This window comes from Spirulina sp. 06S082 (genome assembly GCF_034932145.1).
Classification (GTDB): Bacteria; Cyanobacteriota; Cyanobacteriia; order Cyanobacteriales; family Spirulinaceae; genus CCY15215.
The window spans coordinates 1-56,459 of the sequence record NZ_JAYGHV010000275.1; the positions used below are offsets into that span (position 1 = coordinate 1).

A 56,459-nucleotide genomic window follows, 5' to 3' on the forward strand; every position below is an offset into this window, starting at 1 on the left:
CTTCAGGAGTTGCCCCCGCAGCAGAAATGCCTTCAATCAATCCTGTTTCTGTAAAGCCCAAAACACAAGCAAAATAAGGCAATTTTCCGCGATATTGCTTGAGCCAGTTTTCCCCTTTTTCTTGTTGAGTGTGGATTTTTATCAAATTTGTTTCTGGTTATTTATTTTTAACTGTAACAAGAAAAGAAGTTCGTTACAGAACGAACTTCTTTGATAAAATCGAGATTACTTGTTTACGCTTGAGGATGACCGCAAGCAGCAGGTTGATCGCTTTCATTATCTGGATATGACGTATTAGCGAGTAAAACAGATACTGAAGTTGGAGAAAACTGTGATATAGTATAATATAAGTTAGGTACTGCTTACCCATAGTAATTGGATATTATTATCGCTGTAGTTCTTATAAACTTATACGAGAAATTAGAGATTTATTTCTCAAAAAGGCGACAATAAGACAGACTTTTTAAAAGTTCCAATTTTATGGATTTTCAATACTTAAGAAAAATTTATAATTAAGGAATCTAAATTTCATGAATTTTTCATTGATTAGTCAAAGACTCAAAGATTTAGAGCATAATATTCGTGAAGATATGGAATTACTCAATGAATTTGAGGAAGAATCGAGATACGAAACAAATCCTCGAATTAAAGCAGGCTATCGAAAAGAAATTAAGCGGCAACAAGAATCAATTACTAAATATAAAAAAGAATATACTGAACTCAAAAAAGAATTGGATAATTCTCAAGAATCATTGGCCGAGGTACAGAATATATATCGTCAATTAGAACAGATGGATTCTAAATTGAACTTGTTAGTTGAGGGTCAAGTTACTATTTATCAAAATCTAAATCAAATGCAACAAAATTTATTAGATCAATATGATATGAGCGAACAAGCTGTTATTGCTGAAATTGTAAAACAGTTAAACAATAACCAATTAACCTTAACTCAAACATTATGAAATGAAAGAGAAACAAATCAGATTTTAGAATCAGATATAGGAGAAATGGTAGCTATTTTTCAAGAAAGAATTTTTTCTCTACCTGCATTAGCTCCAAATCAGCAAAATTCTATTGATAAGGTGCTTAAAAATCCTGAATTAGATGCTAAACACAAATTAAAGGTTGTAATACCAATTATTCCTTTTGTGCTTGAATATGAAGGAGAGCTAGAATTGGGAACTGGATTTGATCTTAAATCAGCTTGGAAAAAACTAATAACTAAATTCAGAGAAATCAATGAATAATATCTCTACATGACTATTTTGGAAATCAGATCACTAGGAATTCTTTTCTAGAAAAAATCTTAATCAATCTCTTTAAAAAGGAATACCTAAGAGTTTTCCAGAATCATTCTCGTCAGTTAACCTTAATCTTATATAGCTAGAAAAATCAAAATTATCCGAGAACTCTGATTCAGGAATCATATCTGAATTAAGTGTACAAATATACTGAAATGTTCGTTGAGATGATTCTCTAGCTACTAATTCTAATGCTAATGCAATTTGTCTTTCATCAACGCCATCAAAAATAGTGCTATCGTGAATTAAGATATTGGGTGCAGGATTGCGCCCAGACCAGAGTTGAGCTAAAGTCAAATCATAACAAAATATTTTCATATTACCAATTCCTTCACTACCATCACGAGCGATATTTACATTAAAATTGTATCCTTTGTCTACTACATTAATAATTAGCTCTCCGGGAGTATTGTAAAGCTCTTGAGAATTAGAATTAAAGAATGAAATCGCAAGGTTTTTTTGAATATCACGCTCTCGCAAATCACGTTTCATACTCATTATTAAACGTTCTGTTTCAATTTTCAAAGCACTTTTATCTTCTTCAAACTGTCTCAGCTCTTCAATTCTTCTATTGATTTCATTAAGATCGGCTTTAGTATCTAAATAAAGAGATTGAAGTTTGGTATGTTCTTCTAATGCTCCATGAGTTTGCAAGACCTCTAATAACGATGCTCTTTCTGTTGTTTTTTGTCTAATAATACCGTTTGTTTTCTCTATTAAGTCGCTAAGTTTCTTGATTTCAGATTCAAGAAATTCTTGACGATTTTGAACAATTTCATTATGAAATCGAGTTACATCTTCTAACCTACGAATAACTAAATTAGGTAATTCAACATCAGCACTTTGATAAAGATTAATCAATTCATTTCTGTCAGGTTCATTTTCTTGTTCTAACGAAGATAAGTAGCATTGTTTCAATCTTTGATTGATTAAATTTTCATTAGTTGCATCATGAATTTCTCGAGTTAAACGATCTGCATTTTGCTCAAGTTCATGATATTCAGGATAAACCTGAAAATTAAGTAAATTGGCTTCTTTCGCGTTTAGTAGTTGTTCAGTTTGAACTTTATAGGCTTCTAATTCTCCTAAATTTCCCAAAATTGCACTTCTTGCACCTTCTTCCGTTGTTTTTTTCAGTTGCTTAATATTGTCGAGAAGTTTTTTTCGATCTTTTAAACGTTGTAAATCTCGTGAATATTCCCAGCCAAGACCTAATAAAAAAGAATTGTTGATTTGTTTATCCCATTCAACTTGTTTTCTATAATGTTCAAAAGGAGTGGAATAGGCATCTCTACCGCGACGAATAAAATACGGAATTAGACTTCTAAATGTTGGAGAGAATTGTCTATCTTGGCTATTAATAGGTAAGCCAAAAATTAAATTACCTAAAATGGCTTTCCAAGAGTCTAATTTTAAAATATTTTTCCCATTTTGTTGTTTAGGTTGAATTTCCCAATCAGTTGTATCTCCTTCAATTTCTATTTGTGATGGTTTATCAATACTGCGAGTGGCTATAATCATTGAGTTAGCTAAAGTTAAATCTAAGCTGAAAGTCCATCCTGGAAGATAAGATTTATGAAGTTTGTTTTTTCTATCTATATTTGCCCCCAGACAAAAATGAATAATTGCAATTAAAGTTGATTTACCCAGACCATTACGTGAGTCTTTTTGATCCGAAATTTCCGTTCGATCTGCTAATATCACATTAAAGCCCGGATGAAATTCAACCGTTTTGAACAAAGATTGATTGGCCTTGACAGAATGAATCAGCATGAGTTTTTCCGGAGTAGTCCTTCCTTTAGTTCTATTGCACCAATCATATACAACAGATCGAGAGTCAAAATAAAACGCTCAAATGTAGCAAACTCTGGTCGTGCAGATACTTCGTTCCAGAGTGCTGTTACTGTCTTTGATCGGTCTAAGTGTACTAATATTATACCACCTAAACCTAAAAATGAATTTTTTACTGGTATGTGCTTAGTTGGCAAAATCATTTTTCAAAAATCTCACATTTTTCAAAGAAATAACATAAAACGGCTAATCCTGCTGCTTGTAGATCAAAATCTTCATTAAAGCCACTAGAAAATTGATGCAGTTTATGGAATAGCTGATCTCCTTTGAAACCTTGTTCTCTTAGTTTTTGGTATTCTCTTACAAATCCAGATTTTAATTTTTCAGGAAAATCTGGATTGATTTTAACAAAATTTTCAATGAATTTCCGAACATTTGTTGCCGGTATAATTCCCATCATCAATCTATGGTGAATCTGTAATGTTAATTCATTTTTTAAGATTTTTTGTTGAGGAGGAATTATTTTAAAATTTGTTTCTGGAGGAAGAGGTGGCATACAAAGAATACTTTTAGTTACGATTTCTAATTCTCTAAATGTAATATTTATCATCGCCTTTTTTAAACTATGTTCAAGCTCTTGCTCATAACCATTCCTTCTATTTTTACTTTCATTGATCTGAGAATTCAGTTTTCCTTGCTCTTGAGGATTTTTTTCATACCTTAGTCGATCTTCTAATTCTTTTTGTAAATCTAATTCTGTAGAAATATGAGCTTCTACTTGATTTTTTCGTTGACAGTTCACTATTGTTAACTCCTCAATATAGCTATGACATAATTATAGATTGTCTGACAATGTGTGCAATCTCTCTTACTTGATGCCATACAAATGTTCGCATTGAGCTACAGCAAATTCAGCGAGATGCTAACCACCAGAGAGGCGATTGCTAATAACTAATAATCATACTCAAAGATAACTTGAATCCAGTGAGGAGGGCGAGGAATGGGATTTTTGAGGCGATCGAAAATCAATAAAGCAACGATGTGAACCGTAAAGAGATAGATTAGACTATTGAAAACAAGCAAAGCAAACGCGATCGCCTGAATTAAACCAATATCCGGCTGTGCTAAAATGCCCAACTGAATAAACAACCAATTTAACCAACTGGTAATTTGGTTCATCGCATAAAGCCAAAAGTTTTCCCCGAGGAAAATGGAAATTAAAACAATGCGAAAAAAAGAACCAAATGTTCCTAAAATTGTCCCCAACAAAATCGAAAAGTACCAACTTCCTCCCCGCTTCCAAATCATCCCTAATTGAACCCCCATAACCGCATAGGGAATCGTATACATAATACTGCGCGTCGGTCCCATTAATACAGCCAGCAATAATCCTGAAATTAGAACCCCCATCCAAGCAGCACGACTTCCCCGACGCAAGTACACTAAGGCGATCGGGATCGGAAAAAGCACTTGCAAGACAGGACCCAGAGGAAAATAATAATTAATCAGCCAGATTAAACTCGCTGCACTGGCTAAAAAGGCTGTTTCTACCATTACCAAAGCAGCCACAGGAGGAGTTTGCGGCACTTCTATTGTTTCGTCCTTCGTAGATAAAGTTTCCTCTTCATCAACCGTATCAACCCAATTCGTGTCATCCATATAAACAACAAATAACAAACAACTAGGTAATCGTTTTTTCTAATTTCTGCTTGTCGGGAATCCTCAGAATATCGTGTTCGCGCTGAATTAAGCCTTTTTTCTCCAATTTGGTGAGAACTCGGGTGACGGTTTCCCGCGCTAAACCGCTTAAACTGCTTAATTCTCGATGAGGAAGATTGGGGATTTCAATACCCTGCTTGCCTTCTTTCCCTTGTCCTTCTGCTAAAAAGAGTAAAGTATCAGAAACGCGTGACATACTATCGGCTTCTCTGAGTCGCAAGCGGCGATTGACCTGTCGCAAGCGGGTCGCCATTAATTGGGCTAAACGGACTCCAGCTAAGGGTTCTGTACTAATTAACTTGACAAAATCTTGAGCGGGTACACTACTAATTTTTGTGGTTGTCAAGGTAATTACATCCGTCGATCGCGGCACTTCTTCTAAAGCTGCCATTTCTCCAAATACTTCCCCTTTACCAATAATATTTAGGGTGACTTCTTTGCCATCGAGGTTGTAGGTTCGGATTTTGACCCAACCATCCACAATAAAATAGACTGAGCCACCCCAATCATTTTCCAAAAGAATGACTTGATTAGGGGGATGACTGCGGATAACCGCATGGGACGTAAGCCTATCGAGGGCATCATCCGGGAGCCCTTGAAAGAAAGGGGCGGCATCGATAAGTTCTTGGATATCGGGGTTGAGTTCGCGGGGTTTGGTTCCTTCCATGAGGCAAGAGCTAGACGATCGCCAATGTTTCGGTTATCCTGCCCGAAGGCGAGGCGATCCGGAACGTTCACAAGTTATTATGCGCTAATTACGCTTACAGTGTTACTCAAATCTGGAAATTTCCCCATTTTCTTCTGGGAGATATCCCCGATTGACCTTAAGTTTCCTTGATAAGCGGGAATTGAATAGTATAAGAAGAGTAGCATAAAAAGCGAAACGCCGAGTTTATCGATCGTTTTTACTGAGGCTGTTGCCTTGTACAAGTGCTGTGAGCGTTTTAATCTAAGGATTTGCGGTGATTTCATACAACGATATTCAAACTCTTATCGCCGAGATTGACAAGGTTCTGCCTCGGGATGCGGAACCGGTCGAGGCCGCTGGGTCGTTGGCTGAGGACAAGGGTGCTGAGGGGTCTAAACAGGAAGCGGTATTGGCGAAAATTCGCTGGTATTTGCTCGATTTGCGAAATCAAATTGAGATAACACCTTCTGACTCTTCTCAACTGGGGACGGAACAAAAAGAGACGGCTAAGGCGATCGCCGATGCGGTGATGGCGCAGTTAAATGTTCAGCGTCAGGATTGGTTGCAACCCCTACAGATGGAGGTGGAGGCACTACGACAACAGCGCGAGTCTATCCTGCAAGAAATTCGCACTCTGGAGGGGAAGCATTTACAGTTAATGTCGGATTTCTTGCAAATTCTCCTGGGACGTTGCAGCAAGGCACTACAACAAGAATTTGCTCTCTCTCTGGAAAAGTTTGAAGCCCAGTTATGGCAATTGCAAGGGACGGGGGATGACAAGGTAAATTCTTTGACCCCTTTAAAACACCTCGATCGCCTCCAGCAATTGCGATCGCTTCAGCAACAGGCAGATTTCCTCGTTCTCAATCTTGATAGTACCTTCCGCAAGGTTTTTGCGTCTTTAGAGCGGGATATGGAAAGCTATCAAAGGTCTCTATCCCAAGGAATTGAGCAAATGCACGTCCTGGGAAAACAGGGGGAGACTGTTTTAGCGGCTTATCTTCAGCGTCTCAACCCAGAAACGGCGGCACAAATTCCCCCGTTGGACAACAGTATTGACCAACAAATTGACCAAAATCCCTCTTTGTCTGAAACTGGCGATCGCGAAGATACGCCAGTTTCGGAAATGTCCCTGTTTCCCTTTGCGGGGATGGAGATTCCCGAAACTCCCAAGTTGCAAGAAGGGTCCCCCCAAGGTTGGGATGTAGAGGAGGAAGGTAAATCTCTAGAGTCCGTTGATGCGCTATTTCAGGTCGATATTGAGGGAGAGGAAGAGAAGTCCCTTTTGGCGGGCGATCGCGGTCAAGGGGAAGCATGGGAGGCGTGGGACGAGCATTTGTTTCATTCTGATGAGTTAATGAGTGCATGGGAGGAAGATGAGGATTTTGCCCCCATTGTTCTCACCCTCAAGGAGTCAGAATTAGAGGTGTTATCTGGGGAGGAGTCCCCGGTTCCAGATCTGTTTGCGGGATTGCCAGATCCGGCGATCGCAGCCGAAGAAACAACTGAGTCTCTTGCTGCACCTCCTACACCGGACACTCTTCCCTCTACTGTTGAAGCGGCACTATTTGGGGAACCTGTTGAGGAAACTATGGCGATCGCGCCAGAAATTGAAGATATTCCTCAGTCTAAAGAACAACCCCTTCCAGAAACCGATTCCCAAACTTTAGAGGAAATCGTTGGCGAAACTATTGCTTCCCTGACGGAACTTTTAGAAGAAAAATCGGCACAATCAGAACCCGAGGAGGAGATTATTGAGGAAGAAACAATTTCTGTCACCCAAGGGGAAACTTTATTGGCTACCGATGAGGTTAGACCTCAACCCCAAGAGGATTTAGAACACCTTCTCGACTCCGGACAGTTAAAAACCTTGACGGAAGATTTAGCCAATTTTGAAGGAAATCAAGCCGTTTCAGAGGTTGAATTTTTACCCGCAGAATTCGATATTGAAGAAGAGAATAGCGATGAAGAAGAGAATAGCGTTGAAGATGAACAAGATACTGCACTAAATGTCAAGAGTGAAAAGAAAATTAATTTTAATTCTCCTGAAATTGAGGCAGAAATGGAGGTAGATGAGTTCTTTGATGAAGCCTTTGAAGAGGAGATTATCACGGAAGAAGATGACGACTGGATACTCCCAGAAAGCGCGATCGCGCCAGAGATGGAACAAGAAGAAACAGCCAAGATAAAAATTCCTCCTGAAGCAATCTTGACTTCTTTGGCTGATTTGAGTTGGGATATAGAGGCAGAACAGTCTTTTACTCTTCCTGCTTCATCATTAGAAATTGTGGTTGATGATGATTTTCCCTCACCTCCTCCCCAACAAGTTGTCAAGGGTGCGAGGATGGGGCAAGATGCTCTACCTGTAATGCGTTCTCCTACAACGGAATCAAAGTTTGTGGCGAATAGCGACGATGACTTGTGGGACTCTCCAGAAGCACCTCGGAAAGGGTCTGCTTATTCCCAAAATAGTCAAGATTTGATAAACAAATCTCGGGCGATCGAGGATACAAATCCCTCGGTAACAGAAATTGCGATAGATCCTTGGAGTGAAACGCTAAACAGTTCGGAAAGGAAGCAAAAAAAGGAAAAAGATGAAAAAATTTAATCCATTCTTGTTAACTTCTTTGGCTTTAATCCTAACTTCCTTATTCTTTCTATGACTCATTCTTGGTATTTAGGGATTGACTTTAGCACCTCTGGCATGGCAGCAAGATTGCGGGATTGTCAGCAGGGCGAATCTTACCCTCTCTACTGGTTATCCTCCGACGGATCTGAGTCTCGTTTTTGGGTTTTACCCATGAAGTTTGAGATCGGCAAACAAGGACGGAAAAAACCTATTCTCTCTTCTACAAACCCTTTTACTCCTCCCCCTTACTATTTTCGGGGGGCGGTTCCTTGTTATAATCGCCAATCGGGTCAATGGGAACCTCGATTTTGCGGGACTGAAGGGGCAGTTTTTTCCTTGCAGGCGATCGCCCAAGAATTACAATCTCTTTTCGCAACTTTCAATCCCTCGCAAAAAACACCCTATCGTCTCGAAGCTGTTGGCTTACCAGAACATTACCTCAAATCGGCTTTGCTGGCTCTAGAAGGGGTTGTTCTCAGTTGTTCTGTGGCTTGGGGCGATACCTATCGTTTTAACCTGCGAGAAGCCATTTTAGGGGCGCAATTGATCGATACTCCCGATCGCATTTTTTTCCTGGAAGAGGCGATCGCGATCGGTTTAGGAATATTAGGGGAAGAAGGAAGCAGCAAAACAGAACAGTTGACCCCATACCCTCTTGTTGCCTCTTCATCGCGACTCCCCAATGGCACGTTAATTGTACAGGGGGGAAAGATAACCACAGAATCGGCTTTGGTATCGGGGACGCAACTCGAACACCTCACCCGAGAAGATTGGGCGCTACGGGGTTTAGAATATGGAGAAATCGATCTGTATCAAGATGTTTTTTACCAATTACTTTATCCCCAATGGTTGCCGGAACAAGAATTTGTACAATGTTTAAATCTAGAAATTCCTCCACCGGGAGAACCCGATCGCCCCAAACGCGATCGCGCTTCGGTGACATTACAAAACTCTCCTGAAGGACAATCCTTACTGGAAACTGCAAAACGAGTCGTCCTCATTTTACAGAAGCAAGAAGCCTTCTCAACGCATCTAGGTCATCAAGAATGGGGAGTGACGCGATCGCAATTCCAAGAGAAAATTATTGAGCCTCTCTGGGAGAATTTGAATCGCCAAATTAATGAATTATTAAGTCAAAAAGGGGAAAATCCCAGGGCGATCGCGCGGGTATTCTGTAGCGGCGAAATGTTGGCTCTCATTTTACCTTTCCTGCAATCTCGCTTATCTGCTAAATTTCCCCAAGCTGAAATTGTTCTCCTGCAAAACAATAATGATAATCACTTAATCGCGATGGGACTCTCTCGCTTGCCCTTATTTCCCCAAATGCTCGATCGCCTGCGTCACCAATATAGCGATTATTTTCTCCTCGCAGAATTACTACACAGCTTTCCCGATCGCCCTCTCTCCCTGGAACAAATTATGAAATCCCTCGAACGTCGAGGGATTCCCCGCGCTTGTCTCTGGCGCATTCTCCCTTTTCTAACGGGACAACTGCCCCAAGGGTTGATCCCCTCCCCCGAAACCCGAGTCCGCATGGAGGCAAAATCCCAGGAATTTCTCCCTTATCCGGCGATCGCCTCTGCCCCCCTGTTTACCCCTCAACCGCCGCTTTATCATCCCAACGCCAAACAAGGAAAGCGCTTACAAAAGTATTTTTCCTTTATTTTGGCAACAAGCTCACAAAAATTCAATGACCCTCTGGCTGTAAATTTCTCTATCTTCGAGAGTCTAAAACCATGATTTATCCTGTTTCTACTGCGATCGCAACGGGTTGTTGCACAGTCTTATTATCCTGCACCAGTTTTTTGCCTTCAGTTATTGCCAGTGAGGTCTCGGATGCGCCCAAGGATTGCACCTCATTAGGGCAAGAAGTCGCCATCTTTCAAACCGATCGCCCAGAGGCTGCTGATAGATTAGAAAGGATGGGGGATCTCGAGCGTTGTCAGGATAACACGAGGGGAGCGATCGCCAACTATACAGACGCGATCGCCGCCTATAACAGTGCCAACATTGACCCAACCGAGAAAGCGTTAAAAATTCCCAGTCTGTATTTTAAGCTGGCACAAATGCAGGTTTTGGCCAAAAATCCAGATGCAGCCTTGGATGCCTTTCGCCAAGGAATATCCCAAGATCCTCTCTACGGTTACTTGTCTCTCTTTAGCGATCGCCAATACTCTCCCTTGGGAGAACCCATTACCGATGGTTCGATGCGCGGTGATGCCTATGCAGCCCCAACAACCCCAAGAGAATCCATTGAAGCCAGTGCCTATTTTGAACTGGGACGCACTCTAGAGCAGCAAAACGGGATACTAGGAGAAATTGTAGAAGCCTATCGCCAAGCGATCGCGATCGATCCCACCTTTGCCCATGCCTACAACGCTTTGGGACACATTATGTTTCGCTCTTTTATCTATGATGACGAGATGGCGATCGAGGCACTAGATACCGCCCTACAACTCGACCCGGATTTAGTTTGGGCGCACTACAATCGGGGTTATGCCTTGACTTGGCGAGGGAATGCAGAGGAAGGATTTAGAGAGTTTCGCCGGGTTATCGATTACCATACAGGACTCGATAATGTTGGATCGCCCTATAAAGACGCGATCGCCTGGCGTATGGTGGGGGATATATACCTAGAGCAAGGTAATCCCTCCCCAGGGCTTGAAGCCTACAAACAGGCTCTCAGTCTAGATCCCTCTAATCTTCTCATTCGCATTAAACTCGGAGAAGTGTTTTTGATGTCGGGAGAAAGCGATCGCGCGATCGGTGAATTTTCCACTGTCCTGAATAACCTGGATCAATTGCCCGAGTCGTTCATGGAGGAACAAGGAGCCGAACTTTATTACCTCTTGGGGCTGTCCTATTTGGGGAGCAAACAATGGCATCTGGCGAAAGAAGCGTTACAAACAGCCCTATCCCTCAATTCTGAGCGCGTAACAGAGATTGAAAGTGCTTTGACTTATATCAACAGCAACCTATCCCATTAATCGAAAATGCGCGATCTGATTTTTTCATCCATTCCCGAACCATTATCTTGAATGCGAATTAACACAAAAGAAAGCGATCTCAAGGTAGAGTTTCAGGATCGATCCCCAATTGTATCAGGCGCTCTCTCATTTTTTGCAAGTCAGATTCAGCGCGATCGGCACGCTGTTTTTCAAGTTCCTTTTCTAAACGTTCGCGATCGGCTCTTTGTTTTTCAAGTTCCTTTTCCAGCCGTTCGCGTTCTTTCTCTGCTCGTTCGCGATCGCGCTCATTTTCAGCCATAATAGCCCGTTGTCGTTCTTGTTGTTTTTCGTGTCGTTCTCGTTCCTTCTCCAGTTGTTCGCGATTGGCACGTTCATTGGGAGTAGGAATCCAATTACCAACCTCATCATAAAAACGCAACCATAAACCCTCTACTCCCTCATAACTTCCTTGCCATAAACCCAAACCCAAACCCAACTCCTCTAACCACAATCGCCCCTCTTCTAAGTCTAACGGTTCATATTTTCCCGACTCCAAAACAAAACCCTGAAACTGATTTTCATAGCGATCGTAAATGACATAATAAGGAACTTGTAAGATTTCTTCATAAACCTCCCATTTTGTCGGTCTTGTCTCCTTTTTTCGCTGAGTTCTGCCTAAATCTTCATCCTCTGTACCCGGAGAAGCCAATTCCACCACTAAAAAAGGACTGACTTCCTCTTGCCAAATCACATAACTCAAGCGCAACTCTTGTAAATTCGTACTGCGTCTTGCACCTAAAACCAAAAACCAATCCGGTCGCTTGTACCACTGAGTATGCTGGCGATCGTAGTAGAGATTCAAATCCTTGGCAATAAAATAATCAGATCGAAGATGGTGTGGAGATTGACAAGTTTGAGTCAGCAAATTCGGTTGAAAATCGTGAAATTCATCGGGCAAACCTGGTTCCTCCGGATCTTCGCTAGGCAAATCGTACATGGTGGGCAGAGATTTCTGCTTGGAGTAAGAAGGTTGAAGTTGAACCATGAGAGAAAGGTTAAAACACTCTAAAAACAAGTGTACCTTAAAGAAAAAGAAAAATCGAGAAAGACGGCCGATTCACAAGCAAAGTAGTGTTAGGGAGTGATTCAATCAAAATCAATTTACCCTTCATTTTCTGGCTGCATCATCGGAATAGAAATGCGAAATTCTGTTCCTTCTCCCATCGCCGAATGACAAGAAATCTGACCGTTATGCTTTTTAACGATAATTTCATAACTAATCGCTAAACCCAAACCCGTTCCTTTTCCGACTGGTTTGGTGGTAAAAAACGGATCGAAAATGCGCGATCGGGTTTTTTCATCCATTCCCGAACCATTATCTTTAATGCGAATTAACACATTAGTAGGATCTCCATCCTCTGTCGATTCCACTTCCGTGATAATAGTCAAACAATGGGGAGCAGGAATATCAACCAGAGAATCAATACCGTTGCTGATAATGTTCATAAAAACTTGATTTAATTGTCCGGCATAACATTTCACGGGAGGTAAATCTGCATATTCTTTCTGAATTTGAACTTCAGGGCGACTTCCTTTTGCTTTTAAACGATGTTGCAAAATTAGTAGCGTATTATCAATTCCTTCGTGAATATCAACTGCTTTCATTTCGGCTTGATCTAACCGAGAAAAATTCTTTAAAGAAAGAACAATTTTGCGAATGCGTTCTGCCCCAATTTGCATAGATGACAGGGTTTTGGGTAAATCTTCGATAATAAAACCCAAGTCTATTTCTTCGGAGAATTCACCAATATCCTCGCTGGGGTGAGGATATTGCTTTTGATAAAGTTTGAGTAATTCCAGTACATCGCCAACGTACTCGCTGGTATAGCTGAGATTCCCAGAAATAAAGTTAACCGGGTTATTGATTTCGTGGGCAATTCCTGCGATCATCTGTCCTAAGCTGGACATTTTTTCGGTTTGAATTAATTGGGTTTGAGTGTGTTTCAGTTCTGCAAGGGTTAGTTCGAGTTCTCGTGCTTGGGTTTGAGCCGCTAACGCCGTGGCGCGGGTTTGAGCGAATAGTTCGGCTTGATCGATCGCCAAGGCTAATTGATCCACAACACCCCGGAGAAGTTCCACCTCGGAATCACTCCAATGATGGGGGGCTTGTTCTTGAGAACAGGCGATCGCGCCGAGATGACCGGAACGAGTTTTGAGAGGAATTAAAAGCAGGGATTTAATGTTCATCCCTTTGAGTAAGGTTGTCAGTTCTTCTACTTCTCGGGGAGGAAGATGAGGAAGGTGCGGGTGTGCTAAATCTTCAATGCGAATGGTTTTTAACTGCTCTATTTTTCGCGCTAAAAAGGTGAGGCGATCGGGGGGACAAGTGCGAATTCCTTGAATTGTGCGGGTTTCAATTTCTGCTTCGTGACTAACGCTCAAACTGGGAGAATTTTTAACATCTCCCCAACACCAGAGATAACTGCAACAGTCTACGTTCAAAAGAGTGCGGATTTCGTGAACTGCGGTTTGAAGGATCGTATCTAAATCGAGGGAATTGCGGATTTGATTGGCGAGGCGAAAGAGTAGGGCTTCTCGGCGTGAGGCAAGGGCGCTTCTGGCTTGACAGCGATCGATGTCGAGGGCTAAATTATCGGCGAGGGTGGCAAATCCTTCCCGTAAGGATTTACTGAAGGAGCGATCGCTCCAAGCAGCCAGAACGCCGATTAATTGGTCTTCAAGGACTAAGGGATAGCCGATAAAATGCAATTTTGCATTCCCTGGGGAACGTTGGGCATCTAAATTACAAAAGAGCGGATCGTTATGAAAGTCTCCCAGTTTGTGCTGGATTTTACCCATGGTATCCCCGAAGGGAGGAAAAACTAGATCGTAGATGGGTTGCTTGGTTTTGGCGATCGCGCCAATAATTGAGCCGTTTAAGGAGAGTTCTGGCTGACTGAGCAATTCGGAATTGAGAATGGCGGGGGGAATATTGGCGTTTGTTCTCGAACCCTGAAGCTCGAGGCAATCGCGTTGCTCGTTGTAGAGCCAAATTGCAGCGATGGCAATATCGAGATTTTCGGCGATCGCGTCGGTACAATATTGCAGGCTTTCGGGGATAGAATGATTGCGAACTAAAAAGCGACTAATTTGTGCTTCTAAGCGAGCCAAGCGGGATTGCTCCAATAAGTCAGTTTCGATTTTTTTCCGTTCAGTGATGTTTCGCAAGCAAACTGAAACTCCGTCCTGGTGAGGAGCAAGGTGAGCCTCAACCCACATTTTGCCGATGGGGAAAAAGGCTTCAAAATGGGCGGAAATCTGTTCCTCTACGGCGCGCCGATATTCCTGCTCGAAAATCGAACCCCTTAGATCTGGAAATTCCTCCCAGATACAGCGATCGAGCAGAAATTTCCTACTTTTCCCCAATAATTTTTCTGCTACTGAATTAAGGGAGATAAATCTCCATTTTCGATCCAGTACAAAAAAGGCATCGGTAATACTTTCTAAAATTTGAACGTTCATGAAACTCACAACCATCTCACAAAAACTCCTGAAAAATCGAGTTTAAATATTATTTGTTGCCTCTAGAAGCCTGTTTTGTTGCTGGAATTGCTGCAAAACAGGCTGTTCGAGATCGATTTGAAATCAAACTTTTCTTCTTTATTTTTTATTTCTCCGAAGATTAAGTTATGTTTTTAATTGCTAATTTTGCTAAACAAAACGAAACAATCATTTTTTTTATGAAAAACATCTTATCACAAAGATTTTGAAAAACACGTAGCCAATCAGGAATTCAGACAAGCCGATCGATATCTCCAATTTCATTATGCGCCATCAGCGTGCAATTTGGTATCATAAAACAAAAAATTAACCATTTTTCTTAAGAAAGATTTTTGATTTTGTCTCCGGAAATCCGCGATCCCCCTATACAAGTCCTCTAATGGCAAAGGAAATCCTCAATTTCCAAATATTAAAGACCCTTTTTTTTTCTGCGTCTTCGTTTTCACAATTCCTGATTGCGATCCTTATGTAAAAATAAGTAAAGGTTGATACCCCCCAAAAAAATACTATTCTTGTACCCTATTTAAGAACATATTTGTTCCGAAGCGATCGGGAAGAATAAAATTACACACGAGCCAGCAAGTAATTTCTAAAAATGTCTGTAACTGCACCTCAAGCGTTCACGATTTTAGCGGTCGATGATAGTCCCATCGTGCGAGAATCCATCAAACAGGCTTTGCATCAGCAGTATAGTGTTATTGTTGCCGACAATGCTGTTGATGCGTTATCGGCGATTTATCATCAAAATATCGATTTGTTACTCCTAGATGTCACTATGCCTGGGGTTGATGGCTTAGAGTTATGTCGAACCGTCCGCAGTTTGCCACAATTTGGAAAATTACCGATTATCATGCTGACAGCACGAGATGGAGCATTTGATAAGGTGCAGGGACGTTTGGCAGGAGCAACAGAGTATCTCACAAAACCTTTCGATCGCGAAAAGTTACTAGAGGTTATTCAAAGATTAATCTCTGTCAGTTAATGAAAGACGAGGGATTCAGACGGCGAGTTGCTTACTTTTCTCCTTCTTCTCGAGTTCGCACCCAAGGAAATGAATAATGGGGAAAGCATAACAGAAGAGGATTGATAATTAAGAATCAATGATTGATAATTGATCGTTGATAATCGATCGTTGATAATTAATATGGCAGATTGGCAACAGGTAGACGGCGGAGTAACAGCCCCCAAAGGATATACCGCAGCAGGGATTACCGCCGGGTTAAAACCTTCTGGGGCAAAGGATTTAGCACTGATCGTCTCGGAAACAGAAGCGATCGCAGCCGGAGTTTTTACACAATCTGTTGTCCGGGCGGCTTGTGTGGACTATTGCCGTAAAGTATTACAAAAGAAGGCCGTTGCGCGGGCGATTCTCTGTAATGCGGGACAGGCTAATGCTGCCACGGGGGAACAGGGTTTGCAGGATGCCCTTGAAACCGCCCGCTTAATTGGCGAGAATTTAAACATTGACCCCAATAGTGTTTTGTTAGCTTCCACGGGGGTGATCGGCCAGCGCATGAAAATGGAAGCATTTCGCACGGGAATTCCTAAGTTAGTAGCGGCGCTATCTCCCACAGGTGGAGAGGATACGGCTAAGGCGATCGTGACTACGGATTTAGTGACTAAATCTATTGCTTTAGAAACGACTTTTGGCGATCGCCCCGTGCGGATCGGCGGTATTTCCAAGGGATCGGGGATGATTCACCCCAACATGGCCACCATGCTGGCTTTTGTGACTTGCGATGCCTTGGTTTCCTCTGAACTTTGGCAGCAAATGCTCCGTCGCGCCGCCGATAAGAGTTTTAATCAAATTACTGTCGATGGAGACAGCAGCACCAACGATACCTTGCTTGCCCTCACTAACGGTCAATCTCGTACTCCAGCGATTCGGGAAATGGGACCCGATGCGGAAAAACTCGAAGCAATGCTCACAGAAGTCTGTCAGTATTTAGCCAAGGCGATCGCCAGAGATGGAGAAGGTGCGACTTGTTTAATCGAAGTCCAAGTTTCCGGTGCGCCTAATGATGCCGATGCGCGACAAGTGGCTAAAACCGTTGCTGGCTCATCTTTAGTCAAATCGGCAATCTTTGGCCGAGATCCCAACTGGGGACGCATTGCTGGGGCAGCAGGACGGGCGGGGGTCAATTTCGATCAAGATCGCCTCACGATTAAATTAGGGGAGTTTCTGCTCATGGAAGAGGGGCAACCGTTGCCTTTTGACCGACAAGGTGCCAGCAATTATATGAAAGAAATTGCCGCAAAATCTTCGGGGACAACGGAAACGGGGAAATTAATTCAACATTTGGACAATCCCTTAATTATTGCCGTAAATTTGGGCATGGGTTCGGGAATTGGCAAGGCTTGGGGCTGCGATCTCAGTTACGATTACGTCAAGATTAATGCCGAATATACAACTTAGTTAGTCCTATTTTTCGATAAAATTTCGATAAAATTAGGACTTATGCAGCTAGAGAGCGAGACGCTCCCACTACTGTATTCTATCGTTATGGTAGTGCGGGCATCCTGCCCGCTAATGCGTAAGTCCTAAAAATACCAAAAATCAATTCAACACTACAATCTTGTCAAATTAATCCTATGCCTCTTTCTCAGGCTAAACCTGCCTTCCTTGTCCTTGCTGATGGCACCATCTATCAGGGCTTTGCTTTTGGTGCATCCGGCACCGCAATGGGCGAAGTTGTCTTTAATACAGGCATGAGCGGTTATCAAGAAGTTTTAACCGACCCTAGCTATTGCGGTCAACTCATTGTTTTTACTTATCCTGAATTGGGAAATACTGGGGTTAACCCAGAGGATGAGGAATCCGATCGCCCGCAAATCAAAGCCGCGATCGCCCGCAATATCTGTCATCGTCCCAGCAATTGGCGATCGGTTCAATCTCTACCGGACTATCTCAAACAGCACGGTATTCCAGGCATTTATGGTATTGATACCCGCGCTTTAACCCGTAAAATTCGTTCCACGGGGGCAATGAATGGCATCCTTTCTACAGAAATTCTCAATACAGAGGAACTCCTGCGTCAAGTTCAATCTGCCCCCAGTATGGCAGGTTTGAATTTAGTGAAGGAAGTCACCGCAAAAGCGCCCTACGAATGGAGTGAAATCACGCCAGAGGCTTGGGAATTTGCCGCCAGTGCAGAAGATACCGCAGCACAACCCCTAAAAGTCGTGGCTGTTGATTTTGGGGTTAAACGCAATATTCTCAAGCGACTCGCGAGTTATGGCTGTCAAGTGACGGTCATTCCCGCGAGTACACCTCCCAAGGAAATTCTAGCCCTCGATCCCGATGGTATTTTTCTTTCCAATGGTCCTGGAGACCCTTCTGCGGTACAAGAGGGCATTGCTACGGTTAAAGTCTTGCAGGAAAGTCAGAAACCCATATTTGGGATTTGTATGGGACACCAAATTCTCGGTTTATCTCTGGGGGCAGAAACCTTTAAACTCAAATTCGGTCATCGTGGTTTAAATCAACCCTGCGGTTTGGATCGACAGGTGGAAATTACCAGCCAGAATCACGGTTTTGCGGTAACAGCAGAATCTTTGGGAGATGATGTTGAAATTACGCATTTTAATCTCAATGACAAAACTGTAGCGGGTTTGCGCCATAAAACTTTACCTTTTTTCTCGGTACAGTATCACCCGGAAGCCAGTCCAGGTCCCCACGATGCGGATTACTTGTTTAAGCAATTTGTACAACTAATGCGGGACCATAAGAAGTAACGCGATCGCCCCTACACTTCATCGAGAGAGTCAAACAGTAGGGGCTTTTTCCCATTTCATTATTCATAATTCTGCTAAAATCCCCCCCAAAATGGACAATAATAGCTATACTGGACGGTTGAATTCCTACCCTACAGTGAAGTGAGGAGGCCGCTATTCCAGAGCAACTGAATCTAACCGTGAGCTTAAGAGGCACGCGGGAAATTAAGAAAAACTATCAAATTTTCCGACTAACGGGATTACTCGATGCTTTTTCGGAACCCGCCTTCCGGAAAGTTCTTGGCAACCATATTGAAGAAGGACCCCATAATATCATTTTAGTTTTATCCCAAATTGATTTTGTGGATAGTTCTGGTTTGGGTGCTTTAGTCCAATTGGTCAAAAAATCGCAAACGGCGGGTGGAAGTTTGCAGATTGTTACTAATGCCCGAGTTACGCAGACGGTTAAACTCGTGCGTTTGGAGAAGTTTCTTTCACTCCAAGAGAGTTTAGATGCTGCTATTGCCAATGTGGAAAACCCGAAGAAAGAAGGATAATCGGGACTTCTAATTCAGGGAGTCCCCTTTCTGGCGATCGCATTATTGTTGGGAGTAAGTCGAACTTTTGGAAGATCCACCCGCAGATGATTTAAGCAAATCTCAATCGATTCGAGACTGGAAGGGCGATCGCCTACAGTCAATGGCTGACTGTGTTGATTTTCCCTTTCAGATCGAACGTTTATCTCCGGCGGCTTTAGCTTATTTGGGAGACTCGGTTTACGAGCTTTACGTGAGAACTTATTTTTTGCTGCCACCTCGACGGATTTCAGATTATCACGATCGCGTTGTGGCAATTGTTCGCGCTGAGGGTCAGGCTGAACAATTGCGATCGCTTCTCCCTCATTTAACAGAATCAGAAAAAGAGATATTACGTCAGGGACGCAATGCTGTGAATCGCAAGCCCCAACGTCTTGATGCAGAGATTTATCAACAAGCGACGAGTTGGGAAACTTTGATTGGTTATTTATATCTCACAAATATTCAGCGATTGCACGAGTTATTTTCTCTCCTCAAATTTGAGTAAAAGTTTTGTCAACAAGTGCATAGATAGGATATTTTCCTGCCAAGATTTGAAGAGAAAGCAAACGGTTCTCTTCAAATCTTGAATAGTTTATATGTTCTTATGTAAAGTTTTGTAAACAACTGCATAAACAGAATCTTCTGCTTCCAAGACCTTAATAGAAAGAATTGCTTTCTCCTGGCAAGGTTGAAGAGTTCAGATGTTCTTTTATAAAGTTCTGTAAACAACTGCATAAAATAGCATCTTCTCCTCCCAAGAACTAAATAGAACGTTAATACGTTTTTTGAAACTGTCAGATTGAGTTGTTCCCGAACAATCTAAAGAAAATCTAAAATTTCCTGAAACATAGGAAAGAAACAAGAAGGTGTTCATGGACACTCTTAAATTGATTGGTGTCAAGTAGGTGCATAAAACATATCTCGCATTGTTTAAAACAAAGGTTCTATATTTGAGGAGGTGAGAATAATGGGAGTGATTTACATTGGCGATCGCGAAACAGGGAAAACCTCTCTGGCCATGGAACTCGCAAACCCAAACAGTCACTATGTTAAAGTCACTCATCCAGATTATGAAAATCTCAAAGTGATGCTTTATGATGACGCTGAAGGTCGCACTAAAGCAACAGACGCAAGCCAAGCACTTTACGATCGCGCTTTAGAAATTCAAGTCGAATTGCCAACAGGGAAAAAAGAGATTTTATTAGAGTGGCTTGATACCCCCGGTGAAATCTGGCGAACCCGATGGCAGCAGGCAGATGAGAATCAACCTGAATGGCAAAAATTTCTCGGTAGCATAGTTGACAGCGAGGGGATTCTTTTAGTTGTTCCTCCCTATCGAGAGATTATCTCGGGGGCAAATCGCGAAGACTATATTACCCAACAACAATGGTGCAATCGCTTTGAAAGATGGGTTAAATTTTTCCGGCAAGATTGTCCTAAAGTTCGCCATCTCGTTCTTTGTTTGAATAAAGCCGATCTTTTTTGTGATGTGAATAAAGAAGCATCTCGTTTGGAGTATAGTCCCAATCGTTCTCCGATGACATGGCAAAAACGAAATGCTTATGTGATGCAGCGCTATTTCCGACCGATTCAGACTCAAATTGAACATCTAAATAAGAATATTTCTGGATTGGCAATTCGCTGTTTTATTACCAGTATTCATAATCGCAAACTACTCGAACTGCCCTGGATTTATCTGGGAAGTTTTTTAGCTGATTAAAAGGAGAAAATTATGGGAAATATTTGCGTTATTGGTCCGCGTGCTTCGGGTAAAACAACCTACTTGGCTGCTTTGGCTTATAAGCGAATGACCATCGGCAAATCTAAGCAATTTAATATTATTCCCTTGAATGATGATTCGCGGGAAATTGCTGAAAAAGCAGAAAATATTATCTGTCAAGGGGAATCTTTTGAACCAACGCGAGTTGAGTCCGTAGATACTTTGCCTGATTATTCCTTCAAAATTGCCGTTAAAAAATTTCCCCGTATTAAAGAAGAATCCTTTCAATTAGTGTTTAAGGATTATCCTGGGGAAGTCTTCGAGAAAATCGCTGAATCTGATGCAGGTGATGCCATTCAAGAGGAATTTATCGAAGAGTGTTTTCGCAAAGATGTTGAAGGCTGTTTAATCCTTTTTTCCGACTGGATTAAAGGAACAGATAACCATTACAACCGCATTATCAACCGCTTTTTAGAATTAATGGATTCTCACGATCGCGCCAAAGATTTGCGACTGGCTGTAGCTATGAGTAAGTGCGAACGAGGGGAACTGTGGTCGGGACGACTCGATCCCGAAACCGACCTGTTTAATCGGCATTTACCCATGACAACAGCAACATTACGAGAAAAAGTAACTCCGAAAAATATTCGCTTTTATGCCATTTCCACCTTTGGGGTATTGCGACGCAACGACCCTCGACCCAATCGCATCGACGAACAAGGAAAATCCGGTCAAGCCTCGGTATTACGGGAGGTGCCGCGATGGCAACCTTACAACATAATTGCTCCTCTCTATTGGCTCAATAAAGGATAAAAGTGATGATTTTAGATTGGTTGAAGAACAGAAAAGACAAAAATGAGAATGCGCCGACTCTTTTTGATGCCAATGCTACTTTGCGGGTCATTGGCGATCGCGCTTCGGGTAAAACGGCTTATATGGCTTCTCTGGCCTACTGGCCGAATGCTGATTCAAACAGTCCGGTGCAGGATATCTCCCCTGTGAATGATGACGCGCAGGAATTGATTAATCAAGCGAGGAATATTTTAGAACAAGGTCTGGAATTGCCTCCAACTGACCTCAATGCCAGTGCTGAGGATGTCAAAGACTATCTCCTCAGTATTGCTGTGAAAAATCAAATGTCCCTCACTTCTGCTAAAGCGGCATTATTTCCCAAAATTCTCAAATTGACCATTGGCTGTAAAGACTATGCTGGGGAGTTTTTTGCCGATTTAGTTCACAAAAGTAAAGATGCCAAATTGCAAAGTTACCTCGAAGATTGTCGAGAAGCAACGGGGTTAATGTTTTTGGTAGATGGAACTGCACCGCGCAAGGATATGGATTATGCGAGGGGGTTAGATAAGTTTCTGGGGGCGTTAGATGCCGTGGATGGGGGGGGAAAGATGAAGCGCATCGCTTTAGTTGTGACTAAGTGCGAAATTGAGCAGTTATGGGTTAATCGTCACGATCCGAGGAAAATTGCCGAGGCACGTTTTCCTCAAACTTGTCACAAGTTAGCCGGTTGGGGGAGTTTGGGGTCTGGGACGGTGGAATATTTCACCACTTCTGCTTTTGGGGTATTGGGTCGGGAGTTTCCCCAGCCTAACTCAAAGAAGTTAACCCGCGATCGCCAAGGGACGACTTCAGTGATTAAAGACCCGAAGCGATGGCGGCCTTTTGGTTTAGTTGCGCCGATTTACTGGCTTTGTACCGGCGATCGCTATCGGGAGTTGGAACGGGGATAATTCAATATTCACAATTTACAGTTCAAAAATGAGGGCAATGCTACAAATTCACGAATTTAGTACAGGAATTCAGGTCGAAGGAACACCGGATGGAGGATGGGTGTCGAAGGGCTTTACGGGAGATTATATGAATCGAACTCTCCCAACGATTCCTTCTGGGGTGCGGGATGCCATTACCAATCGCGAGTTTGCGGTGGCGGAGGGTGCCTACGGTAGCGATCCGGCGATTATCGGGCGGGAAGTCTCTGGGTATGGGGAAGAATGGTCGGTTGTGGCGGTGGTCACAAAAGGGAAGGACGATCGCGGTCGCAGCGCTTCTATGTATCGTTATTTTCTCTCACAAGGACGAGGCAAATTGGAGATAATTTTGGCTTGGATGAATGGGGAGAAACAGCAGGGACGCGGGATTGTTTTCGATCCTTTCAATTCTAAGCGGGAGGGACAGCCTAATCTCTATCAAGCTAAAAGCCGGACGGGGTTTCAGTTGCGGGAGGATTTGCGGGGGTTAATGTCGGGATCGGCACCGGCGATCGTGCCTTGTCAACAACCTTGTGCGCCTTTAAGTCTCAATGAGATGGCGAAACAAATGGCGCATCGTAATGGAGGGGCGATCGCCTGGGCATTTAAGGTAGAGGCGTTGGAACAACCGAGAATGTTCCAAGCAATTCAACCGGGAAGCGATCGCGCTGAGGAGTTATTACGCCGTACTTTGGCTTCACAACCGCGTTTGACGACTCCTATCGCGGGGGAACAGGCGATTAAAAATGCGGTGAAGGGGTTGATGCGGAAGGTGAAACCGGAGAGTTTGCTTGCCCTTGATAATGCTTTAAGTAATCCGGCGATCGATGAGGGGTTTTGGCGAGAGATTTTTGACGGACAGGGGGCAAGTAAGGCAATCTCTCAGGGCTTGTATAGCGACCAAATGGTGCGTTTACTGACCTTGCGGGGGGCGATTTTACCTCAGACTTTGCCGGAGTTTGTCGGCTGGATGGGGTCGCGATCGGGCAAGCAGGATGAACATTGGACTATTTGTGCTGAGTTTCAAAGTGAGATTTTGCGTGAGTCCAATCAACTCTTGCAATTGAATAGTTTCAGGGAGCAGGTTTTGGCGGGGGCGCGATCGCTCATTCCTCGGGTCATTAATAAGCCAGAATTAGTTTCGTATGTTGCTTGGTTTTTGCATCCAAATCATGGGATTTGGGGATATTGGTACAGACAGCAAGTGCGAGAGGAAATTAACAATGACTTAAGTTTAATGAATCGTTTTGTCAGACAAAGAAACACTAATTTAGATTTTCAAACGACTGAGAATCTAAACTGGAAAAAGCTATTAGAAGATATTGCTATATTTTGGCAAGGTCATCCTCGCCCTCGCAAACAATTTGAGTCTTTAGCTGACTTGTTTTCTCAAATTGGGACGTTAGAGATGTCAGCATTATTTCATCATATTAGTTTTGGTGAAGTACCGGGAAATATTTTCGATCAACTCTGTCCTACTCATTGGGATTATGCTATTTATGGTATCAAAGTAAAACGGCAAGTTACTCCCATTGAATCTTTAGCTTATTTCTTATTAGACATAGGAGCAATTGACATGAAAATGATGTTTGTTTTGCCTTTACTAGCGATTAGTTTAACTGGTGGAGTCTTGTTGGGTAATACTGTCTTGGACTTAGAAGAAAAACCAGATTCAACTCAATCAAGTCAAAATTCAGGAACTGAGGATTCTTCTTCAACTCCTTCTCCGACACCACATGAGTCTCCTTCTGTTTCAACAGATCCCGCTTCAACTCCTACACCAAATGGCAAAGACTCTGCGGATAGTCCAACGCAATTTAAAAAGACTCATGAAGCTATTCAAAAGATAGCTAAAGAACTTGCAAGTGCTTCTAACGGCACGCATTCTGTAGAAAATATTCAACAAGAAATCATAAAAATTTTTGGGCTTGTTTCATTAGAACATCTGAGTTTAAAAAGTCTAGATCCTCCCGATCCTCATGTGGCAAAACAATGGGTCAATGCTATTAAAGACTATCAACAAATAAAAACACTTAAAGTTGATGGAGTAATTAATGTAGATAAAGGAACTAGCAATATGCTGAAATGCGATGTTGCTAAGTCTCTTGGGATTCAATTACCTGATGAAACTAAAACTTGTTCTCAACAAGTTCAAACTACTCCAAACAACCAAAATAATAATTCACAAAATCCTCCCGGAGGCGAAGGTTAAGTCAATGCGAATCTATCTTTATATCCTAGCCGGAATAACCTCAGCCTTAATTGGTTGGAACATCGGTCAACTGTTCCTTACCGATATAGGAATATTTAAAACCGTTCCAGAAGTCGTTCTTTTTCCTTGTATTGCCATTTCTCTCGCGGTGGGAATGGTACTCAATGAAATTTTTGTCAGCAGTCCTACTCGTCCTAAATTATGCTTTCGTAAAGCTAAAATTCCTCTACTCATTGCTTTAGGGTTGGGACTTGTAGCGGGACTGGTTTCTGGAGGTATTTCTCAAATTCTTTTTCATCCTGCTATTCGCGTTCCAACTCCCATAGTTCGCTCTTTAGGATGGCTATTTATCGGCAGTTCTGTTGGCGTTGCAGAGGGGTTAACATGGCGCTGGCAAACCATTGAAGCAGGAGATAAAAAACGTTTTCATAAGCGTCTCAAACTCAGTATTTTTGCTGCTAGTAGTGCCAGTTTAGCTGCCGCAATTCTCTTTGAATTAATTCGTATTCCCCTCGGAGAAATGCCCAAGGAATTTAGAGGTGCAGAAGACCCGATTGGCTTTTTAATTCTCGGACTGCTGTTGGGATTAGCCTTTAGTATTTCTAATTCTCCCAGTTATATGGCTGCTCTCAGAGCTGGTACTGGATTTGAATACAAAGGAGACATTTATGATAATATCGATCCTTATGCCACAGTGGAAAGCAAACTCTATCCTCAGATTGAAAAACCTCTGCTTAAATTTGTCAGTAACAGCGAGACAGATTGGATTGAAGAAGGGCTTTCGATTCAACTCCCAGAAAGCGGAAAACTTAGAATTGGTTCCTCTCCTAAAGCCAATATTCGTATTCCCGATCTTCCTCTTCATGCTGCTGATATTGACCTACACAGTCGGGAAGCAATTCTAACACCCAATCCTCGCTTTTTTTACACCATTGAAGTCAATGGCGATCGCCTATCTTCCAAGACTCCCATTTATTTAAAGCACAATTATGTCCTTACTTTTAGCGCTAAAACCGATGAATTTGACAATGAAGCACCGATTTACCGATTTGTTTACTATAACCGCTTCCTCGATCCGCAGGCTTAAGTTACTCTCGTTTCTTGGTTCTGTTTTAGGCTCTTTATTTCTCCTTGCGGTTTTTATGACTCCGAGTTGGGGACAAGCGCAGGAAGCAGAAATTGTTGGCACTCCCGAAACAGAGGAAGATCGCGTAACTTTGCGGGTTAAAGTGAAGCGAGCGGATGGCAGACCTATTATTACCTTAGATGAGCGAGATTTTGCTTTGGAGGTAGATGGAGAAGCGGTGGAAATTGAGGAATGGGAGAGTGCAGAAGATGCGACTCCTCCTCCTGCTTGGGTCATCGTTTTACTGGATTTTAGCGGCAGTATGAAGGGAAAGGATAGTCGGGGTAAAACCAAGTATGAAGGGGCAATTAACGCCATTAAAGCCTTTATCGATCGCTCTGCGGAAAGTGGTGGAGATATTCAGATGGCGATCGTGCCGTTTGGGGAACCGGGGGATAGTTGTCCGGTGGATAAAATTCCACCTGTTAATAGTAAGACTTTAGATCGCTTTTTTCCGGCGGGAGACTTTAAGTTACAGAACTATTTGGAGACTTTAGGGAAACGCACTCCTTGTGCCTCTACAAATCTCTATGAACCTCTCAACCGCACTGTTCGTTTTTTAGCCAATAAAAAAGATACTCGTTTTCATCCTTCTGAAGAGTCTAAGATTACTCAACCTCGTCTTTCTGTCATTCTTCTTTCTGATGGCTATCACAACAAAGCGGAGACGGAACAAGAGGATTTTGAAACCCTACAATATCTACTGGAAAAAAATGAAGATATTGTGGTGCATACTTTGGGTTATGGGTTGACTCCAGAACAGTTAGGCAAACAGTATGGTTTAGGAAGATCTGCAACGCGAAAAGATTTGGGAGAAGGAAATGGAAAGGTTCCTTTTGAGGAATTTGTAGACAAGGATCGCTTGGCAGAAATTGCCGATATGACGGGAGGAGTGGCTGAGTTTTCTGGGGAGGAAGAATCGGTTGCAGAAGCGTTGCAATTGTTTTTCAACAGTTTGTTGGAATATCAATTGGTTTACGTTACTCCCCATGCACAACGGGGATCGAAACATGAGGTAAAGGCGATCGTAGAAAACAAGGTAGAGTCTCCTCTTTCTGGATATGCGATCGCGGTTTTTGGTCGTTCTTTACCTGCACAAGTTCGCTTGGCCATGATGGGGACTATTTTCCTCGTTGTCGGGTTAGGAGGTGTTCTTCCTTTTTGGCTTTGGGGAAAGAAGTTAAAGGAAGACGCGGAGAGTTAAATTGGCAATTATAAAAGTAGGTAAAATTATGAATTTCGCAACTTTTACAAAGATTAAACAATATCTTCTCTTGCTGGCGATCGCCTTGCTGGGTTGGGGATGTAGCAACATGGAGGACAAGGATATTTCTTCTGTCAGCGATGAATGTCCCAAGACTCCAGAAATTGTTCTCAAATCCGAGAATGTGCAAGCGATCGATCTGAGTTCGGAAGAAATGATTATGTCTGGAAATGTCAGTCGTCGCAAACACAAAGCATATCGTTTTGAGGCCAAAGCTGGCGATCGGTTTAATTATCAGACTCAAGAGGATCTTTGTCTTTGGTTTTACAATCCTGAGAATGAACTTTTAGAAGAGACAAAGTTCGAGCAGGATGGCAATTATATCGTACAAATTTCTGTTCCTCAAGGATCGGCAACATTTGAACTCGCTATGAGTTTAACCAATGAGGAAAATGTTTCTTCTTCTATTGCCAAACAGTCGCCCAGTAGTACAACAATCTCAAATAATTCTCCACCTCAAAGTAATATTACGATTTCCAGTAATTCTCCACCACAAAATAGTTCGTCTTCGATCGCTCGAACCGATCCTAAAGAGTCCATAAAAAAATACTATTCTTATATCAATAATGAAGAGTATCCTTTGGCTTGGGAAATGCTGACTTATCTCCGGAAACAAGATAAAAAAATACACCCAGATGGTTACAATTCTTTTTATAATTGGTGGGTAACAGTCGATCGAGTCAACATAAAAGATATTATAATAATAACAGTAGATAATGATACTTCAATTGTCGATGTTGAGTATAATTATCACATGAAAAAAGGAAGCATTTCGCCGGAGTCTCTTCGTTTTACTCTAGAATGGAATGAAGAAAAAGGAGAATGGGAAATATCTACAGCTAAAGCTTTATAAATCAAACAATAGAGTTTATCAATACTAGGTAAAATAATGAAGTATCTAATCACGGGTTGCATCTTAATTTCAATTTTTGGCTGTCAATCTAGTCAAAAAATTGATGAGGAATCAAGTCAAGTAGAAGAGTGTCCTACCGAACCACAAGTTGTTTTACAAAAAGATGCTGTCGAATCCATCAATTTAACGGAAACTATGACTACTCAATCGGGAATTGCTAAAAAGAATAAATCTCTAGGATATCGCTTTGAAGCAGAAGCCAAACAAAGGTTTGACTATCAAACGGAACAAGAGATTTGTGTTTGGCTATATACACCAGATATGACGTTATTAAATAGCGGGGAATTACCCCAGGATGGTGCGTATATCGTACAAATTACCGCACCTAGCGGATCGGCAACTTTCGATCTTGCCATGGGGTTGGATGTGAAAAAATCGGCATCTCAACCATCTCCTACACCTCAACCTTCTTCTCCTCAGTCAGTTTCGTCTTCACCTTCTATTGCGATCGTTCCTGCTTCTCCTAATAATCCACCAACAATTCAGAGAACTTCTCCCACAGAATTTATTAAAAATCACTATATTTCCTTGAGTCAGCGTCAATACCAAGCAACGTGGAACAGACTTACTCCTAACTTTCAAAAGGTGGCTAAAGGCTATACGGAATATGTGAACTGGTGGCAAAAAGTGCGGGAGATTCAAATTGGGGAGATTCGCTTAATTGATATGGATGAGGGGAGTGCGATCGTGGATGCGAATTTACGCTATGTCATGCACACTGGCAAATCTTTTCCAGATTCCAATCGCAGAATTTATTTAATTTGGAATGATTCTACTGGCGATTGGTTGATTAACCAGAAAAAGCAACCGTAAAACAAACTTTAAACACTTTGATTTTTTGGAGGTCAAAAACCATGAAAGCTAATAAATTGTTACTGCTTGCATTACCATTGTTTCTTTTCGGGTGTGCTAATTTACCGAATATCAACATTTCTCTTGGAGAAAAGGAGTCACAAGCAACAAAAAACCTAATGAAAGAATCATGTCCCGAAAATCCCTCTATTACTCTAGACTCAAAAAATGTTGAATTAATTGATTTGAGTGAAGAGCCAATTACTAAATCTGGAATAGCTCATAAAAGCAAAGGGATTGCATATACATTTGATGGAGAAAAAGATCAAAAACTAGACTATGAAGCAAACAAAGATATTTGTATTTGGGTATACACTCCAGAAAATGAAATTCTCTCTAGTGGAACTCTACCAATAACAGGAAAATATACAATGCAAGTTACTGCAATTAAGGCTTCAACTACATTTGATTTAAAGATCAGTTTACAAGATTTTTCAATATCATCATCACCTACGGTTCAAGCTACATCTACAATTCCAATGTCATCACCTACGGTTCAAGTAACACCCTTATCTCAACCAGTTTTAAACCCTCCAAAAATCCAACCTACTAATGGAGTTGGTTGGATTTGGTTGGGTGCTGTTAATAATACATCAGGAACTTATTCTTATGGAGAACCTTTAATTCCCACTACAAAACAACCTGTTACCATTACACCTTCTATTGTTCCTACTCCTGACTTAATAGTGACTCTAAAAACAGGGGCAAATATACGGAGTGATGTTCCCAAGCCTCCTTATTTTAAATTAGCTCCTAAAACTTATAAACCTCTTCATGCAGGACAATCACTCAGAATTGTAAGGCTAGAAGGATTTGTAGATACAAACTCTGATACTTCATTAACTCGAATTTGGGCAGAAGTTACTTTTCCCTAGTTTAAATCAATTCATCAATTCATTAATTGAGGAAATTACTATGAACAAAAATAATTTTACATCGTTAGCTATTTTGCTGTTCTTAACAGGATGTTCATCAACATCAATTCCTATTGTAAATAGGCAATGTCCATCTCAACCTCAAGGCACTTTGGAAAGTGAAAATGTGCAAAAAGTTGAGATAGATGGCCAAGGTATTGATATCTCTGGAAAATTAAAATTTGGTCAGTATCTTGGCTATATTTTTGAAGGCAAATCAGATCGAGTTTTAAAATATGATACACCTAATGATATTTGTTTGTGGCTTTACGATCCAGAAATGAATTTACTAGAAACGTTTCAATTTAAACAAAATGGAATATACACCCTTCAAGTTTCTACCCCTCAAGGTTCTACCTCCTTTGATTTGTCTCTTAGTATTGCAGGAAAAGGAGGCGAGATAATACTTTATGAAGATGATGCTATAGCAATTGTTAATAAATGGTTAGCATCTAAGTCTAGCATTTTTTCTCCTCCTTTTGATGAATCATTAGTTTCGCAGCTAACGACAGGAGAACGCTATCAAGATATTACAAAGCCTAACGGTTCTATTGATTGGCTTCGCAGAAATAACTCTTATTATAAATATCGAGCTTCTGAAATAAAAAAAGTTATTTCATTTTCAGATTCATCACAATATCCAGAACTTAAAATAACAATTTATGAAGATTTGACTTTATATGGACCTAGAGGAATAGATTATGAAAACTCTGGTTCATCGACTCGTGATTATATCTACTATTTTGCTCTTGATAATGGAATTTGGAAAATCTATGATGCGAAACTACTTGACTAAATCATTTGAATTGTCCCCAAAAAGTAATTACTTTATGATTGCCATGAAAATCTTAAAATCTTTTTTTTCAACCATCAAACCATTTTTTAGCTATATTTTAGTCTTCTCTATAGCTATTATTTTAACAGTCTCACTAGCTTTGAATAATTTAAAATTGATTCCGGACAATTCAACAATATCTGAGTCTAGGACTTCTGATATATCCAAAAATCCTGACAATTATATTCAGTCCTCTAGTATTAATACAGAAAAGTCTATTGTGCCAAAACATTTTTTGTATTCAGAAGCACCTGAAAACCGTTTAATACTCATTAACAGTTATGCTAAAGAACCTTATCAAAGATTTGAATTTCTTCATGAAGATGCAGGAAAATCGTTAATGAAAATGATTTATTCTGCTCGAGATGAAGGTGTATGGATTGTTCCTGTTTCAGGTTTCAGGACAATCGAAAAACAAGAAAAATTATTTAATAATCAGGTTCAACGATACGGTTCACCTGAAGCAGCAGCAAGAGTTAGTGCGCCTCCCGGTTACAGCGAGCATCATACAGGCTATGCAATAGATTTAGCAGATGGTAATGTTCCAAAACAAGATATAACTCAAGAATTTGTCAATACAAAGGCTTATGAATGGTTAACTACTAATGCGAAAGAGTTTGGTTTTGAATTATCTTTTCCTCTTAATAATTCACAAGGTGTAAATTTTGAGCCTTGGCATTGGAGATTTACTGGTTCAAAAGAAGCAAAAGAGATATTTTCTCGATTTTAACTGCACATTAGAAAATCAAACTATTTAACTCTCAATCGTGCCACAAAATAATCATTAAAATGAATCAATTTCTAACTCAAATTAGACAAAAACTCAATAAACCCACCCTATTCGGCTTGTATGGGGCATTGGGTTGTTTAATAGCTGCCTTGCTTTTTGGAGAAGGATTCCTAGCACTAACAAAAACTACTCCTAGTTTCTTTCGTCCTGCCCAAGCGATCGCCTTACTGATCGACTGTTCCGGTAGCATGGATGGGGATAAACTGCAAGAAGCCAAAAACGCTGCCATCCAATTCGTCCAACGCCAAGACCTCACTAAAGACCAATTTACTGTTCTCGGTTTTGGTAGTGACGTTCATCTCGGTACCCCCTTAACATCCGATCCTTATACTCTCGAAACCGCGATCGCGAACCTGTCTGACGGAGGAGGGACAATGATGGATATTGCCATCAACGCTGCCGCAGATCAACTCCAATTTGCAGAAGAGAATCGCCATCTTCTTCTGTTCACCGACGGTATACCTGGCTCTCAAGGCACCGATGCGATCGAAGAAGCCAACAAAACCCTCACTGCTGGAATGACTGCCAAAAATAACAATATTAACCTCATTGCCGTCGCAACGGGAGATGCTGACGTAAATTTCCTCACTCAACTGACCCAAGATCGCGATCGCGTCTTCTACGCCAGTACCGGAGACTTCGATCGCGCCTTCCGTGCCGCAGAAGAGGCAATTTATGGCAAACAACTGGTGGAATCTGAAGATGGGGGCAACTACCCTCTCCTCTACTCTCTCCTCCGTATCGGCATCTGGACTGGACTCCTCGCCATTGGCACTTCCCTGTCCCTGATCCTCGGCCAAAATCACTACCTCCACCGTCGTCTCCTCTCCTTCAATGAGGGCATCCTTGGCTTCCTCGGTGGGTTAGGTGCTGGAGTAGCGGCGGGGGCGATTGGACAACTCATTTATGCTCCCGTTGCCAGTTTCCCCCCCTTAGCCGTAGTGGGTAGAGTCGCGGGATGGGCAATTCTCGGTACTTTAGTCGGTGGTGGAATGTCCTTTTTTGTTCCTAACTTAAAATCTTCCCGCGCTCTCCTTGCCGGACTTTTAGGAGGAATTGGCGGTGCAATGGGCTTTCTCCTCGCTGCGGGTGCAATGGGGGATATTGTCGGGCGCTTATTGGGTGCCGCCATTTTAGGGGCATTCCTTGGGGTGGCGATCGCCTTGATCGAACAACTCAGCCGCGAAGCATGGTTAGTCGTCCATTGGAGTCCCGTCGAACAAACCAAAATCTCTCTTGGGGATAAACCTGTCATTTTAGGAAGTTCCCAAGATGCCCACGTTTACTTGCGTAAAGATAAAGGTTTTCCCGCCATAACTGCCACAATTTTTACAGAAAAGGACAAAATTATTATGCAATTTGATGACAAAATGCGCGAACTCAAATCCATGAAAAAACTTCGCCATGAACTCAACGATGGCGATCGCCGAAAATTGGGTGATGTCCTGTTAGAAGTTAAAACTTTAACCCATCGATTGCCCAATTAACTTGCAATTAAATGAACAATGGTGAAATATAAAGTTTCCCTAAAAATAAAAGACGATCCTGATGCTCAAGAATATCCTTATATTCTCGATCTTAATCTCAACCAAGAAAATAATCCCAAACAAATTTTTACTGCTGAAATCTCTCAGCGAATGCGAGAAATCTTGCAAAATAAAAGTGGTTGTAAAATTGATACAACCAACATCAATCGTATTATTTCAGCTTGGGTTGAAGATATTCAGGAAGGCTACCGCGATACAATCGTCATCTTAGATTTACCCCTCTTAATTGCCGCCAATATCAAAAATGTTTGCGAAGGAGGCAATCAAGAAATCCCACCTCTTATCCCGCCAGATTTCGGCGAAATTGAACCCCACGTGGGTGCATTTCCCCCTCTAATTTTTTCCTAACCAAACGTAATTTACCCCTATTCAGGATAGTCAAAATGCTGAACGTTTCTATCACTCCCCACCGGGAATTCTTACCCGCAGATAGCCCCGAACAAAAACTCTTTCTGATGCTAAAACTGCGACCGACCCAAGACGTTGCCAGTTCTCGCCCTTCCACTGCTTTTGCCTTCGTTATCGATACCAGTGGTTCGATGTATGAAGTCATTGCTGGCAACCCTCAACCCACAGGAAGAACCTTCTTTTCCGATGGCAAAGAATATAACGAAGTGACTGGGGCAAAATCCAAAATTGATATCGTGATAGAGTCCCTGCAAACCTTAATTCATTCTGGCAGACTCGATGGTAGCGATCGCGTTGCCCTGATCCAGTTTGACGACGCAGCTTCCACTATTCTGCCCCTCACTTCTGCCACCCAAACTACATCGATTGAAGAGGCGATCGCACAATTACGTAACTTTTCCGGTAGCACCCGCATGGGACTGGGACTGCGCCACGCCTTCGATCTCCTAGCCACTCAACAGATGACCAGTCGCCGGATTTTGCTGTTTACCGACGGGGCGACCTTTGACGAAGACTACTGCTTAGAACTCGCCCCCCAATTTGTGACTAGCAATATTCCCATTACTGTTGTCGGAGTGGGGGACTACGAAGAAGACTTACTTATCCAACTTAAAGATATGACAGGAGGTGTTGCTATTCACGTCGATCCTGATGCTACGCCGGAAGGGTCTGCCGTCCTCGTTACAGATTTACCCAACACCATTATCCAAGAGTTTAATCGCGCCCAACAAGATGTCATTAACAATCTGAAAATGACGGTACAAACTGTTAAAGGTGTTACCTTAAACCGCATTGTTCGCGCCTATCCCGAACAAGCAGAATTTTCTCTCACCAGCGATCCTTACCCCATTGGCAATGCAACGGCTAACGACGAAACCGTATTTATCCTCGAATTCAACCTCGATAGTCGTCCCGCCAAACGAGTTCGCATCGCCCAATTAGGACTCACTTATGATGTACCCGGACAAAATCGACGAGGGGAACTCCCTCCTCAAAACGTCGTTGTTCAATTTGTCGCCGGACAAATGGGGGCGCAGGTAGACCAAGAGGTGATGGGCTATGTGCAGCAGTGCAATATCGGCGATATGGTCAAACGCGCAACTGTACTCGCTAATAGCAACCCGGAACAAGCGGAACAACTGCTACAAACTGCTCAGAAAATCACTCAACGCTTGGGCAATAGTAGCATGACGCGATCCCTCGGGGACGCTCGGGACGAACTCCGCAAAACCCGCAAAATTTCCCCCGAACGCAGCAAAACCATCAAGATGGGTGCCAAGGGCAAAACCGTTCGTATGGGAGGAGATATTAATGATTCTATTTCCGACGAACAAATTCGCAAAATTTCGGGAACCTGATTTTAACAATCGATTATTAATCACTTAAAAAGGAGGTAAATTATGGCTATTATTTGTGATGCTTGCGGCTACGAAAATATCGATGGGGCTGAGTTTTGTGAAGCCTGTGGGAATGAATTAACGGCAACGGTTGCTCCAACTCCCGCACCTTCCCCTCCAGTATCCTTTCCCGATCCCACTCCCCAACCTACCCAAATTAGCTATCCCGACCCCATTCCGCAACCATCACCAACGGCTTATCCCGATCCCCAGCCCGTCCCTCAACCCATTTATCCCGACCCCATTCCGCAACCAACGGCTTATCCCGATCCCCAGCCTGTCCCTCAACCGATGTATCCCGACCCGGTACCCACTCCGCAACCCACTCTCGGGGATTTGCCCTCACCGCAAACATTTACCGGAGATACAGCACGACTGGTTGCGAAACAAGCGGGTTGTCCTTATCCTGAATTTGTTCTGGATGGGAGTAACTTAATTGTCGGACGTTTCGATCCCGATACGGGTCCGGTGGATATCGATCTGGAAGGATTTCCGGGGGAAGATACTATTTCTCGCAATCATGGTGAGATTTATCAAGAGGGAGGACAGTGGAAAATTAAAGACCTTGGTTCGACTAACGGTATCTTTATTAAGCGAGTTGGCCAGCCTCGTTTTGGTGCGCGAATTATGATGCCAGAACCTCTCTATTCCGGGGATGAAGTGGCGATCGCAAAAATTCGCTTTCTCTTTCAAAGTTCTTAAAGGCTGTTTTGCCCCCTAGCAACCAATTTTGGGGTTTTGGGGGCAGAGCAACTTTGTTTTTAAAGTTAGCAGTATTCACTTTAAGCAACATGAAACAATCTCTAGTTATCGAAATGGATCGCACTTATGCGATCGATGCTTTCCAAGTTAAGATAGAGGCTCAAATTGCTAATTTTGCCGATATTGACTATTTCCGCGTGCAGATTCAATCTCCTCCTCAACTGGGACTTTTGCGGGTGGGAAGTGCGGAAGGTGGACTGGCACGAGAAAGGGAGTTGCGGGAGGTCTTAGGAGAACATCAGATGCTTTCTCCCTTACTGGCGATCGCCAGAGAAGATGCGATCGAATTGTCCTCGGACTCCCCTTTATCAGAAACAGAAGAGGTGCTTTCTTCTCAAGCAAGTGAGATGTTGGCTGCTCAACTTGAAGAGTTAGAAAAAGAGGACTTATTGACAGAGGAATTAGAAACCGATGTAGGGCTTTTAGAAGAGAAGTCAGAAACCGATGCGGGGTTTTTAGAGGAGGAATGTTACGAACCCGTTGCGATCGCTTCTCAAACTTCAGGAGAAAGAATTTTTCTCCTCAGTAAGTTCCCCCAAAAGGAGGAAAATCTTGCGACTTGGCTTGAGGGGGAGCATTCTCAGGAAGGATCGCTTCTTCTAGCCAGTCAAGTCTGCCAATTTTTCCGCGTCCTCTCACAAAAACAATGGTGTTTAGTCTCCCTTTTTCCTCAATTCATTCAAATGGGAACGCCGATTCGCTTTTTCGATCTTACAGGAGTTTATCCCACGGGAGAGATTTTAAAATCTGGCTTAGTAGCAGATTATTGCGCCCCAGAAGTTGCTTCAGATCGTCCCATTGACGAACAAATGAGTACCTATATTGTCGGACTCTTACTCTATCAAGCCATCCATCATCGTCTCCCAGAGGACAAATTAAACCCCGATATTGACAAAATTCCGCGCATCCATCAAATTCTCAAAATTGCCCTCAACCCGATCGCAGACGATCGCTTTTTCCTCTCTCAATTATTAAACCTCCTCGTGGAAACTCGACAATCATTGCGATCGCGCCAAATTCGTTGGCAAATCGCCAGTCAGTCTACTGTAGGACTCTCAGAGAATCGCTTGCACAACGAGGATAGCTACGGCATTCGTCAGCAACCTGCCAGCAATTCTCCCTCATGGATTATAGCCGCCGTTGCCGATGGGATGGGGGGAATGGCAGAAGGAGAAGTGGCCAGTCAACTCGCCATTCAAACGGTGTTAGAAACACCTCTACCTCCAGACTTAAATAAACCCCAAACTTGTCGAGATTGGGTCATGAGTCTGGTGGAAAAAGCTAATGAAGCCGTTAGCGATCGCGTCAAAGATGGTGGAACAACTCTCAGTATTACTTTCACCGTCGAACGCAATTTATACCTTGCTCATGTCGGAGATAGTCGCATCTTTTTACTCAGAAAAGGTACAATTTGTCAACTCAGTGAAGACCATTCAATGGTTGCCATGTTACTGGCCAGTGGTGAGATTTCTTATCAAGAGAGTCTCAATCATCCCGATAGCAATCTTCTTCTTAAATCTCTCGGTTCTAAACCGCGTTTAAGCGCAGGATATGCCCAGAATTTAAGTCGGTTTGGCGAGGATTTCTCTCTTGTTCTTGAAGATGGAGATATTCTCCTCCTTTGTTCCGATGGTGTTTGGGGCTTAGTGTCTCCTGAAGATCTAGCGCAACTGTTTACAGACTTCTCTGATTTGCAAGAAGCCATTGATGAGGCGATCGCCAGCGTCCTTAAAAAAGGAGCAGATGATAATGCGACTTTAATTGCTTTGAAATGTCTCGGAGAAAGCCGGCAATTTTAACGAAATTGCTTGTTTCTCATACTTTTTTTTGCTGTTCTTGTGAATTTAAGATAATGCAACTTCCTCCCGGTACACTGCTCAAACAACAACGATATCAAATTGAAACCACTCTCGGTCAAGGTGGATTTGGCATTACTTATCGAGGGATCGATCGCCTTCGCACCTTGCGAGTAGCCATTAAAGAAAATTGGCCAGATAGTGCCATTCGTCAAGGTACAACTGTGGTTTGGATGAGAGCTAATGAAGAAAAAAAACAAGAACAATTGCAACAATTTAAGACTGAAGCCAAGTATTTATCGAAGTGTATTCATCCGAATATTGTTCGAGTTTATGACTGGTTTGAAGAGAATGATACGGCTTATACGGTCATGAGTTTCGTGCAAGGAAAATCTCTCTTGGGTTTGTTCCAAGAAATCGGTAAATTTCCCGTCGATCGCTTACTTCGTTATTTTCTGCAAGTTGCAGCAGCCTTACAAGTTATTCATAGTAAAAAATTATTACACCGGGATATTAAACCCGAAAATATCCTCATTGATTCCCGCGATCGCGCCATCTTAATCGATTTTGGAGCAATGCGGGAATATCAAGCACGAAAAACAGGCAAAATGACTGCCATTTTAACCCCTGCTTATGCCCCCATCGAACAATATTCTACTTTTGGTCAGCACGATACTACCATTGATATTTATGCTCTCTGTGCCTCAATGTATCATCTTCTCACAGGATATTCTCCCGCCGAAGCACCAGACCGCATCAGTAGCGATCGCCTAATTCCACCAAGTCAATTAATGGAAATTGACTCTCGCTTAGAACAGATCATTTTAATAGGAATGGCACGCGATCGAAAACAGCGCTTTCAAAGTGCCGGAAAATTAATGGAGTGTTTAAATGCTCTTTATCAAACAGGGACTGCGAGACTGGTTTATCTCCATCCTGGATTTGATGCCTTTGAATTTGAGGTGAAAGGCGATCGCGCGATCGTGGGGCGATCGGATCCAGAAACTGGTGCAGTAGATGTTGACCTGAATCATTTTCGCGATCGTGACACTATTTCTCGCCGTCACGGAGAACTTTACAAAGAAGAAAATCGCTGGAAAGTGAGAGATTTAGACTCAACCAATCACATTTATATTAAACGTTCCAACCAATCTCGATTTGGTTCCAAAATTACTACCCCCGAATTTGTTAATTCTGGTGACGAAATTAGCTTTGGTAAAATTTGCTTTCTTTTTCAAATATTTTAACTCCAAGGAGAATGTATCATGGACAATTTTTGCCCTACCTGTAGCGCTCAAAATCCAATTACAGCGACGATGTGTCAAGCCTGTGGATTTGACTTAACTACTTTTAATGACAATGATGAATCTTCTTCTCACTCTCCCTTGCATCTTTCTCCTGAAACTATTCTTAAAAAAGGACGTTATCAGGTTGAAAAAACTTTAGGAGAAGGAGGATTTGGGATTACCTACAAAGGTTGCGATCGCTCTAGTTCTACAGAAGTTGCCATTAAAGAATTGTTTCCCGATAAATCTTCGCGTCAAGGAACAGAAATTATTTGGTCAAATTCAATTCCTCCTCAATCAAGAAAAGAACAGATTAGCAAGTTTAAAGGAGAAGCTGAATATCTTTCAAAATGCGTTCATCCTCATATTGTCCGAGTATATGACTGGTTTGAAGAGAATAAGACTGCTTATATTGTCATGGATTTTGTAGATGGTAAACCTTTATCTAAAATATTAGAAGAACAAAAGGTTTTATCGGAAAATCAAGTCAAAAAATATTTTATTCAACTAGCAGAAGCACTAAAAGTTGTTCATGCTAATAATTTACTTCACCGCGATATTAAACCTGAAAATATTATTATCAATCAAGAAGATCGAGCGATTTTAATTGATTTTGGTAATGCTAGGGAATTTATTGCGGGGAAAACTCAAAAAATGACTCAGATTGGTACACCGCAATATGCTCCCCTAGAACAAGGAAGTTCACAAGGCAGAAGAAATCCCAGTTTAGATATCTATTCTCTCTGCGCTTCAATGTATGAATTAATAACAGGAGAATTACCAATTCAAGCCACCGATCGCGTTCATGTTGATACCCTCAAACCACCTCGTCAAATTGTTCCCAGTATCGATCCTATCACTGAAAAAGCGATCCTCACAGGAATGAGAATACGGGCAGAAGATCGCTTTCAAAGCGCCGATGAAATGATTCAAGCCCTCCAAGGTCGCCTCGTTTCCCCTATTCTCAGTCGTGCCAGACAGTTTGTCAAGCAACAGAAACTCTCAGAAGCAGCAGATGCCTATCATAAATGTCTTGACAGCGAACCGGGAAATGGAGATGCTGCCGTAGAACTCAGTTTAGTTCTCATTTATATCAACGAAAGTCAAGCCGAAACTGCTGCCCGAGTTGCCATTCAAGCTAAACCCAATGATGGTCGGGGATACGGGGTATTAGGCTTAGTGAGTTGTCGTCGCAGTAACTGGTCGGAAGCCTTGCATCACCTACAAACTGCTGTAAATCTCTCTCCAAGTGAAGGCTGGATACAGGCTAATCTTGCTTGGGCTTTAGGGAAATCAGGTCAATGGTCGGAGGCAGAAACGGCTGTTAAACGCGCGATCGCATTGGATAATCAATCAATTTTTGCTATGGGACTGCAAGGGTGGATCGCCGTTAATCAACAAGATTGGAAAGCGACCATTCGTTATGCCAGACCGACGCTTTTTAAATCTAAACAATTAAACCATCGTCAAGATGTTCGAGTCTGGGTTTATTCTTGTCTCCTTGCAGCTTTAGATAAGGCAGTTGTTACCCAACAGTCTACCGATGTCGATCGCTGTTTGCAAGAGATTCTCTCCCAATTTCCCCAACATGGTTTTGCGTGGGGATTTCAAGGCTGGAAACAAGCTGGACAACAGTTATGGTCAGAAGCAATACAAAGTTTTAATCGGGTTAGCGATCGCGCTCAAATGCCAAGCTGGATGTTATGCGATCGGGGCATCATACAGGAACAAAAAAATGATTTACAAGGAGCAATTCAAGATTATGAAATCTGTAGTCAACGCTTTACCGATAATGCTTTTACTTATTTCCGTTGGGGGACGGTTTTAGGGCGCGTCGGACAATGGGAAGAAGCTAAAATTGTGCTAGAAAAAGCAGTGCAATTAAAGCCAGATTATGCAGAAGCACATCACAACTTAGGCTGGGTTTTACTCAATATCAAAACTTCTGATGGAGAGATTGCCTATTTTCGTCAGTTGTGGACTTCTTATCGTCGCGCGATCGAGCTTTATAACCAACAGTATAAGGTTCATTTAGCACAGAAGATTCAACAAGTTTTTCAAAGTGCTGGGGTTCAACTTTAGTTTTCGTTCAAAGTTGTCAATAAATTATTTTAAAGGATAAGTCAATGTCCAATAATCAAACACAAACATACAAACCTTTACCTGTTTTACATCCATTAGGTAGATCGGTTTTGATTGTATCTACTATTCTCTTTATTATAGGTGGTATTTTATTGCATAATTATGATAAATTGCAAAAACAATGTGACTATCAAAAGAATGTAAAGAGAGATAAGCCTGAAGTTTCTATTCCGATATATTGTGATTGGATTTATCTGCTGAGTAGTTTGGGAAGCACTTTGATACAATCGCCAGTTGTAATTTTGCTCATCGAGCTTAGTTTAATGAGAGAGTCTAAGCGAGAAACACAGAAAAATATGGAAAAACTTACCGATTCAATCTCGACAAAAATCAAAGAAGATATCAAAATAGGTACACAAGATATTAAAGAAAATACAGAAAAAAGCACTAAAGTTATTGTTGAAAAAATACAAAATTCCATGAAAGCAGTTTTTAATTCTCCTGAAGTTACTCAACATATCCAAGTTTTTTATCAAACTAAAGATGAATATATAAACTTAATTTCAGATGATTTCAAAAAATCAGAAAAAAGTGAAATAAAGATATTAGGATTGTTTGAAGAAATTAAAATATTTGATGTTAGCAAACGTTTTATAAAACAGAAAGTAATTGATGGATGTAATGTTAAAATTTTAATGGCTAATCCAGAATCAAAATTAATTCAATGTCTTACAGAATCAAATAGCCTCTATTATTCTAAAGAAGTAGTTGACTATCGTTTTAAAGTTTTAGAGTCACTATGTAAAGAAATTTCAGAGAAGCAATCAGAAGTTAAAGGATCGTTAGAATTGAAGTTGCACACTTTATTTTCTCCATGCTGTTATTATTCTAACAAAGAAATGAAAGTAATATCTATGTATTTAAATGATTCTGAAGATCATGATTTCCCTGCCTTTAAACTTGCCAATTCAGATTTTATTGAAGATATTGAAAAACACTTTAAATATTTATGGAATAATGGAAAAACAATCCTTAAAATCTCCACAAATTCAGAAAATAATATTACTGATTTATAAGATCAATTTTTTTAACTCTTAATCAGCATCATGAATAAATTAGTCATTCTCGATCTCGGCCAAGGCAATTTAAATCAAGAAATTCCCGTCAGTTTGGAAATTAAAGACGAGAATTACAGCACTCTAGCACGAAGTATAGGAAAACTTCCTGCTGCTCTTGATTTAGTCAACTCTTATAAACTTTGGCAAAATAATTATCGTAGCTTAAGTGGAAATAGATTTTTATATTTGCTCAATAATCGAGCAAGAGTAGGTGGAACAACTTCTATTGAATCAATAAAAACAATAATCAAAAAAATCACTGAAGATGAAGAAAAATTAACACAAAAACTTAATAAATGGTTGAAATATTCTTTGTTTTATCCCGTTTATTATAAACTTTTAGAGCAATTAGTTAAATCGGATACTGTTCGTATTGTCATTCAAACCGATAACCATCAACTTCGACAGCTTCCTTGGCATTGTTGGGATTTTTGGGATGGTTTTACTAAAGTTGAAATTGCATTAAGTCTTTCTGCTTATGAGAAAATTCAAAAAGAAATTGTACTTAAATCAAAAATAAGAATCCTCGCAATCCTAGGAAATAGTAACGGTATTAATATTAAAAAAGATCGAGAATTTTTAGAAAAGTTACCTGATACAGAAATAGCTTTTTTAGTTGAACCCGATCGCCCTAAACTGACTGAATATCTTTGGGATGAAGAAGGCTGGAATATTATTTTCTTTGCTGGACATAGTTCCAGTAATCCTCAAGGAGATAGAGGCAAAATTTATCTCAATCGTAAAGATAGTTATAATCTCAAAGCCTTTCGCTTTGCGCTTAAAAAAGCGATCGAACGAGGAACTCATCTTGCTATTTTTAACTCTTGCGATGGATTAGGTTTAGCACGAGAGTTAGCTGACTTACAAATCCCTCAAATTATTGTTATGCGCGAACCTGTTCCAGATATAATTGCACAAGAGTTTTTAAAGCATTTTCTTTCAGCCTATTCCAAAGGAAAACCTTTATATCTTGCCGTGAGAGAAGCACGAGAAAGATTGCAAGGTTGGGAGGATACTTGTCCTTGTGCAATGTGGTTGCCTGTTCTCTGTCAGCATCCTTCAGAAACAACTTTAAATTGGCAAGATTTTCTTCCTAAAAAAGTATCGCGGAAAAATAATATTTTTCTGAATCTCATCGAAAATATTGCCGCAGAATACGGCTATTTAGAATATTTGCCTCCTAAAGAAGGCGATCTCCTTCTGCAAACTTTAAATACAGCTTCAGAAGAAGAACTAACTCCTGCTGAAAAGGAGATTTTTATCGTAACTGTGAGTTATTGTTCTTACTTTAAAAGAGGTTTTCCAGTCCCTTTTGCTCGCTACAGATTCAATAGTGATGAAAGTTACTACAAAAGGGCAATGTCAGAGATCCAATTAGGGAAACTTGCATCTACCTATCCTGCATTGAGTTCTATCGTCAAAGATTCAACTCTATCTCAAATTCTATCCTTAACCGAGGTACAATAAAATGGCAATTTCCGAACGCGAAAAGCGCAAATTAATCAAAGAATATTTTGAATGCTTGAGAAAGCGAAATCGAACTAAAGAAGCAATTTTTAAACGGATTATGGGCGATCTCTTCTCTCATTGGAAAGAGCAACGAATGCCTAAAGAAGCATGGTATGCTTATGGCGCGATTGTAACTTTATTGATCTCTTTACTTATTGACCCTGGATTTACATTGTTACTGATCGTTGTTGGCTTTTTCCTGGCAAAAATTAAGGTGAGTCCTAATATTCGTCCCAAAGTTACAGATGCTCAAATTGACCAATGGCAACTTGAAGATCGGAGACAGCTATTTGATACAACGCCAGATCGCTTAAATGTCATCCAAGTTAGTTCTCATCAAAATGTACCAATGGCGGCTCAAAATGTAGTTAAAGATCAAATTCGCTTAATTAGTGGTTATACCTTAAATAAAAATAGCAGTTTGCTTGAATTTCTTGATATTGAGGACTGTTATGCGGAAAAAGGACTTGATGGCAAAATTCGATACAGTATTCATGTGTTGATGGTGATTTATTTATGTAATAATTTCCTCAATTACTTTAAATGCTATTGGAATTCTATTAAAGGAGTTTCAACATTTATCGAAACGAGCGAACATCTTTACGATCTGGTTGTTTCAGTAACAACTCGAGAATCTTCGTCAGCCGCTTTGATTAACAGTGATGGCAAAAAAGTGGTTTTGAGTGAATATTTAGTGATTGGAACAGCAGATGGAAAAACAGTTGATTTTCCTTATATTATTGATGTTCGTTTGAGCGAAGAAAGTAACTGGGAAAGAGATAGCAAGCAGTCTGCTGTTAGCAATGCGGCCAAAAAGATTCGCACACTATTAAGACAACGGCGAATTGATGTATAACAAGAGGGAGAATCAATTTCTAATTCTTCTATGACCGATCGCCATCCTCCCTCTTCTTCTTCCCAAAACCAAACCACAGACCTCATTTACGGTCGCCATCCCGTCCTGACCGCATTGGAAAACGATCGCCAACTCAACCGCCTTTGGGTACTCCCTCAACTGCGACGCGATCGCCGTTTTAAAGAGGCGATCGATCGCGCCAAGGCCAATGGGGCAATTATCGACGAAACCAACCCCCAACGCCTCAATCAGCTTATCCCAGGGGTTAATCATCAAGGTATTGTGGCACGAGTTGCCCCTTATACTTATATTGAACTGGAGGAGGCGATCGCCAAAGCCCTAGAAACTAGCAAAAATCCCGTTATTCTCGTCGCTGATGGTATCGTAGACCCTCACAACCTCGGTGCCATCATTCGTACCGCAGAAGCAATGGGAATGCAGGGTTTAGTGATTCCTCAACGACGGGCAGCCGCCATCGATTCTACCGTCATGAAGGCATCTGCGGGGGCTTTAGAGCATTTCCCCGTCGCCCGAGTCGTCAACCTCAATCGTGCCTTAGAAACCCTCAAAACCTCGGGATTTTGGGTCTATGGCATGATTTCCGATGCCGAAACCCCCCTGCATACCCTCGAATTGAATGGCGCGATCGCCTTGGTTATCGGATCTGAAGGTCAAGGACTTAGTGCTTCCATCGAACAAAATTGCGATTTCCTGACATCTATTCCCCTCCTGGGAATGACCCCCAGCTTGAATGCCTCTGTAGCTGCGGCGATCGCGATTTATGAAATCTCTCGTCAACGAAATTTCGGCAAAATTTCCCCGTAAATTGTGATCCCAACAACGGTAATTCCACAGAGGAAGAGGTATAACAAAATGGATTGCTTAAAGAAAAATTAAGTAATGTAAAGAATGGCGCTATAATGCCGAATTAAGTTCAGTCTTCCTAATCCGAGGGAAATTGTCAGAAACCTCAGCCCTTAGGCGTGAGGCTTGAAAGAGAAGTCTAACAGGCCATTCTGACCAGACTAAGTACCCCGCGTACTACGTTATTTTGGTCACGACACCTGGGAATGCGAAGCTAGTTCCTCGCCCTGTCGTTAGCAGTTAAACAATTTTAAGGTCACTGAAATAGTGCTGCTAACCCAACAAGCTAAAATAACCTAGTCGAAGCTAACATTACCCCGCAAGGGAGGCTCGAAAGAGCAAAACTGCTATGCGTACAGGGTTGTTTAATTAGATACAGTAATTGTCCTGTTAAAAGTGCAATACAAAAGCACCCTAATTAAACAACTCCAAGGCGGTAGCGAAACTAATATAAAGCCGTCCTATAAGGACGGGGTTTCTACCCAATGTTTCTATGAAAAATATTTTGATACGATTTTTAGAAGCCTCCGGTTTTGCTTACTGGGTTGAAGTTAAAACAGATAGTCCACGCTGTACTTACTATTTCGGTCCTTTTGTCAGCGATCGCGAGGCTCAAGAAACCGCCCCTGGCTATATTGAAGATTTAAAAGAAGAAGGCGCTCGCGGCATTAGTGTTAAAATAGAGCGCATGAGACCCAAGGAATTGACCGTTTTTGAAGAAGAATTGGGGGAGAAACGCGATCGCGAGATAATCCCCAGTCTTAGCGGTCGGTTGTCTTCGTTTTCTTAGGGATATTAGCTGAGAAAATGCGGAATGCTCAACCCTCCTGAAGCCAGTCTTCTATATCATTGAGTACCTGTTGGGGAATTTCCCAAGGAAAAAGATGGGCAGTATTGGCGTAACAATACCATTGACAATGCTGAAGATGTCCGGCGGTTTCTTGACTCGATGCCGCCGTAATGTGGCGATCGCTTTCCCCGGCCAAGACTAAACAAGGGAGAGAAATTTGCTCTAATTCCTTAAGGCGATTATATCCAGCAGAGAGCGCTTTTTGTAGCGCTCTTTCTGCTGTTTTACAAGTTTGTAGGTAGGCGATCGCGCCTTCTGCGGCCAAATATTTGTAAGGGAGGGGAGTGTGTTGGCAGAGGAGATAGCGAAATAAGGAGCGTTTGCCAAAGGTGTCGATATTCCATTGCCAACCGGGTTTGCAGTTGTTAATGACTCCGGAAACAGCAGTATAGGCTAAATCTTGCCATGTTATCGGGGGATGATTACTGCGAGGACGGGCAGCACTGGCGACTAAAATGAGACGGGTAAAGCGCTGGGGCGATCGCAATGCCAATTCTAAGGCTAATATACCCCCTAATGACCATCCCAGCAAGATACACTTTTCGATCTGATGGCGATCGAGTAATTCTTCGAGGTCTTCGAGATGATCCTGCATCTCAAACTCTTTTCGCGTCGGACTTTTGCCATAGCCTCGCAGATCCGGCGCGAGAGTTTGATAGTTTTGGGAGAGGCGATCGGTAAAAACAGAGAGAGTGCGACTGGACCCAGGATGACCGTGCAAGCATAATATCGGAAATCCCGTGCCACGTATTTCAAGGTTTAATTGCATTAGGTGAATGGGTTGTTATCTCTCCCATAAAACGATAGTAGCACCTACGCAGTCTGCCCCCTGGTTTCCCCCCAAATCTGGGAAATAGAGTAGTTAGTGGTTAGTGACTACTGGTCTGCCAAGGATTTTTTGGTGGGTAAGGGCAATCGCTATAACCCTAATCCATTTCAATGGATTTTTCGTATGAGACAGGGATTTTCAATCCCTGGCGGATCGGGCTATACTCGTCATTTTAAGTATGACAGACCACTAGTGCTTCTCTTCAGTTCCCTTTTTAGCGGATAATTGAGTATAACTGGCTCAATGTCCTTCGTAAGAATGACTGATTGTTAACCTCTCACGACATTTCAATGTTTCAAATTCCGTTTCGATGGCTGCAAGACCTCTTGGCGGATTTACTCGGCCCTGACTCCGATCTACAGGATCCCGCAGATATCCCCCCTCTGAGTAATGAAGAGTATAAGGCTCTTTGGCTAGACCTTCTCGATTGTGTCGCCCGAGGCTGGCAACAAACTCGCATTTTTGAGAAACTGGGTATTCGTCGCTACGATCCCTGGTTTAGTTCTTGGTTGCAGCGTTACGGTCGCAGTTTGATGCGACAAGACCCTCATGCGATCGATCGCGATGTGGCCGGCCAAATGGTACGTTTGGGGAAAATAGGCTGTGGGGATCTGGGGGAGGTATCCCAACAAATCGGGACGCGATTATTCGAGTTAAGCGATCGCGATATTCTGACTCCTCAACCGGAAACAACTCTCCCTCCTACCATTTCTTCCCAAGATCCGGTAGAACTCTTTAATTATGGGGCAGAACAATATCGCCAAGGGCAGTTAGAGGGGGCGGTTTCTTTGTGGGAAACGGCTTTAGAGGTGCAGCCGGACCTGTTCGACGCGAGAAATGGCTGCGGGACTGCATTATATTATTTGGGGCGCTATGAAGCCGCGATCGCCCATTTTAATCGAGCTTTAGAAATCGCCTCAGATTCTCACTTAGCTGCTTTTAATCGCGGTAGTGTTTATTTGGAGTTGAAACAATACGACGCGGCGATCGCGGATTTTAGTCGCGCGATTGAAATTAAACCAGATTTTGCCCTCGGTTTGAACGGTCGCGGCATGGCTTATACTGATTCGGGTCAAGATAGCTTGGCTCTTGATGATTTTAACAATGCGATCGCCCTGCAACCTAACTTACAGTTTGCTTATAATGGACGGGGTATTATTCAGGGGAAAGCGGGAGAATTAGAAGCCGCTTTAGCAGATTTTCAAGAAGCGCTAAGTTTGAATCCTAACTATTACGATGTTTATCACAATTGCGGCAATATTTTACGAGAATTAGGACGATATTCCGAAGCGATTGAAAAGTTTACTCAAGGGATTTTAATTCAACCTAATTTTTACCAAGCATATTACAGTCGAGGTAATACTCATGCTGCTACTGGCAACTATCAAGAGGCGATCGCGGATTATCGAGAAGCAATTACGATTCAACCTGCTTATATTTTGGCTTATAACGGTTGGGGTTTAGCTGCGACTCAACTCGGACATTATGACGAGGCGATCGCGCAATTCGATCGGGCGATCGCAATTTCTCCTGCATTCTGGCAAATTTGGGCTAATCGCGGTTGGACAATTTTTCAGGCTTCTTCCCCTACGGATTGCGATGCAGCTATTCACAATTGGAATGAGGGATTGAGTAAACTTAAACCTGATAGTTCCGATTATTATTTAGCGCGGGGAACTCTACAATATTATAAGGGATTAGCTGCGGCCAAGACCGCGATCGGGCAGGAAAATTCTCGCTCTTATTGGGAAAAAGCGATCGCCAGCTATCAGAAATCCTTGGACGCATTGCAGGATCGCCCCAATTTGGAAGAGCCATATTTAGAGGTTATGCAAGGATTAATTCTCGCTAATCATGCCCTCGGCAATAGCTTAAATGTTAAAAATTATATCAATATTGCTTTAATTATTCTCAATCAATTGGTGCTGAATCTTAAAAATCCTCGAGAAAAACTCAGACTCTCGCAAAAATTCATTGGTTTTCATCATTTGAAAATTGAGCGTTTGGCACGATCTTCCGATCGCAAACAGCAAATCTTGGCTTTACAATTAGCAGAAGAACGCAAAAATTTATCTATCTATTGGCAACAGAATAATGCTATTAATCAAACTCCTATTGCTTCACCCAACTATCAACAATTGCAACAATTGCTGGATGCCAATACTGGAGGAATTTACTGGCATATCAGTCCTGTTTCGATAACTACATTTATTCTCCGCGATCGCCAACCTCTCCTGGTTATTCCGGCAGATTCTTCCCAGTTAGCTGCCTTTGAGAATTGGTTAAAAGATGGCGATCGCAGAGAAGCTAACGATCCCATTTCAACCCTCAACCCACAAAAATTTCCCGCAACACATCTGCAATCTTTACAAGAATTGAGCGAAATTTTACAGGTTGACAAGATTCTCTCATATTTCTCTAAAACCGTCGATCGCTTAGTTTTAATTCCGCACCAAATCTTACATTTACTTCCCCTCCATCTTCTTTTTTCAACATCATTCAAGCAAAGAGATTTTAATATTACCTATCTTCCCAGTGGCAAATTTGGACTGCGGTTAACAAATTCTCTTCCTCTTTCTCCACAAACTCAGTCGTCAATTCCTTTATTGACTATCGATCCTGCATCCAATCCTATCTCTTCTAAAGCATTAGAAGTTAATGCGATCGCGCAGTTTTTCCCAAGTAAAACGATGGGTGGAATAGGGGTCAGCAAAGAAACAGTTTTAGAAGCCTTAGAAACACCAACTCATATTTTTCATTTTGCCGGAAATAGCTATCAAGATACTCTTGAGCCTCAGAATTCAGCCCTTACTTTTGCCAATGAAGAGCAATTAACCTTGAGGGATATTTTTAGTTTAGACCATCCCAGTGCTTCTTTAGTTTGTCTTTCCGCTTGTGAAACGCGATCGCCTACACTACAAGAAGCTGGCAATGAATTTGTAGGTTTTGCTGTCGGTTTTTTGGTGAAAGGAGCAACTTATGTGGTATATAGCCTTTGGCAAGTCACTGAAATTTCAACCAGTTTATTAATGATTCGTTTTTACGAGTTACTCAAACAAGAAATAAAACCCGCAGAAGCACTCAAAAAAGCGCAAATGTGGTTGCGAGATCTGAGTTATGATGAACTGATTAAAACTTGCGATCGCCTCTTAAAAGAGTTAGAAGATGCACCCTCGGGATGTTTGGAAAATCTCAAGATGACGCGAGATTTAGCACGAGATAAAGCCGCAAGACAAGGGGAAAGTTATTGGCCCTATTCACAACCCTATTATTGGGGAGGATTCGTCCTTTCGGGAAAGGTAGATTGAGATGCAAACTAGCAATTTTGTTTTAACTCCTTCTCAAGCGATCGCAATTGAGAAAATGCGGTCATTCTATCACAGTCAAGAGCGTTTCTTTCTCTTACAAGGAGGAGCCGGGACCGGCAAAAGTACGATTATTTGGGAATTTATTCGCTGTTTACAACAAAAATATCGTAAAATTGCGATCGCCGCATCAGCACCTACTCATAAAGCGGTTGGGGTACTGGAAGAAATGGCAGGAAATAGCGATAAATCCCCTGATTATGCCACTATTCACCGTCTTTTAGGGTTGAAGTTAGAAGCAGAAAAAGGGACGCGAGTATTAAGAGAAGGACGGCGATCGCGCATTGGTAAATACGATCTGGTTATTGTCGATGAAGCCTCGATGGTATCCTCAGCTTTGTGGACTTTATTGCAACAAATCTCGCAAAAATACAGAACTAAATTCATTTTTATGGGAGATATCGCACAACTACCTCCTATTAACGAAACGCGATCGCCAATTTTCGATCTTTCCGAACAATTCTCTCTCACAGAAGTAGTACGACAAGCACAAGATAATCCCGTTATGGAATTTATTTCTGCTGCTCGTGCTAAGGTTTTCGATCGCCATATTACTTTACCGCAAAAGAGCCAATACACCTGTAATAAAGAGCATGGCGCATGGATATTACAGCGATCGCAGTGGTTTGCTCAACTCATTCGCGCTTTTCAATCCCCGAAATACGAGCAAAATTCTAACTATATTCGCGCGATCGCTTGGACAAATCGAGAGGTCGATTCGATTAACACACAAGTCAGAAATGCTTTGTATGACCCAAAAACCCCCTTTCTTGAAGGAGAGCGCTTAATTGCAAAAGAAGCCATTCACGATCCCCTCGATGGCGATATCGTGCTTCCCAGTTGTGCGGAAGTCACGGTTATCAACCCTCCTCATTTCCAAACCAGTCCCGATGGGATAGACTATTGGCGCTTGCGGGTGGAAGATGAAGAGGATATCTATCGCTTTAAAGTACCCGATCCCAGCGCTCGCAGCAAAATCGATCGCCATCTCAAATATTTAGCGGAAAAAGCACAACAGCGCAAAGGCAAAAATGCTTGGGGAGAATACTGGGATTTTCGCAATCAATGGGCGAACTTAAAGCCCTGTTATGGTATCACTTCTCATCAATCCCAAGGCTCGACTTATGAGAATGCTTTTGTCTGCGATCGCGATATTTCCCGCAACCCGAGCATTCCCGAGCAGCATCAAGCGCGTTATGTTGCCTTTTCTCGGGCGCGATCGCGTTTATTCGTGCTTTAATTGTAAATATTAGCTTTATCTTGCTCTTACAGTTCTGACCCAATTGCGAAATATTCTTATTAACTCCAAATAATCGGTTGTCTCAGTTTGTTGGAGAAACTCTGCAATTTCTGCGATGGGAATATTGGGGAAAAACTGACTTTGAGAACTGGGAAAATATTCCCCATTGTTTAATTGTTGTAGGATTAAAGAATTGCGATCGTAAACCCAAACTTCCGGCACTCCTAAAGCGGCATAAACTTGTAATCGATTGGGCGAACTGCTGGTAATATCTATTTCAATCACCAGATCGGGAGGAGGATCGTCTGGTGTCAATCTTCGTTTACCGCGAATGGCTACAATATTGCTAATATAAAAACATTCATCCGGTTCTACTCCCTTCAATTCAGGACGCTTATAAGTTGTCGATCCGAGGGGATAAATATTGATTTCTAATTCTTCTGCAAGGGTCTCGACAAAACGTCCTATTACTTTTTTATATCGTTCGTGTTCTGGTGAAGGAGCCAAGATTTCTAAATTTCCGCAATTGTAAGTTAAACGCAAACGACGGTCTTGCAGTTCTTCGAGAAGATTTTCATAGGTTTTCCAACTTATTCCAGAAAGATGAATAATTTCCGTTGTTGGAATTGGTAAAGTTGTTATCATCGAACTTTTCTAGAAAATACTCGCCTGAATTCTACCATCAAAAAAAAGTGACCCGGAGTCTACGCCTACCACAAGCATCCCGTATTGCTGCTCCTTCCGGTCTGACAAAGTTTGGGCGTTGCGATCGCGTCGATCCGAGTCGTTCTCCAGTATAGCACCTTTTTGGCGCTTAACTTTCGTTTTTTTCAGAAGATTCTGTAGAAGATTCTTTCTCCAGTAATTTTTCTTGTCGCTTCTTGCGATCGGTCTTCAGCAGATCGTCCAAAACTTGTTTGGCCTGCTCCATTTTTTCCAGATTACTCTGATATATCTCTAAATCCTTCTGCATTTTTTCAATGGGTAAATGCAAACTCCCACCAATTTCCGCGAGAATTTTCTCTCTCTTTTCTCCATCGCTAACCACTGCGCGATCGGCGGATTCCAGTAATTCATATATACCAATTGCAAAAAGACGACTGTATTTAAAATGTTTTGCAAAGGCGATCGCCTTCAAGGTTTCATATAACTTTTCACTACCTTCTAAAGACACTAGCGCAGTATTCCAAGACAGCAATTGTTCCACCGATAAGCGTTGTGCTAACGTATTCAAGGCTGCGGCATCATCGCGGTATTGTTGGGGGTCTTTATCAATTGCCAAGCATAACCCCTTGAAAATTGAGACTTTATCCTTTTCTGGTGTATATCCAGCCATAAAGCGATCGAAGGAAGTGACAACCCCCAATCCATAAATTGGATCGTACTGAAAATTGACATTGACCGATAGCAGGTGCATTTCTACCATCAACTCTTCAACAACCCGTCGATAAATGGAATTAATCGGGCGAATGTGATGGCTATAAAAATTTCGTTTGGTATCTGAAAGCGTGCGAACGTTATCCACAAAGTCTAACTCTAGACGAAACAGCGATTGCTATTACTTTACAAGGTTTTCTGACTTTATTACAATCGTTGTTTAGGGTCTAAAAAGAATCCTCTGGGCAAGATTTAAGTAATAAAGATTTAAGACAGAAAAATTTCGCCCGAAACAACTGAGGGATGATACGGCGAAATTTTTCTCTCCCTATTTATTCGATACACCTAATTTCTTAAGGTTGTCTGAATGTCAACACTCAAATGTCAACACCTGAATGTCAACACTCAAATGTCAACATTCCTGAGTTGATTTAGGTTGTGACACCTCGAGAAGCATCGAGGGCTTCGTTTTCAGCTTCAAAAATCTCGAAAACTGAATCCATCATTGTCACCTCAAATACCAACTTGGCTTCGGGATGAACATTGCAAATGCGAAAGCTCCCCTCAACTTTGTCTGCATCCCTCATTCCAGCAACTAACGATGTTAAACCAGAACTATCAAGAAAATTAACTTGACTCAGATTGACGACAGCATGATGACTGAGTTTGGAGATACATTCTTGCAATTTCAAACGAAATTGCCAAGCGGTGGTAATGTCCAAGCGACCGCTTGGAGCTAGGACGATTACCTTTGTCCCCTCTGTGGTTGTATGTTCTTTTTGTTCTATGTGAATCACTCGTCAATTCGCCTCAAAAACTCAAGCTGTGTATCTTGGTTTGTGCTAGTAGCCCACAAAGCCGTCTTGTTAAAGGATTGCTTTGGGATTTAGCTGTGAAATTCTTCCCTAGCTTACCATGTGCGAAGAATTACTAATCGCCCTTTTGAGTGTATTTTAACACCCTAGTTTCTGTCAAACCGATCGCGATCGCAAAATTCAGATTCTGAAACCCCGATCCTACTCTTCCGTCCAATTCGCCCACTCTTGAGGCTTGAGGAAGGTTTTATAAAGATTGTCTTCTGGGGTTTCCGGTTCGGGGCTATAGCAGTATTCCCAGCGCACCATGGGGGGAAGAGACATCAGGATCGATTCGGTGCGTCCATTGGTTTGTAGTCCGAAAATGGTGCCTCGGTCGTAGACTAAATTAAATTCAACATAGCGCCCCCGTCGATAGAGTTGAAAATCCCGTTCGCGATCGCCCCACCCCATTTTTTGGCGTTTTTCAGCGATAGGGACATAAGCGGGTAAAAATCCCCCTGCACAATCTCGGACAAAAGCAAACAATTCTTCCCAAGTTTTCTGGGGAGGTGCGCCCACTTTCTGACTGTAAGCAGCAGCCTCGCGATCGCGCTGGGGTCCGCGATAAAGTTCTCCCGTACCGTCTTGATAATCAAAGAAAATGCCGCCAATACCGCGAGTTTCTTGGCGATGTTTGAGATAAAAATATTCGTCGCACCAAGATTTAAAAGTAGGATAGTAGTCGGGATGATGGCGATCGCAAACCTCCTTGAGAGTGCGGTGAAAATGGGCAGCATCTTCCCCAAACCCGTAATAGGGAGTCAAATCGATACCCCCGCCAAACCACCACACCGGACCCGCTTCAAAATAGCGATAGTTGAGGTGAACCGTCGGAATATAGGGATTGAGGGGGTGTAACACCATCGATGTCCCCGTGGCGTAAAAACCGTGGCCTTCCGCTTCCGGGCGCTGTTTGAGAATGGAGGGAGGGAGTTCTTTCCCCCAAACTTCAGAAAAATTGACCCCCCCTTGCTCAAAAATTCTGCCATCGCGCATGACCCGCGATCGCCCACCCCCTCCTTCTTCTCGTTCCCAAGCATCTTCGCGGAATTTTCCCGTTCCATCTAAATCTTCTAGCCCTTGACAAATTTCATCTTGTATGGACTTCATAAACTGGCTGATGCGAGGCTGTGAATCGGCGGGAGGCTTTGTCGGCGTTATGGTTTCGGAAGCGGAGGCAACTGTCATGATCTTCTTCTTGTGGACATCAAATTTTTCATCCTCTCATGGGCAGAGGTTATTGCGATCGCATCATATACAATTTGCAATAACTATTGTTTTAGCCCTATCGTCACTGTGGGAGGAGAATTTGATTTTCAGCCTATCGTTTAAACTCCTGATCCGACGCGGAAAAATTTTTTGTAAATTTTCCCTCAATCAGCGCTACCGCGTTTTGTGTCGTGCTTCAGTCGATATTCTCTGGAAACAACTCGTCAATCTTGCCGATGTTTCTTGGCATCCTCTCATCGATCGCACCAATGCCCCTAATGGTTTAATCGCCAAACCTGGACTCATCTATAAAGCCGTGACGCGCTTGACTCCCATTCCCGTGCGGGTTTTTGTCGAGAGAGTCTCCCCTGGAGAACTTCTCAGCGTGCGATTTTTGGCGCTACCAGGGGTTGAAAATCGCGTCACCTATCAATTTGAATCAACCCTGTGCGGCACCTATATTTCCTACTCCGTGACCATGCGGGGATGGTTATCCCCTTTACTCTGGTGGTGGATTCGTCCTTATGTCGATCGAGTCGCTTCCAGTTTGGCTCGAGCAGCAGAAAGGGCGATCGCTTGATAAGATTTATGAAGTTAAGCCAGCTTGCTTTTTCAGTCTCTGCTTTAACTCTGTTTTAACTATTTTGTTTTAATCCATGCTCGATACCCAGTCGATTTTAGAGGTTTTACGCCCGGTGCAAGACCCCGAACTGCAAAAAAGTTTGGTGGAATTGAACATGATCCGCAATGTCACAGTGGACGCGGGAGGAATTGTTAGTTTTACACTGGTTTTAACCACACCAGCCTGTCCCTTGCGAGAGTTCATTGTCGAAGATTGTCAAAAAGCAGTTCGAGCATTATCTGGAGTTGAAAAAGTTGAAATTGAGGTGACAGCAGAAACCCCCCAACAAAAGGAATTACCCGATCGCCAAGGGGTAAAAGGCATTAAAAATATTATTGCGGTCTCTAGTGGGAAAGGAGGAGTCGGAAAAAGCACGATCGCCGTTAATATCGCCGTAGCCTTAGCCAAAGCGGGGGCAAAAACGGGATTATTAGATGCGGATATTTATGGTCCCAATGCGCCGACAATGTTAGGTTTGACTGAGGCAAAAGTCGCAGTACAGAAAAATGCCCAAGAGCAAGATATCTTAGAACCCGCGTTTAATTACGGCATTAAACTCGTCTCAATGGGTTTCTTGATCGATCCCGATCAGCCGGTCATGTGGCGCGGACCGATGTTAAACGGCATTATTCGCCAATTTCTCTATCAGGTCAATTGGGGAGAATTAGACTATTTAGTAGTGGATATGCCCCCAGGCACCGGAGACGCGCAATTAACCCTCGCTCAAGCGGTTCCCATGTCCGGTGTGGTTATCGTTACCACACCTCAAACCGTTTCCCTCATCGATGCCCGTCGAGGCTTAAAAATGTTCGAGCAATTGGGAGTAAAAGTCTTAGGAATTGTTGAAAATATGAGTTATTTTATACCGCCAGATTTACCCGATCGCCGTTACGATTTATTTGGTTCGGGAGGAGGCGAAAAAACCTCACGAGAATTAAACGTCCCCTTGTTGGGCTGTATTCCCCTAGAAATAATCTTGCGGGAAGGCGGCGATCGGGGCATTCCTATTGTAATGGGGGAACCCGACTCCGTTTCCGCCCAAGCCCTCACCAAACTAGCTGGAGAAATTGCCGCAAAAGTTTCCGTAGCAGCCCTAACCTAGCTAGAACAATGAATAATTACCCATAAACAATTAACTCCCCACCCCCCATCCTCCCAAACCCCCCAAAC

At 42.2% G+C, this 56,459-nt stretch carries 49 protein-coding genes, 1 other RNA gene and 1 pseudogene; 37 read left to right on the top strand and 14 right to left on the bottom strand.

Annotated features, from left to right (window positions below):
• Positions 1 to 145, bottom strand: a pseudogene (locus VB714_RS27485) (TIGR00303 family protein); the annotation flags it as partial.
• Between the two features lie 385 nt (positions 146 to 530).
• Between VB714_RS27485 and VB714_RS15825 the strand changes: the two are divergent.
• Positions 531 to 962 (top strand): hypothetical protein, encoded by a 432-nt coding sequence (locus VB714_RS15825; protein WP_323225609.1) that lies wholly within the window; start codon positions 531 to 533, stop codon positions 960 to 962.
• A 45-nt stretch (positions 963 to 1,007) separates the two neighbouring features.
• Positions 1,008 to 1,247, top strand: a complete 240-nt coding sequence (locus VB714_RS15830; RefSeq protein ID WP_323225610.1) for a hypothetical protein — start codon at positions 1,008 to 1,010, stop codon at positions 1,245 to 1,247.
• A 72-nt stretch (positions 1,248 to 1,319) separates the two neighbouring features.
• Here the strand turns inward: VB714_RS15830 and VB714_RS15835 are convergent, their stop codons facing one another.
• From VB714_RS15835 to VB714_RS15850, 5 genes are all read right to left on the bottom strand, one after another.
• Positions 1,320 to 3,074 (bottom strand): ABC-three component system protein, encoded by a 1,755-nt coding sequence (locus tag VB714_RS15835; RefSeq protein ID WP_323225611.1) that lies wholly within the window; start codon positions 3,072 to 3,074, stop codon positions 1,320 to 1,322.
• On the bottom strand, positions 3,068 to 3,295 hold the full coding sequence (locus VB714_RS27490) for an ABC-three component system middle component 6 (RefSeq protein WP_416309705.1): 228 nt from the start codon (positions 3,293 to 3,295) through the stop codon (positions 3,068 to 3,070). Before VB714_RS27490 ends, VB714_RS15835 begins: the two co-directional genes overlap by 7 nt.
• On the bottom strand, positions 3,292 to 3,894 hold the full coding sequence (locus VB714_RS15840; RefSeq protein WP_323225612.1) for a hypothetical protein: 603 nt from the start codon (positions 3,892 to 3,894) through the stop codon (positions 3,292 to 3,294). The genes VB714_RS27490 and VB714_RS15840 overlap by 4 nt, the downstream gene beginning before the upstream one ends.
• Before the next feature lie 149 nt (positions 3,895 to 4,043).
• A complete protein-coding gene (locus VB714_RS15845; RefSeq protein WP_323225613.1) occupies positions 4,044 to 4,751 on the bottom strand; it encodes a DUF2232 domain-containing protein in 708 nt (235 codons plus the stop codon).
• A 22-nt stretch (positions 4,752 to 4,773) separates the two neighbouring features.
• Positions 4,774 to 5,478 carry a Crp/Fnr family transcriptional regulator gene (locus VB714_RS15850; RefSeq protein ID WP_323225614.1) on the bottom strand — a complete coding sequence of 235 codons (705 nt, stop codon included), beginning with the start codon at positions 5,476 to 5,478 and terminating at the stop codon, positions 4,774 to 4,776.
• A 295-nt stretch (positions 5,479 to 5,773) separates the two neighbouring features.
• Here VB714_RS15850 and VB714_RS15855 point away from each other — a divergent pair, with 295 nt between their 5' ends.
• The 3 genes from VB714_RS15855 to VB714_RS15865 are packed head-to-tail and all read left to right on the top strand — an operon-like array spanning position 5,774 to position 11,115.
• A complete protein-coding gene (locus VB714_RS15855) occupies positions 5,774 to 8,107 on the top strand; it encodes a hypothetical protein (protein ID WP_323225615.1) in 2,334 nt (777 codons plus the stop codon).
• A gap of 51 nt (positions 8,108 to 8,158) precedes the next feature.
• Complete coding sequence (locus VB714_RS15860) at positions 8,159 to 9,868, top strand: hypothetical protein (RefSeq protein ID WP_323225616.1); 1,710 nt, start codon at positions 8,159 to 8,161, stop codon at positions 9,866 to 9,868.
• Complete coding sequence (locus tag VB714_RS15865) at positions 9,865 to 11,115, top strand: tetratricopeptide repeat protein (RefSeq protein ID WP_323225617.1); 1,251 nt, start codon at positions 9,865 to 9,867, stop codon at positions 11,113 to 11,115. Before VB714_RS15860 ends, VB714_RS15865 begins: the two co-directional genes overlap by 4 nt.
• Before the next feature lie 79 nt (positions 11,116 to 11,194).
• Here the strand turns inward: VB714_RS15865 and VB714_RS15870 are convergent, their stop codons facing one another.
• Both VB714_RS15870 and VB714_RS15875 read right to left on the bottom strand, forming a co-directional pair.
• Entirely contained in the window at positions 11,195 to 12,121 is a 927-nt protein-coding gene (locus VB714_RS15870) for a Uma2 family endonuclease (protein WP_323225618.1), read from the bottom strand.
• 116 nt (positions 12,122 to 12,237) lie between these two features.
• Positions 12,238 to 14,598 (bottom strand): GAF domain-containing protein, encoded by a 2,361-nt coding sequence (locus VB714_RS15875; RefSeq protein ID WP_323225619.1) that lies wholly within the window; start codon positions 14,596 to 14,598, stop codon positions 12,238 to 12,240.
• 634 nt (positions 14,599 to 15,232) lie between these two features.
• Between VB714_RS15875 and VB714_RS15880 the strand changes: the two genes are divergently transcribed.
• The 28 genes from VB714_RS15880 to VB714_RS16015 all read left to right on the top strand — a co-directional run bounded on the left by VB714_RS15880 (position 15,233) and on the right by VB714_RS16015 (position 45,730).
• Positions 15,233 to 15,619 (top strand): response regulator, encoded by a 387-nt coding sequence (locus VB714_RS15880; protein ID WP_323225620.1) that lies wholly within the window; start codon positions 15,233 to 15,235, stop codon positions 15,617 to 15,619.
• Positions 15,620 to 15,781: 162 nt separating this feature from the next.
• A complete protein-coding gene (gene argJ / locus VB714_RS15885; RefSeq protein WP_323225621.1) occupies positions 15,782 to 17,053 on the top strand; it encodes a bifunctional ornithine acetyltransferase/N-acetylglutamate synthase in 1,272 nt (423 codons plus the stop codon).
• Between the two features lie 176 nt (positions 17,054 to 17,229).
• Positions 17,230 to 18,372 carry a glutamine-hydrolyzing carbamoyl-phosphate synthase small subunit gene (carA, locus tag VB714_RS15890; protein ID WP_323225622.1) on the top strand — a complete coding sequence of 381 codons (1,143 nt, stop codon included), beginning with the start codon at positions 17,230 to 17,232 and terminating at the stop codon, positions 18,370 to 18,372.
• Positions 18,373 to 18,551: 179 nt separating this feature from the next.
• The gene (locus VB714_RS15895) at positions 18,552 to 18,908 is read left to right on the top strand and encodes an STAS domain-containing protein (RefSeq protein ID WP_323225623.1); all 357 of its coding nucleotides are present in this window, start codon (positions 18,552 to 18,554) and stop codon (positions 18,906 to 18,908) included.
• Positions 18,909 to 19,050: 142 nt separating this feature from the next.
• Entirely contained in the window at positions 19,051 to 19,434 is a 384-nt protein-coding gene (locus VB714_RS15900; protein ID WP_416309706.1) for a Mini-ribonuclease 3, read from the top strand.
• 462 nt (positions 19,435 to 19,896) lie between these two features.
• Positions 19,897 to 20,649, top strand: coding sequence for a hypothetical protein (locus VB714_RS15905; protein WP_204103123.1), 753 nt, complete (start codon positions 19,897 to 19,899; stop codon positions 20,647 to 20,649).
• Positions 20,650 to 20,661: 12 nt separating this feature from the next.
• A complete protein-coding gene (locus tag VB714_RS15910) occupies positions 20,662 to 21,462 on the top strand; it encodes a hypothetical protein (protein WP_323225625.1) in 801 nt (266 codons plus the stop codon).
• A 5-nt stretch (positions 21,463 to 21,467) separates the two neighbouring features.
• Positions 21,468 to 22,391, top strand: a complete 924-nt coding sequence (locus tag VB714_RS15915; protein WP_323225626.1) for a hypothetical protein — start codon at positions 21,468 to 21,470, stop codon at positions 22,389 to 22,391.
• A gap of 28 nt (positions 22,392 to 22,419) precedes the next feature.
• Positions 22,420 to 24,621, top strand: coding sequence for a hypothetical protein (locus VB714_RS15920; protein WP_323225627.1), 2,202 nt, complete (start codon positions 22,420 to 22,422; stop codon positions 24,619 to 24,621).
• A 4-nt stretch (positions 24,622 to 24,625) separates the two neighbouring features.
• Positions 24,626 to 25,708 (top strand): hypothetical protein, encoded by a 1,083-nt coding sequence (locus VB714_RS15925; RefSeq protein ID WP_323225628.1) that lies wholly within the window; start codon positions 24,626 to 24,628, stop codon positions 25,706 to 25,708.
• A 55-nt stretch (positions 25,709 to 25,763) separates the two neighbouring features.
• Entirely contained in the window at positions 25,764 to 26,951 is a 1,188-nt protein-coding gene (locus VB714_RS15930) for a vWA domain-containing protein (RefSeq protein WP_204103118.1), read from the top strand.
• Between the two features lie 28 nt (positions 26,952 to 26,979).
• A complete protein-coding gene (locus VB714_RS15935; RefSeq protein WP_323225629.1) occupies positions 26,980 to 27,864 on the top strand; it encodes a hypothetical protein in 885 nt (294 codons plus the stop codon).
• Positions 27,865 to 27,900: 36 nt separating this feature from the next.
• Positions 27,901 to 28,737, top strand: coding sequence for a hypothetical protein (locus VB714_RS15940; protein ID WP_323225630.1), 837 nt, complete (start codon positions 27,901 to 27,903; stop codon positions 28,735 to 28,737).
• Positions 28,738 to 28,778: 41 nt separating this feature from the next.
• Positions 28,779 to 29,651, top strand: coding sequence for a hypothetical protein (locus VB714_RS15945; RefSeq protein WP_323225631.1), 873 nt, complete (start codon positions 28,779 to 28,781; stop codon positions 29,649 to 29,651).
• 40 nt (positions 29,652 to 29,691) lie between these two features.
• Entirely contained in the window at positions 29,692 to 30,486 is a 795-nt protein-coding gene (locus VB714_RS15950; RefSeq protein WP_323225632.1) for an ARC6/PARC6 family protein, read from the top strand.
• 43 nt (positions 30,487 to 30,529) lie between these two features.
• The gene (locus VB714_RS15955; RefSeq protein WP_323225633.1) at positions 30,530 to 31,255 is read left to right on the top strand and encodes a M15 family metallopeptidase; all 726 of its coding nucleotides are present in this window, start codon (positions 30,530 to 30,532) and stop codon (positions 31,253 to 31,255) included.
• Positions 31,256 to 31,314: 59 nt separating this feature from the next.
• Positions 31,315 to 32,802, top strand: coding sequence for a vWA domain-containing protein (locus tag VB714_RS15960; protein ID WP_204103113.1), 1,488 nt, complete (start codon positions 31,315 to 31,317; stop codon positions 32,800 to 32,802).
• 18 nt (positions 32,803 to 32,820) lie between these two features.
• Positions 32,821 to 33,210, top strand: a complete 390-nt coding sequence (locus VB714_RS15965) for a hypothetical protein (RefSeq protein ID WP_204103112.1) — start codon at positions 32,821 to 32,823, stop codon at positions 33,208 to 33,210.
• A 35-nt stretch (positions 33,211 to 33,245) separates the two neighbouring features.
• A complete protein-coding gene (locus VB714_RS15970) occupies positions 33,246 to 34,628 on the top strand; it encodes a vWA domain-containing protein (RefSeq protein ID WP_204103111.1) in 1,383 nt (460 codons plus the stop codon).
• 42 nt (positions 34,629 to 34,670) lie between these two features.
• Entirely contained in the window at positions 34,671 to 35,369 is a 699-nt protein-coding gene (locus tag VB714_RS15975) for an FHA domain-containing protein (protein WP_323225634.1), read from the top strand.
• Positions 35,370 to 35,458: 89 nt separating this feature from the next.
• Complete coding sequence (locus VB714_RS15980; protein WP_323225635.1) at positions 35,459 to 37,228, top strand: PP2C family protein-serine/threonine phosphatase; 1,770 nt, start codon at positions 35,459 to 35,461, stop codon at positions 37,226 to 37,228.
• 53 nt (positions 37,229 to 37,281) lie between these two features.
• Positions 37,282 to 38,472 carry an FHA domain-containing serine/threonine-protein kinase gene (locus tag VB714_RS15985; protein WP_323225636.1) on the top strand — a complete coding sequence of 397 codons (1,191 nt, stop codon included), beginning with the start codon at positions 37,282 to 37,284 and terminating at the stop codon, positions 38,470 to 38,472.
• An 18-nt stretch (positions 38,473 to 38,490) separates the two neighbouring features.
• Positions 38,491 to 40,593, top strand: a complete 2,103-nt coding sequence (locus VB714_RS15990) for a protein kinase domain-containing protein (RefSeq protein WP_323225637.1) — start codon at positions 38,491 to 38,493, stop codon at positions 40,591 to 40,593.
• A gap of 44 nt (positions 40,594 to 40,637) precedes the next feature.
• On the top strand, positions 40,638 to 41,669 hold the full coding sequence (locus VB714_RS15995) for a hypothetical protein (RefSeq protein ID WP_323225638.1): 1,032 nt from the start codon (positions 40,638 to 40,640) through the stop codon (positions 41,667 to 41,669).
• 30 nt (positions 41,670 to 41,699) lie between these two features.
• Positions 41,700 to 43,178, top strand: coding sequence for a CHAT domain-containing protein (locus VB714_RS16000; protein ID WP_323225639.1), 1,479 nt, complete (start codon positions 41,700 to 41,702; stop codon positions 43,176 to 43,178).
• A 1-nt stretch (position 43,179) separates the two neighbouring features.
• Positions 43,180 to 44,076, top strand: a complete 897-nt coding sequence (locus tag VB714_RS16005) for a hypothetical protein (RefSeq protein WP_323225640.1) — start codon at positions 43,180 to 43,182, stop codon at positions 44,074 to 44,076.
• A gap of 30 nt (positions 44,077 to 44,106) precedes the next feature.
• Positions 44,107 to 44,901, top strand: a complete 795-nt coding sequence (gene rlmB, locus VB714_RS16010) for a 23S rRNA (guanosine(2251)-2'-O)-methyltransferase RlmB (RefSeq protein WP_323225641.1) — start codon at positions 44,107 to 44,109, stop codon at positions 44,899 to 44,901.
• Between the two features lie 532 nt (positions 44,902 to 45,433).
• Complete coding sequence (locus VB714_RS16015; RefSeq protein WP_323225642.1) at positions 45,434 to 45,730, top strand: DUF1816 domain-containing protein; 297 nt, start codon at positions 45,434 to 45,436, stop codon at positions 45,728 to 45,730.
• Between the two features lie 28 nt (positions 45,731 to 45,758).
• Here the strand turns inward: VB714_RS16015 and VB714_RS16020 are convergent, their stop codons facing one another.
• Complete coding sequence (locus VB714_RS16020) at positions 45,759 to 46,559, bottom strand: alpha/beta hydrolase (RefSeq protein ID WP_323225643.1); 801 nt, start codon at positions 46,557 to 46,559, stop codon at positions 45,759 to 45,761.
• Positions 46,560 to 46,909: 350 nt separating this feature from the next.
• Between VB714_RS16020 and VB714_RS16025 the strand changes: the two genes are divergently transcribed.
• Complete coding sequence (locus tag VB714_RS16025) at positions 46,910 to 49,927, top strand: tetratricopeptide repeat protein (RefSeq protein WP_323225644.1); 3,018 nt, start codon at positions 46,910 to 46,912, stop codon at positions 49,925 to 49,927.
• Between the two features lies 1 nt (position 49,928).
• Positions 49,929 to 51,224 (top strand): ATP-dependent DNA helicase, encoded by a 1,296-nt coding sequence (locus tag VB714_RS16030; protein WP_323225645.1) that lies wholly within the window; start codon positions 49,929 to 49,931, stop codon positions 51,222 to 51,224.
• Positions 51,225 to 51,239: 15 nt separating this feature from the next.
• On the opposite strand, the gene VB714_RS16035 is transcribed toward VB714_RS16030, so the two are convergent.
• The 5 genes from VB714_RS16035 to hemF form a co-directional block, all read right to left on the bottom strand.
• Positions 51,240 to 51,869 carry a Uma2 family endonuclease gene (locus VB714_RS16035; protein ID WP_323225646.1) on the bottom strand — a complete coding sequence of 210 codons (630 nt, stop codon included), beginning with the start codon at positions 51,867 to 51,869 and terminating at the stop codon, positions 51,240 to 51,242.
• Between the two features lie 46 nt (positions 51,870 to 51,915).
• An RNA gene (gene ffs, locus VB714_RS16040) (signal recognition particle sRNA small type) lies at positions 51,916 to 52,010 on the bottom strand.
• A 28-nt stretch (positions 52,011 to 52,038) separates the two neighbouring features.
• Positions 52,039 to 52,749, bottom strand: a complete 711-nt coding sequence (gene psb29, locus VB714_RS16045; RefSeq protein ID WP_323225647.1) for a photosystem II biogenesis protein Psp29 — start codon at positions 52,747 to 52,749, stop codon at positions 52,039 to 52,041.
• 283 nt (positions 52,750 to 53,032) lie between these two features.
• Entirely contained in the window at positions 53,033 to 53,398 is a 366-nt protein-coding gene (locus VB714_RS16050) for an STAS domain-containing protein (protein ID WP_323225648.1), read from the bottom strand.
• A gap of 219 nt (positions 53,399 to 53,617) precedes the next feature.
• Complete coding sequence (gene hemF / locus VB714_RS16055) at positions 53,618 to 54,646, bottom strand: oxygen-dependent coproporphyrinogen oxidase (protein ID WP_323225649.1); 1,029 nt, start codon at positions 54,644 to 54,646, stop codon at positions 53,618 to 53,620.
• A gap of 121 nt (positions 54,647 to 54,767) precedes the next feature.
• On the opposite strand from hemF, the gene VB714_RS16060 reads away from it, so the two are divergent.
• Positions 54,768 to 55,247 carry an SRPBCC family protein gene (locus VB714_RS16060; RefSeq protein WP_416309707.1) on the top strand — a complete coding sequence of 160 codons (480 nt, stop codon included), beginning with the start codon at positions 54,768 to 54,770 and terminating at the stop codon, positions 55,245 to 55,247.
• 76 nt (positions 55,248 to 55,323) lie between these two features.
• Positions 55,324 to 56,391, top strand: coding sequence for an Mrp/NBP35 family ATP-binding protein (locus VB714_RS16065; RefSeq protein WP_323225651.1), 1,068 nt, complete (start codon positions 55,324 to 55,326; stop codon positions 56,389 to 56,391).
• Positions 56,392 to 56,459: the final 68 nt, after the last annotated feature.

Excerpts from the sequence above, each read along its gene's own strand:
- VB714_RS15825 (WP_323225609.1), top strand. The coding sequence starts at position 531 with ATGAATTTTTCATTGATTAGTCAAAGACTCAAAGATTTAGAGCATAAT.
- VB714_RS15830 (WP_323225610.1), top strand. The coding sequence starts at position 1,008 with ATGGTAGCTATTTTTCAAGAAAGAATTTTTTCTCTACCTGCATTAGCT.
- VB714_RS15835 (WP_323225611.1), bottom strand. The coding sequence starts at position 3,074 with ATGCTGATTCATTCTGTCAAGGCCAATCAATCTTTGTTCAAAACGGTT.
- VB714_RS27490 (WP_416309705.1), bottom strand. The coding sequence starts at position 3,295 with ATGATTTTGCCAACTAAGCACATACCAGTAAAAAATTCATTTTTAGGT.
- VB714_RS15845 (WP_323225613.1), bottom strand. The coding sequence starts at position 4,751 with ATGGATGACACGAATTGGGTTGATACGGTTGATGAAGAGGAAACTTTA.
- VB714_RS15850 (WP_323225614.1), bottom strand. The coding sequence starts at position 5,478 with ATGGAAGGAACCAAACCCCGCGAACTCAACCCCGATATCCAAGAACTT.
- VB714_RS15860 (WP_323225616.1), top strand. The coding sequence starts at position 8,159 with ATGACTCATTCTTGGTATTTAGGGATTGACTTTAGCACCTCTGGCATG.
- VB714_RS15865 (WP_323225617.1), top strand. The coding sequence starts at position 9,865 with ATGATTTATCCTGTTTCTACTGCGATCGCAACGGGTTGTTGCACAGTC.
- VB714_RS15870 (WP_323225618.1), bottom strand. The coding sequence starts at position 12,121 with ATGGTTCAACTTCAACCTTCTTACTCCAAGCAGAAATCTCTGCCCACC.
- VB714_RS15875 (WP_323225619.1), bottom strand. The coding sequence starts at position 14,598 with ATGAACGTTCAAATTTTAGAAAGTATTACCGATGCCTTTTTTGTACTG.
- VB714_RS15880 (WP_323225620.1), top strand. The coding sequence starts at position 15,233 with ATGTCTGTAACTGCACCTCAAGCGTTCACGATTTTAGCGGTCGATGAT.
- argJ (WP_323225621.1), top strand. The coding sequence starts at position 15,782 with ATGGCAGATTGGCAACAGGTAGACGGCGGAGTAACAGCCCCCAAAGGA.
- carA (WP_323225622.1), top strand. The coding sequence starts at position 17,230 with ATGCCTCTTTCTCAGGCTAAACCTGCCTTCCTTGTCCTTGCTGATGGC.
- VB714_RS15900 (WP_416309706.1), top strand. The coding sequence starts at position 19,051 with ATGGCTGACTGTGTTGATTTTCCCTTTCAGATCGAACGTTTATCTCCG.
- VB714_RS15905 (WP_204103123.1), top strand. The coding sequence starts at position 19,897 with ATGGGAGTGATTTACATTGGCGATCGCGAAACAGGGAAAACCTCTCTG.
- VB714_RS15910 (WP_323225625.1), top strand. The coding sequence starts at position 20,662 with ATGGGAAATATTTGCGTTATTGGTCCGCGTGCTTCGGGTAAAACAACC.
- VB714_RS15915 (WP_323225626.1), top strand. The coding sequence starts at position 21,468 with ATGATTTTAGATTGGTTGAAGAACAGAAAAGACAAAAATGAGAATGCG.
- VB714_RS15920 (WP_323225627.1), top strand. The coding sequence starts at position 22,420 with ATGAGGGCAATGCTACAAATTCACGAATTTAGTACAGGAATTCAGGTC.
- VB714_RS15925 (WP_323225628.1), top strand. The coding sequence starts at position 24,626 with ATGCGAATCTATCTTTATATCCTAGCCGGAATAACCTCAGCCTTAATT.
- VB714_RS15930 (WP_204103118.1), top strand. The coding sequence starts at position 25,764 with ATGACTCCGAGTTGGGGACAAGCGCAGGAAGCAGAAATTGTTGGCACT.
- VB714_RS15935 (WP_323225629.1), top strand. The coding sequence starts at position 26,980 with ATGAATTTCGCAACTTTTACAAAGATTAAACAATATCTTCTCTTGCTG.
- VB714_RS15940 (WP_323225630.1), top strand. The coding sequence starts at position 27,901 with ATGAAGTATCTAATCACGGGTTGCATCTTAATTTCAATTTTTGGCTGT.
- VB714_RS15945 (WP_323225631.1), top strand. The coding sequence starts at position 28,779 with ATGAAAGCTAATAAATTGTTACTGCTTGCATTACCATTGTTTCTTTTC.
- VB714_RS15950 (WP_323225632.1), top strand. The coding sequence starts at position 29,692 with ATGAACAAAAATAATTTTACATCGTTAGCTATTTTGCTGTTCTTAACA.
- VB714_RS15955 (WP_323225633.1), top strand. The coding sequence starts at position 30,530 with ATGAAAATCTTAAAATCTTTTTTTTCAACCATCAAACCATTTTTTAGC.
- VB714_RS15960 (WP_204103113.1), top strand. The coding sequence starts at position 31,315 with ATGAATCAATTTCTAACTCAAATTAGACAAAAACTCAATAAACCCACC.
- VB714_RS15965 (WP_204103112.1), top strand. The coding sequence starts at position 32,821 with ATGGTGAAATATAAAGTTTCCCTAAAAATAAAAGACGATCCTGATGCT.
- VB714_RS15970 (WP_204103111.1), top strand. The coding sequence starts at position 33,246 with ATGCTGAACGTTTCTATCACTCCCCACCGGGAATTCTTACCCGCAGAT.
- VB714_RS15975 (WP_323225634.1), top strand. The coding sequence starts at position 34,671 with ATGGCTATTATTTGTGATGCTTGCGGCTACGAAAATATCGATGGGGCT.
- VB714_RS15980 (WP_323225635.1), top strand. The coding sequence starts at position 35,459 with ATGAAACAATCTCTAGTTATCGAAATGGATCGCACTTATGCGATCGAT.
- VB714_RS15985 (WP_323225636.1), top strand. The coding sequence starts at position 37,282 with ATGCAACTTCCTCCCGGTACACTGCTCAAACAACAACGATATCAAATT.
- VB714_RS15990 (WP_323225637.1), top strand. The coding sequence starts at position 38,491 with ATGGACAATTTTTGCCCTACCTGTAGCGCTCAAAATCCAATTACAGCG.
- VB714_RS15995 (WP_323225638.1), top strand. The coding sequence starts at position 40,638 with ATGTCCAATAATCAAACACAAACATACAAACCTTTACCTGTTTTACAT.
- VB714_RS16000 (WP_323225639.1), top strand. The coding sequence starts at position 41,700 with ATGAATAAATTAGTCATTCTCGATCTCGGCCAAGGCAATTTAAATCAA.
- VB714_RS16005 (WP_323225640.1), top strand. The coding sequence starts at position 43,180 with ATGGCAATTTCCGAACGCGAAAAGCGCAAATTAATCAAAGAATATTTT.
- rlmB (WP_323225641.1), top strand. The coding sequence starts at position 44,107 with ATGACCGATCGCCATCCTCCCTCTTCTTCTTCCCAAAACCAAACCACA.
- VB714_RS16015 (WP_323225642.1), top strand. The coding sequence starts at position 45,434 with ATGAAAAATATTTTGATACGATTTTTAGAAGCCTCCGGTTTTGCTTAC.
- VB714_RS16020 (WP_323225643.1), bottom strand. The coding sequence starts at position 46,559 with ATGCAATTAAACCTTGAAATACGTGGCACGGGATTTCCGATATTATGC.
- VB714_RS16025 (WP_323225644.1), top strand. The coding sequence starts at position 46,910 with ATGTTTCAAATTCCGTTTCGATGGCTGCAAGACCTCTTGGCGGATTTA.
- VB714_RS16030 (WP_323225645.1), top strand. The coding sequence starts at position 49,929 with ATGCAAACTAGCAATTTTGTTTTAACTCCTTCTCAAGCGATCGCAATT.
- VB714_RS16035 (WP_323225646.1), bottom strand. The coding sequence starts at position 51,869 with ATGATAACAACTTTACCAATTCCAACAACGGAAATTATTCATCTTTCT.
- hemF (WP_323225649.1), bottom strand. The coding sequence starts at position 54,646 with ATGACAGTTGCCTCCGCTTCCGAAACCATAACGCCGACAAAGCCTCCC.
- VB714_RS16065 (WP_323225651.1), top strand. The coding sequence starts at position 55,324 with ATGCTCGATACCCAGTCGATTTTAGAGGTTTTACGCCCGGTGCAAGAC.